The organism is Methylobacter sp. Wu8, assembly GCF_036440755.1.
Taxonomy (GTDB): domain Bacteria; phylum Pseudomonadota; class Gammaproteobacteria; order Methylococcales; family Methylomonadaceae; genus Methylobacter_A; species Methylobacter_A tundripaludum_A.
The window spans coordinates 1-57,671 of sequence record NZ_JAZGVT010000057.1 but is presented as its reverse complement, the minus strand read 5'-3'; the positions used below and the strand labels follow the sequence as shown (position 1 = coordinate 57,671).

The 57,671-nt window shown below is 51.7% G+C and carries 48 protein-coding genes (1 of these 48 running past the window's edge); 28 read left to right on the top strand and 20 right to left on the bottom strand.

What is annotated here, in order from left to right; translation table 11 throughout:
• From V3O24_RS08345 to V3O24_RS08335, 3 genes are all read left to right on the top strand, one after another.
• A protein-coding gene (locus tag V3O24_RS08345) for a DUF6880 family protein (protein ID WP_331306901.1) crosses the window boundary here: on the top strand, window positions 1-794 show its 3' portion. Its footprint begins 679 nt before the window's first position; only the last 794 of its 1,473 coding nucleotides appear in the window; the start codon falls outside the window, past its left edge; it ends in the stop codon at window positions 792-794.
• Window positions 795-880: 86 nt separating this feature from the next.
• On the top strand, window positions 881-1,714 hold the full coding sequence (gene thyA / locus V3O24_RS08340; protein ID WP_331306900.1) for a thymidylate synthase: 834 nt from the start codon (window positions 881-883) through the stop codon (window positions 1,712-1,714).
• 133 nt (window positions 1,715-1,847) lie between these two features.
• Window positions 1,848-2,462, top strand: a complete 615-nt coding sequence (locus tag V3O24_RS08335; protein WP_104423778.1) for an inorganic pyrophosphatase — start codon at window positions 1,848-1,850, stop codon at window positions 2,460-2,462.
• A gap of 51 nt (window positions 2,463-2,513) precedes the next feature.
• Here the strand turns inward: V3O24_RS08335 and V3O24_RS08330 are convergent, their stop codons facing one another.
• Window positions 2,514-3,530, bottom strand: coding sequence for an asparaginase domain-containing protein (locus V3O24_RS08330; RefSeq protein WP_331306899.1), 1,017 nt, complete (start codon window positions 3,528-3,530; stop codon window positions 2,514-2,516).
• A gap of 49 nt (window positions 3,531-3,579) precedes the next feature.
• On the opposite strand from V3O24_RS08330, the gene folA reads away from it, so the two are divergent.
• Entirely contained in the window at window positions 3,580-4,071 is a 492-nt protein-coding gene (gene folA, locus V3O24_RS08325; protein WP_331306898.1) for a type 3 dihydrofolate reductase, read from the top strand.
• 215 nt (window positions 4,072-4,286) lie between these two features.
• Here the strand turns inward: folA and V3O24_RS08320 are convergent, their stop codons facing one another.
• The gene (locus V3O24_RS08320; protein ID WP_331306896.1) at window positions 4,287-5,132 is read right to left on the bottom strand and encodes a symmetrical bis(5'-nucleosyl)-tetraphosphatase; all 846 of its coding nucleotides are present in this window, start codon (window positions 5,130-5,132) and stop codon (window positions 4,287-4,289) included.
• Entirely contained in the window at window positions 5,133-5,510 is a 378-nt protein-coding gene (gene apaG, locus V3O24_RS08315; protein ID WP_104423774.1) for a Co2+/Mg2+ efflux protein ApaG, read from the bottom strand.
• 71 nt (window positions 5,511-5,581) lie between these two features.
• On the opposite strand from apaG, the gene V3O24_RS08310 reads away from it, so the two are divergent.
• The 4 genes from V3O24_RS08310 to trpC all read left to right on the top strand — a co-directional run bounded on the left by V3O24_RS08310 (window position 5,582) and on the right by trpC (window position 9,496).
• Complete coding sequence (locus V3O24_RS08310; RefSeq protein ID WP_104423773.1) at window positions 5,582-6,091, top strand: ankyrin repeat domain-containing protein; 510 nt, start codon at window positions 5,582-5,584, stop codon at window positions 6,089-6,091.
• A gap of 24 nt (window positions 6,092-6,115) precedes the next feature.
• Window positions 6,116-7,471 (top strand): UDP-N-acetylmuramate:L-alanyl-gamma-D-glutamyl-meso-diaminopimelate ligase, encoded by a 1,356-nt coding sequence (mpl, locus tag V3O24_RS08305; RefSeq protein WP_331306895.1) that lies wholly within the window; start codon window positions 6,116-6,118, stop codon window positions 7,469-7,471.
• Window positions 7,472-7,666: 195 nt separating this feature from the next.
• Complete coding sequence (gene trpD, locus V3O24_RS08300) at window positions 7,667-8,683, top strand: anthranilate phosphoribosyltransferase (RefSeq protein WP_104423771.1); 1,017 nt, start codon at window positions 7,667-7,669, stop codon at window positions 8,681-8,683.
• Window positions 8,684-8,695: 12 nt separating this feature from the next.
• Window positions 8,696-9,496 (top strand): indole-3-glycerol phosphate synthase TrpC, encoded by an 801-nt coding sequence (trpC, locus tag V3O24_RS08295; protein ID WP_104423770.1) that lies wholly within the window; start codon window positions 8,696-8,698, stop codon window positions 9,494-9,496.
• Window positions 9,497-9,687: 191 nt separating this feature from the next.
• On the opposite strand, the gene V3O24_RS08290 is transcribed toward trpC, so the two are convergent.
• The gene (locus V3O24_RS08290; protein WP_104423769.1) at window positions 9,688-12,171 is read right to left on the bottom strand and encodes a S8 family peptidase; all 2,484 of its coding nucleotides are present in this window, start codon (window positions 12,169-12,171) and stop codon (window positions 9,688-9,690) included.
• On the bottom strand, window positions 12,172-13,164 hold the full coding sequence (locus V3O24_RS08285; protein WP_104423768.1) for an ATP-binding protein: 993 nt from the start codon (window positions 13,162-13,164) through the stop codon (window positions 12,172-12,174). It lies immediately after the preceding gene.
• Between the two features lie 565 nt (window positions 13,165-13,729).
• Here V3O24_RS08285 and murI point away from each other — a divergent pair.
• Window positions 13,730-14,524, top strand: a complete 795-nt coding sequence (gene murI / locus V3O24_RS08280) for a glutamate racemase (RefSeq protein ID WP_331306894.1) — start codon at window positions 13,730-13,732, stop codon at window positions 14,522-14,524.
• Between the two features lie 90 nt (window positions 14,525-14,614).
• On the opposite strand, the gene V3O24_RS08275 is transcribed toward murI, so the two are convergent.
• From V3O24_RS08275 to V3O24_RS08260, 4 genes are all read right to left on the bottom strand, one after another.
• Complete coding sequence (locus V3O24_RS08275) at window positions 14,615-17,116, bottom strand: glycogen/starch/alpha-glucan phosphorylase (protein ID WP_331306893.1); 2,502 nt, start codon at window positions 17,114-17,116, stop codon at window positions 14,615-14,617.
• 27 nt (window positions 17,117-17,143) lie between these two features.
• Complete coding sequence (locus V3O24_RS08270; RefSeq protein ID WP_104423764.1) at window positions 17,144-17,902, bottom strand: AAA family ATPase; 759 nt, start codon at window positions 17,900-17,902, stop codon at window positions 17,144-17,146.
• A 96-nt stretch (window positions 17,903-17,998) separates the two neighbouring features.
• Complete coding sequence (locus tag V3O24_RS08265) at window positions 17,999-19,858, bottom strand: diguanylate cyclase (RefSeq protein WP_331306892.1); 1,860 nt, start codon at window positions 19,856-19,858, stop codon at window positions 17,999-18,001.
• Window positions 19,855-23,430, bottom strand: a complete 3,576-nt coding sequence (locus tag V3O24_RS08260) for a response regulator (protein ID WP_331306891.1) — start codon at window positions 23,428-23,430, stop codon at window positions 19,855-19,857. The genes V3O24_RS08265 and V3O24_RS08260 overlap by 4 nt, the downstream gene beginning before the upstream one ends.
• Between V3O24_RS08260 and V3O24_RS08255 the strand changes: the two genes are divergently transcribed.
• From V3O24_RS08255 to V3O24_RS08230, 6 genes are all read left to right on the top strand, one after another.
• Entirely contained in the window at window positions 23,429-23,743 is a 315-nt protein-coding gene (locus tag V3O24_RS08255) for a hypothetical protein (protein ID WP_104423761.1), read from the top strand. The genes V3O24_RS08260 and V3O24_RS08255 overlap by 2 nt on opposite strands.
• A complete protein-coding gene (gene hemL / locus V3O24_RS08250) occupies window positions 23,736-25,022 on the top strand; it encodes a glutamate-1-semialdehyde 2,1-aminomutase (protein WP_331306890.1) in 1,287 nt (428 codons plus the stop codon). The genes V3O24_RS08255 and hemL overlap by 8 nt, the downstream gene beginning before the upstream one ends.
• A 93-nt stretch (window positions 25,023-25,115) precedes the next feature.
• Window positions 25,116-25,532: a BLUF domain-containing protein gene (locus V3O24_RS08245; protein WP_331306889.1), complete on the top strand. Its 417-nt coding sequence runs from the start codon at window positions 25,116-25,118 to the stop codon at window positions 25,530-25,532.
• A gap of 25 nt (window positions 25,533-25,557) precedes the next feature.
• Complete coding sequence (rmuC, locus tag V3O24_RS08240; protein ID WP_104423759.1) at window positions 25,558-26,880, top strand: DNA recombination protein RmuC; 1,323 nt, start codon at window positions 25,558-25,560, stop codon at window positions 26,878-26,880.
• 428 nt (window positions 26,881-27,308) lie between these two features.
• On the top strand, window positions 27,309-27,809 hold the full coding sequence (gene purE / locus V3O24_RS08235) for a 5-(carboxyamino)imidazole ribonucleotide mutase (protein WP_104423758.1): 501 nt from the start codon (window positions 27,309-27,311) through the stop codon (window positions 27,807-27,809).
• Window positions 27,806-28,900 carry a 5-(carboxyamino)imidazole ribonucleotide synthase gene (locus V3O24_RS08230; RefSeq protein ID WP_331306888.1) on the top strand — a complete coding sequence of 365 codons (1,095 nt, stop codon included), beginning with the start codon at window positions 27,806-27,808 and terminating at the stop codon, window positions 28,898-28,900. The genes purE and V3O24_RS08230 overlap by 4 nt, the downstream gene beginning before the upstream one ends.
• A gap of 113 nt (window positions 28,901-29,013) precedes the next feature.
• Here the strand turns inward: V3O24_RS08230 and V3O24_RS08225 are convergent, their stop codons facing one another.
• Together V3O24_RS08225 and V3O24_RS08220 are read right to left on the bottom strand one after the other, a co-directional pair.
• Window positions 29,014-29,316: a HigA family addiction module antitoxin gene (locus V3O24_RS08225; RefSeq protein ID WP_331306887.1), complete on the bottom strand. Its 303-nt coding sequence runs from the start codon at window positions 29,314-29,316 to the stop codon at window positions 29,014-29,016.
• A gap of 10 nt (window positions 29,317-29,326) precedes the next feature.
• Window positions 29,327-29,605 (bottom strand): type II toxin-antitoxin system RelE/ParE family toxin, encoded by a 279-nt coding sequence (locus tag V3O24_RS08220; RefSeq protein ID WP_331306886.1) that lies wholly within the window; start codon window positions 29,603-29,605, stop codon window positions 29,327-29,329.
• 270 nt (window positions 29,606-29,875) lie between these two features.
• On the opposite strand from V3O24_RS08220, the gene V3O24_RS08215 reads away from it, so the two are divergent.
• The 6 genes from V3O24_RS08215 to V3O24_RS08190 all read left to right on the top strand — a co-directional run bounded on the left by V3O24_RS08215 (window position 29,876) and on the right by V3O24_RS08190 (window position 35,528).
• Complete coding sequence (locus V3O24_RS08215; protein WP_331306885.1) at window positions 29,876-32,173, top strand: AAA family ATPase; 2,298 nt, start codon at window positions 29,876-29,878, stop codon at window positions 32,171-32,173.
• Window positions 32,173-34,065, top strand: coding sequence for a UvrD-helicase domain-containing protein (locus tag V3O24_RS08210; protein WP_331306884.1), 1,893 nt, complete (start codon window positions 32,173-32,175; stop codon window positions 34,063-34,065). Before V3O24_RS08215 ends, V3O24_RS08210 begins: the two co-directional genes overlap by 1 nt.
• 70 nt (window positions 34,066-34,135) lie before the next feature.
• Window positions 34,136-34,285, top strand: coding sequence for a hypothetical protein (locus V3O24_RS08205; protein WP_331306883.1), 150 nt, complete (start codon window positions 34,136-34,138; stop codon window positions 34,283-34,285).
• A complete protein-coding gene (locus V3O24_RS08200) occupies window positions 34,286-34,900 on the top strand; it encodes a hypothetical protein (RefSeq protein ID WP_331306881.1) in 615 nt (204 codons plus the stop codon).
• An 87-nt stretch (window positions 34,901-34,987) separates the two neighbouring features.
• On the top strand, window positions 34,988-35,260 hold the full coding sequence (locus V3O24_RS08195; RefSeq protein WP_331306880.1) for a BrnT family toxin: 273 nt from the start codon (window positions 34,988-34,990) through the stop codon (window positions 35,258-35,260).
• The gene (locus V3O24_RS08190) at window positions 35,250-35,528 is read left to right on the top strand and encodes a hypothetical protein (protein WP_331306879.1); all 279 of its coding nucleotides are present in this window, start codon (window positions 35,250-35,252) and stop codon (window positions 35,526-35,528) included. The genes V3O24_RS08195 and V3O24_RS08190 overlap by 11 nt, the downstream gene beginning before the upstream one ends.
• Window positions 35,529-35,606: 78 nt before the next feature.
• Here V3O24_RS08190 and V3O24_RS08185 read toward each other — a convergent pair whose 3' ends face one another.
• The 8 genes from V3O24_RS08185 to V3O24_RS08150 all read right to left on the bottom strand — a co-directional run bounded on the left by V3O24_RS08185 (window position 35,607) and on the right by V3O24_RS08150 (window position 47,455).
• Window positions 35,607-36,119, bottom strand: a complete 513-nt coding sequence (locus tag V3O24_RS08185; RefSeq protein ID WP_331306878.1) for a GNAT family N-acetyltransferase — start codon at window positions 36,117-36,119, stop codon at window positions 35,607-35,609.
• Window positions 36,112-36,402 carry a DUF1778 domain-containing protein gene (locus tag V3O24_RS08180; protein WP_331306877.1) on the bottom strand — a complete coding sequence of 97 codons (291 nt, stop codon included), beginning with the start codon at window positions 36,400-36,402 and terminating at the stop codon, window positions 36,112-36,114. Before V3O24_RS08180 ends, V3O24_RS08185 begins: the two co-directional genes overlap by 8 nt.
• 85 nt (window positions 36,403-36,487) lie before the next feature.
• Window positions 36,488-38,020 (bottom strand): NADH-quinone oxidoreductase subunit M, encoded by a 1,533-nt coding sequence (locus tag V3O24_RS08175; RefSeq protein WP_331306876.1) that lies wholly within the window; start codon window positions 38,018-38,020, stop codon window positions 36,488-36,490.
• Entirely contained in the window at window positions 38,013-39,569 is a 1,557-nt protein-coding gene (locus V3O24_RS08170; RefSeq protein ID WP_331306875.1) for an NADH-quinone oxidoreductase subunit M, read from the bottom strand. The genes V3O24_RS08175 and V3O24_RS08170 overlap by 8 nt, the downstream gene beginning before the upstream one ends.
• A 7-nt stretch (window positions 39,570-39,576) precedes the next feature.
• Window positions 39,577-41,133, bottom strand: coding sequence for a proton-conducting transporter membrane subunit (locus tag V3O24_RS08165; protein WP_331306874.1), 1,557 nt, complete (start codon window positions 41,131-41,133; stop codon window positions 39,577-39,579).
• Window positions 41,133-44,435, bottom strand: a complete 3,303-nt coding sequence (locus V3O24_RS08160; protein ID WP_331306873.1) for a DUF2309 domain-containing protein — start codon at window positions 44,433-44,435, stop codon at window positions 41,133-41,135. Before V3O24_RS08160 ends, V3O24_RS08165 begins: the two co-directional genes overlap by 1 nt.
• An 80-nt stretch (window positions 44,436-44,515) precedes the next feature.
• On the bottom strand, window positions 44,516-46,009 hold the full coding sequence (locus V3O24_RS08155; protein WP_331306872.1) for an NADH-quinone oxidoreductase subunit M: 1,494 nt from the start codon (window positions 46,007-46,009) through the stop codon (window positions 44,516-44,518).
• A 570-nt stretch (window positions 46,010-46,579) separates the two neighbouring features.
• Window positions 46,580-47,455, bottom strand: coding sequence for a LysR substrate-binding domain-containing protein (locus V3O24_RS08150; protein ID WP_331306870.1), 876 nt, complete (start codon window positions 47,453-47,455; stop codon window positions 46,580-46,582).
• 365 nt (window positions 47,456-47,820) lie between these two features.
• Between V3O24_RS08150 and katG the strand changes: the two genes are divergently transcribed.
• Window positions 47,821-50,043, top strand: a complete 2,223-nt coding sequence (katG, locus tag V3O24_RS08145; protein ID WP_331306869.1) for a catalase/peroxidase HPI — start codon at window positions 47,821-47,823, stop codon at window positions 50,041-50,043.
• A gap of 305 nt (window positions 50,044-50,348) precedes the next feature.
• Here katG and V3O24_RS08140 read toward each other — a convergent pair whose 3' ends face one another.
• The gene (locus V3O24_RS08140) at window positions 50,349-51,215 is read right to left on the bottom strand and encodes a YicC/YloC family endoribonuclease (protein ID WP_331306868.1); all 867 of its coding nucleotides are present in this window, start codon (window positions 51,213-51,215) and stop codon (window positions 50,349-50,351) included.
• 44 nt (window positions 51,216-51,259) lie between these two features.
• On the opposite strand from V3O24_RS08140, the gene V3O24_RS08135 reads away from it, so the two are divergent.
• The 6 genes from V3O24_RS08135 (at window position 51,260) to pgl (ending at window position 57,434) form a co-directional block, all read left to right on the top strand.
• Entirely contained in the window at window positions 51,260-52,159 is a 900-nt protein-coding gene (locus tag V3O24_RS08135; RefSeq protein WP_104422263.1) for a serine/threonine-protein kinase, read from the top strand.
• A 202-nt stretch (window positions 52,160-52,361) separates the two neighbouring features.
• Window positions 52,362-53,084 (top strand): ribonuclease PH, encoded by a 723-nt coding sequence (gene rph / locus V3O24_RS08130; RefSeq protein ID WP_331306866.1) that lies wholly within the window; start codon window positions 52,362-52,364, stop codon window positions 53,082-53,084.
• A complete protein-coding gene (rdgB, locus tag V3O24_RS08125) occupies window positions 53,081-53,692 on the top strand; it encodes an RdgB/HAM1 family non-canonical purine NTP pyrophosphatase (protein WP_331306865.1) in 612 nt (203 codons plus the stop codon). The genes rph and rdgB overlap by 4 nt, the downstream gene beginning before the upstream one ends.
• Before the next feature lie 42 nt (window positions 53,693-53,734).
• A complete protein-coding gene (locus V3O24_RS08120; RefSeq protein ID WP_331306864.1) occupies window positions 53,735-54,793 on the top strand; it encodes an aminoglycoside phosphotransferase family protein in 1,059 nt (352 codons plus the stop codon).
• A 466-nt stretch (window positions 54,794-55,259) separates the two neighbouring features.
• Window positions 55,260-56,747, top strand: coding sequence for a glucose-6-phosphate dehydrogenase (zwf, locus tag V3O24_RS08115; RefSeq protein ID WP_104422260.1), 1,488 nt, complete (start codon window positions 55,260-55,262; stop codon window positions 56,745-56,747).
• Complete coding sequence (gene pgl, locus V3O24_RS08110; RefSeq protein WP_331306863.1) at window positions 56,748-57,434, top strand: 6-phosphogluconolactonase; 687 nt, start codon at window positions 56,748-56,750, stop codon at window positions 57,432-57,434.
• Window positions 57,435-57,671 lie beyond the last annotated feature (237 nt).

Below are 57,671 nucleotides of genomic sequence, written 5' to 3'. Positions count from 1 at the left end.
ATATCACCAGTATCATGGAATCGCTGGCCAAGGCGAGCGGCGATGTGGAGGAGCTGGTGGCGATCAAGTCGCGCGATCTATCGATGTCTTACCACTATCTGACAATTGCCGAAATATGGGTCAAGGCAGGGCAGGACGATAAGGCGCTGGACTGGGCGGAACGCGGTCTGCAAGCTTTTCCCAAAGCGACCGACAACCGGTTGCGGGATTTTTTGGTGGCGGTCTATCTGCAACGCAAGCGCAACGATGAAGCCTTGCAATTGACTTGGGTGCAGTTCGAGGAACGGGCATCTCTGGAGCAATACAAAAAACTGTCTGCTGTTGCCAAGCAACTTGGCGTTTGGCCCGAACAGCGCGAGCGCGCCTTGGCATGGGTTGCCGAAGTCATTGCCGCTGAAGCTGCGGTTACAAACCGCTGGAGGCCGAAACCTTCAATACCCAACTATTCATTGCGGGTTGAAATCGCTTTATGGGAGGATGACCTTGATGCCGCCTGGGCGGCGGCACATGCAGGCATCTGCCATCAGGGCTTGCTGATAGCGTTGGCCGATAAATTGGAACCGACGCGCGCGGACGATGCGCTGGCACTTTATAAGCAAGTGATTCCAGACATCGTTAATCAAACCAACAATACAGCTTATGCCGATGCCGTTAAGCTCATCCGCAAGATTGGTGGGATAATGATTGCCCAGAACCGGAATCGTGAGTTTGGTGATTATTTGGTCGAGTTGCGCGTCCGCTTCAAACCTAAGCGGAATTTCATCAAACTTCTGGATGGAGTGGGTGGTCGCTAGTTTTATAGGGGGAGTTTCGCCCCTATAAACGCCTCGTCAAATTTTAGAATCCTATCTAAAAAGCCAATAGTTATGAAAAAAACCGCATGAAGCAATATTTAGAATTACTCGATAAAATCAACACCGAAGGCAGCCAGAAAGGCGACAGAACCGGTAGCGGCACGCTGTCCATTTTCGGCCATCAGATGCGGTTTCCGCTGGCGGAAGGCTTTCCGCTGGTTACCACCAAAAAAATACATCTAAAATCAATCATCTATGAGTTGCTTTGGTTTTTAAAAGGCGACACTAACTTGGGCTTTCTGCATCAGCGCAACGTCAATATCTGGAACGAATGGGCGGATCAAAACGGCGATCTCGGCCCCGTGTACGGCCATCAATGGCGCTCATGGCCGACGCCCGACGGTCGGCATATCGACCAGATTCAGCAAGTCATCGATCAGCTCAAGACAACGCCCAACAGTCGCCGGATTATCGTCTCCGCCTGGAATGTCGCGGATTTGCCGGATGAAAGCATCAGCCCGCAGCAGAATGTCGCGCAGGGTAAAATGGCTTTGGCGCCCTGCCATGCGTTTTTCCAGTTCTATGTGGCCGACGGCAAGCTGTCTTGCCAGCTCTATCAGCGCAGCTGCGACACGTTTTTAGGTTTGCCGTTCAATATTGCCAGTTACGCCTTATTGACGCATATGATCGCCCAGCAGTGCGATTTGGTAGTCGGCGATTTTATCTGGACCGGCGGCGACGTACATCTGTACCTGAATCACCGGCAGCAGGCTAATTTGCAGCTAAGCCGCAAGCCCTATCCGTTGCCGACATTAAAAATAAAGCGCAGGCCGGAATCGATATTCGATTATCAATATGAGGATTTTGAAGTCATCGATTACCAGGCGCATGAGCATATCAAGGCGCCGATTTCGGTTTAGCCGTTTTTCTAATGGAACACGGATGACGCGGATTAGACGGATTTAAACGGATTTTATTTTTTGAACTTGTTAATCCGTGTTCTATTTTTGTAATTTCCGAATGATTACTTTTTAAGCAAACTATCCACCACACATGAATATACAATACAAAGCGCACCCTTGGCACGGCATCAGTCCGGGCGACAATACGCCGACTGTCGTCACGGCCTTTATTGAAATTGTCCCGTCGGATACCGTTAAATACGAAATCGACAAAGAAACCGGCTATCTTAAAATCGACCGGCCGCAAAAGTATTCCAACACGATTCCTACGCTTTACGGTTTTATCCCGCAAACTTATTGCGGAGAAAGGGTTGCCGAGTTTGCCGAATTAAAGTCCGGTCAAGAGGTTGCCAAGGGCGACGGCGATCCGCTGGATATTTGCGTTTTGAGCGAACGTAGCGTGACGCATGGCGATATTCTGTTGCAGGCGATACCTATCGGCGGTTTCCGCTTGCTGGATGGAGGAGAGGCCGACGACAAGATTATTGCCGTCATGAGGGGCGACGAGTTTTACCGGCAATGGAATGACGTATCGGACTGCCCGGAATCTTATATCAACCGTTTGAAACATTACTTTCTGACCTATAAACAGCTGCCGAGCGAAAAAAGCTCCTGCGAAATAACCAATGTTTACGGGCGGGATGAAGCGCATGAAGTGATCAGGCGAGCCATGGACGATTATCAAAGCCGTTTTATTGCTGAATAAGGCTCAAAGCAGAAGCAATCGTTGCTCCCTGCTATGCATTGCCGGCAGCGGCTAGAGGTGTTCACCGGTAATGTCCTCGCTGATAAAATCCATTATTTTCCGCTTATCGTCAAAATTGCCGTAAGCCAGCAACAGTTTGACATAAGCGGCTTCGACCGACATATTCCAGATTATTTCAGCGCCTTGTTCGATTAAGGTTTGGGTGCTTTGATAGGCGTCGGGCGATTTAATCGCCGGAGCCAAGTAAACGGCGACGCCTTGTTTTTCGCAACGTTTGATGAATTCGACTAATGAATGGTTTTCGCCCCATTGCAGCGAGGCGCATGCGGTGCCGGAGTGATACAGGTCATGCAAAACCGCATCGACATGGTCCAGGTTGAAGCGGTCGTAATCGAGCCCTGGATAGGGTTTTATCATTAGGATGCGTTCGGAAAAATCAGCCTTTACCGGGATATTTTTGGCTGTAGATTGTTGTGTAGGCGGGTTCAATAGTGAAAACCGGCGGTTTTCAAATTGCATGTAACTCTTGCCCTGAACACTAAAAAAATCGCCGCCCAATTGTAAGGAACAGGCCAGATGTGCGCCTCGATGCAGGTGGGTGGTTTGCTGCTGGTTTCGATAAGGTACAAAAACTCCGGTGCCGATTTTTTGCAGGATAAATTCGACCGCGCAGATGAAATTTTCCAGCCCGTTGGCTTTAGGATGATCCAGCGGATAATCGCTGGAAACCAGCAGCATCGGAATCTTGATCGCATTAAAATAAAAGCTCAATGCGCAAGCGGTATACGCCAGGGTATCGGTACCGTGAGTAATGATGACGCCGTCGTATTGCTCGGGCCGGGCGGCTTCTATCGCTTCGATGATGGTTTTCCAGGCGCGGGGCGCAAGGTTCTCGCTTAAAATTTGTATAGGCTGGATGGTGTCGAAACGGATTTGCCGGTGGTTTTCGTAATGCTGTTTAAACAGCCGTATCAGTTTGAACGATGTGGTATCGGAAGTATTGATAGTGCCGCCGGTTGCAACAGAGCCGATAGTGCCGCCGGTAAATACAACCAGTATATTTTTCATAGTATGATGCTGGGGTAGAAATTAATGACTAAAAGAATACTGCATTAAAATGAAAATATCACTTATCGTCGCGATGGCGAGTAATCGGGCCATCGGCCTCAATAACCAGATGCCTTGGCATTTATCCGCTGACCTTAAAAAATTCAAAAAAATAACCATGGGCGCGCCCATTTTGATGGGCAGAAAAACTTACGAGTCGATAGGCAGGCCGTTGCCGGGGCGCACCAATATCATCATTAGCAGGAATCCGTCGCACAGCCAACCGGGCTGCCTGGTTTTTAACGATATTGACAAGGCGCTGGAAAGTTGCGGCGATGCGGAAGAAGTTTTTGTTATCGGCGGCTCGGATTTTTACAAGTCGATGCTGCCGGTTGCCGATACGCTGTACCTGACGCAAATACACCGGGAGTTTCCCGGCGATACTTTTTTTCCCGAGATCGATGCGGATCAGTGGATCGAGGTGGAGCGGGAAGATATTCAGGATGATCCCGACGTGGCGTTCAGCTACAGTTTTTTGAAGCTGGAAAAACGAAAACTTTGATTAAAAATCATGTAAAAGACCACCACGAACGGCTGCACGGACAGATATTTGCTCCTGCAATATCTGCATTCACCACATCCCTGTGGATTATGCAGGAGGTAGAGCACCAAAAGTAGGCGCTTTAGGCTACGCAGGAGCAGTTGCCGAGACACGAAGGGTACGAAGTTTTATTTCTTCGTGCCCTTCGTGTCTTCGTGGTGAAAAAAGATTTAGCTTTAACCCGCCGCCGCCAGATTATTTTTGCGGGGTTTTTTAGCCTCAGGGCAATCAATACTGAAACGCTGTACCTGTTCTCCCAATTTTAATGCGGTCAGCTGGCCGCCCCAAAGACAGCCGGTATCGATTGCATAACAGTTCGATCCTTCGTAATAGCCCAAAGAGGACCAGTGGCCGAAGATAATGCGCATGTCGGTATTTTTACGCTTGGGTGCTTCAAACCACGGAACAAGGCCCTTGGGTTGGGAGCCTACAGGCCCGCTGTGAATAAAATCCAGCCGGCCGTTAACATCGCAATAACGCATTCGGGTAAAGCAGTTGACGATGAAGCGTAACCTCGCGACGCCTTTCAGGCTGGATGACCAGAGGTTGGGCTTGTTGCCGTACATTTGCTTTAAGAACGCCTGATAATCGGGACCTTGCAAGACCTGTTCAACCAACGAGGCCATTTTTTGGGTCTTTTTAAAGTCCCATTGCGGCGGAAGACCGGCGTGAACCATACAGAAATCATCGTTAAAATGAAACAGCGGCCGATGCCTCAGCCAGTCGATTAATTCATCCCTGTCCGGCGCCTCAAGTATTGGCAGCAGCGAGTCTTTTTTATTGGCTATTTTGGGGGCGCAGGATGCGGCTAATAAATGCAGGTCGTGGTTGCCCAGCACGGTGATCGCGGCATCGCCGAGCGATTTGACAAAACGCAGGGTTTCTAAGGATTTGGGGCCGCGGTTGACCAGATCGCCGGCAAACCACAGTTGATCGGACTGTTCATTGAAAGAGATGGCATCGAGGAGTCTTAATAATTCGTCAAAACAGCCTTGAATATCGCCGATAGCATAAATAGACATCTAGTGCAGGGTTCTTGGGATTGACAGGGTAAATCTGGGAACATCTGCGCGGAAATGGTCGCCGTCGTCGGAATGCATCGTATAGTCGCCCTGCATCGTACCGACCGGGGTCGCTATCATTGCGCCGCTGGTGTAACGAAAAGACTCTCCGGGCTTAAGATAAGGATGCTCGCCAATGACGCCATCGCCCCTGACTTCCTGGACCTTGCCGTTGGAATCGGTAATCAGCCAATGGCGCTGGAGCAGCTTTGCCGGCACTTCGCCGACGTTGGTGATGGTGATGGTGTAGGCGAAGACATAGCGATCCTCATCGGGAGAAGATTGCGCTTCTATGAAATGAGGTGTGGCTTCAACTAATATTTTGTTTTTTTCGTTCATTATTGGATCATATAGGTTATATGTTGATTATTTCATCGTAACTTTTCATTAAACGCAAGCAACTATTCGGTATGAAATACAAAGACTGCTTTTTAATCCTGTTATTGGCTGTATCTCAAGCGACCCTTGCGGAAGGCGGCCAAGATTTATTTGCGGCGGCGATGATGGGCAAGATTGAAAGAACCGAGGCTTTGCTGGCGCAAGGGATAGACGTTAACAGCAAAACTGCGGGCGGCCGCACTGCGCTGATGGCCGCAAGTTTTAACGGCAATGTAAAGATTGTTAAAACCCTGTTGGCGTATGGGGCCGATGTCAGTATTGCCGATAATTTGGGAACGACAGCGTTAATGGATGCATCGGTTTTCGGCAATGAAGACATCGTTAATTTACTGATTGCGGCCGGGGCCGATGTCAATGCGGTGGATAAACAAAATGTGACGGTCTTGACCAGGGCCAAGAAAACCGCCCATGAAAAAATCATTAAAATTCTGGAAAAAGCCGGGGCGAAAGAGGAGGAGGATGTGCCAGAAGGGGCGACAGGCAAAGACGGCGCAGGCGGAAAACCGCCGGCTAAGAAATAGTTACAAACCGGTAAGGATAAAACATTGCATATTCACATCTTAGGTATTTGCGGGACATTTATGGGCGGGCTTGCCGTCATTGCGCGGCAGTTGGGGCATCAGGTCAGCGGTTCCGACCAGAATGTTTATCCGCCGATGAGCACACAGCTGGAGCAGCAAGGCATAACGTTGATGGAAGGCTATCGGGCCGAGAACCTGGACAGCAAACCCGATCTGGTGATTATCGGCAATGCCTTGTCGCGCGGCAATCCCGAAGTCGAGGCGGTGCTTAACCGGGGACTGAGATATGTATCCGGCCCGCAATGGCTGGCGGAGCATGTGTTACAGGACAAATGGGTGCTGGGCGTCGCCGGAACCCACGGCAAAACCACCACGACCGGCATGTTGAGCTGGATACTGGAACATCAGGGATTTAAGCCGGGCTTTTTGATCGGCGGCATCCCGCTGAATTTCGGCATTTCGGCGCGGCTCGGCGAGTCCGATTTTTTTGTGATCGAGGCCGACGAATACGATTCGGCGTTTTTCGACAAGCGCTCAAAGTTTGTCCATTACCGGCCCCGCACCGCGATTCTTAATAACCTTGAATACGACCATGCCGATATTTTCCCCGACCTGGATGCGATCAAAAAACAATTCCATCATCTGGTCAGGACAGTACCCGGCGAAGGCCTGATCATCAGCCCCGAATGCGACGCCAATATCAATGATGTTTTGACGATGGGCTGCTGGACGCCGGTTGCGAAGACTTCGATTAACGCCGATGCACAGTGGAACGCACAGCTGATCAACAGCGACGGCAGCCAATTCAACGTACTGATGGATAACCAAGCGCAAGGCTGCGTCGAGTGGCCGCTGACCGGCGAGCATAATGTCTACAATGCGCTGTCTGCGATAGCCGCCGCAAAGCATGTCGGCATCCTGCCCAAGGATGCGATAGCTGCGCTGGGACAATTTAAAAACGTCAAGCGCCGGATGGAAGTGATAGCAAATATTAAGGGAGTGACACTCTACGACGACTTCGCCCACCATCCGACCGCGATACAAACGACGTTGGACGGCCTGCGCAAACAAGTGGGTCAGGATCGTATCATCGCGATAGTCGAGCCGCGCTCGAACACCATGCGTCTGGGTGTGCATACCAAAACGCTGGCCGAATCGCTGGGCAACGCCGATCTGGCGATCATCTACCAGCCGGAAGGCATGGGCTGGGACTTGGGCGAACTGAAAAAGTACGCCGGTAATATCGAAATCTGCTCATCGCTGGATGACATCATCGCCAAGCTGAAATTCGAAGCGCGTTACGGCGGGCATTTCGTGTTGATGAGCAACGGCGGCTTCGGCGGCATTTATCAGCGCTTGCAGGATGCTTTGAAAAGCTGACTCTAATAATGGATTACAGATTGTTCATAACTTGTTTTTATTACCATGAAGAGCATGAAGATAATGAAGGGATACACATGAAGTCAATACTGCTATCTTCATTTCCTTCATGCTCTTCACGGTAAAAAATCAATGATATTTCTCCAAGCCGGGACGGGGTATTTCCCCCGTCCCTAACGTTTAATATAAATCCGAATGCAAATACAACAAGCCCTGCAAGCCCTGCTGAACAAACAAAACCTTAGCTACGACCAAATGCGCGACGTGATGCATCAGATCATGAGCGGCAAAGCCACCGACGCGCAAATCGGCGGCTTCCTGATCGCCCTGCGCTGCAAAGGCGAAACCATCGACGAAATCGCCGCCGCCGCCGAAGTATTGCGCGAACTGGCAAGCAAAGTAGCCGTAACAGGCGACCATGTCATAGACACTTGCGGCACCGGCGGCGACGGCGCGAACACCTTCAACATCTCCACCACCTGCGCCTTTGTCGTGGCCGCAGCGGGCGGACAGGTCGCCAAACACGGCAACCGTTCCATATCGAGCAGTTGCGGCAGCGCCGACCTGCTGGAAGCCGCCGGGGTCAACCTGGATTTAAGCGCCGAACAAGTCGCGCATTGCGTCAATGAAATCGGCGTCGGTTTCTTGTTTGCGCCCAAACATCACGGCGCAATGAAATATACCAGTAATGTCCGCAAAGAAATGGGCGTAAGAACCCTGTTCAACCTGTTGGGCCCGTTATCCAATCCCGCCGGAGCGCCGAATCAGTTGATCGGCGTATTTGCCAAGGAATGGGTGGAACCGCTGGCGCACGTTCTGAAAAAACTCGGCAGCAAGCATGTGCTGGTCGTCAATGCCGACGACGGCCTCGATGAAATCAGCATTGCAGCGCCGTCAACCATTGCCGAACTGAAAGACGGTAACGTCACAACCTATACGATTACGCCGGAACAATTCGGTTTTAAGCGAGCCAGTCTGGCCGAATTGGCCATTGATGGTGCAGCCTCCAGCCTGGTGATGGTAAAATCGGTGCTGGACAATAAAGCCGGAGCGGCCAGGGACATCGTGGCGCTCAATTCCGGGGCGGCGATTTACGCGGCCAATATCACCGATTCCTTAAGCGCAGGCATAGAAAAAGCTGGACAGCTTATCGCCGGCGGCGCGGCAAAAGCCAAATTCGACGCGTTGATCGCTTATTCAAAAACCTTATAAAAACTAAAAGCCATGACCGATACGCCAGACATTTTAAAGAAAATTCTCGATAAAAAAGCCGAAGAGATAGCCCGACGCAGAACAGGCATGACCATCGCCAATCTGGAAGAAATTGCCGGTGGGGTTGAAGGCCCGCGCGGATTTTACAACGCGCTGCAAAGCAAGGTCTTGGCCAAAAAACCGGCGATTATCGCGGAAATCAAAAAAGCCTCGCCCAGCAAAGGCGTAATCAGGGAAGATTTTAACCCGATCGCGATCGGCCAGGATTACGCGATGAACGGCGCGGCCTGTCTGTCGGTATTAACCGATAAGGAGTTTTTCCAAGGCTCGGAAGTCTACCTGCAAATGGTCAGGGAACGCTGCCCGCTGCCGGTATTAAGAAAAGACTTCATGATCGACCCCTATCAAATCTATGAAGCCCGCGCCTTGGGTGCAGACTGCATATTGCTGATCGCCGCCGCGTTGGAAGACGGCCAAATGCATGAGCTGTCGGATACCGCAACCAAACTGGGCATGGACGTATTGGTGGAAGTGCATAATGCGGAAGAACTGCAACGGGCATTAACGCTGGACACCAAACTGATCGGCATCAACAACCGCAATCTGCGCACGTTTGAAACCTCGTTGCAGACCACTCTGGATTTAAAAGCCGATGTTCCGGCGGATCGATTGATCATCACCGAAAGCGGCATTCATACCCATGAAGACGTACAGTTGATGCTGGATAACGGCATCTACACCTTCCTGGTCGGCGAAGCGTTTATGCGGGCGGAAAGTCCGGGGCAGAAGATGCGGGAGTTGTTTGGGTTGTAGAAAGATTCCCGTTTTTTTCATATTGCGGATACTTAGATGGGGTCCTCTTTTGGTTTAAGACGTTTGTTTTGCATAATCAAAGTGTGACTCCATGTGTAATGCGGAGTTACTCTGATTTTTGTATTTTGTTTTAGCTTTAGCTTGGTTATGGTGAAATTTCAACGAAACTGTGCGCCTCATTCATGTGACTATCACACAGCCAAAGATATAACTGATTGATTTTTAATTTCAACTGGCGTGTAAATATCTGTTTCAACTCCCGGTGTCTTAATACTGACAATCAATGTATAGCGAGCTTGTTTGCCCCATCGATCCAGATTTGCTCGCTCTTTCCACCAGCCCAACACAGGATAAACGGCAATATAACCACGTTCTGCAAGTTCCGCCGCGGAACCATGCCATGTATCTGAATGAATGGAACCCAAGCTACGCAATTTTTCGCCCAATTTCCATTCGCCACTTTCGGGCTGTGCTTGACTGTTATATTCTTCATCACGCGCAAGTTGATTGATGCGTTGTTTAAATTGTTCCAGGCTTTCAAGTGATCGACGCACATCAAAACGTAAGCCGTGGGATGCATAACGGTATTTGTTTACCCATCCTCTTGATCCGGGATTCGGTTCGATAAAATAAGATAAGGTTACTTTCATTTCGACGCGGGTATTTGCTGGTAAGTCACGTAATACTTCAGTGGGCCAGGGTAGGCTATGTAAATTAATATCGCGGGTTTTAACTGTGCTTTTATCTTTAAAATATGGCTGTAACGCATCCTGAGCAATTAGTGTCAATTCGTTTCGACTGCTCCAAAATAACGTTTCTTCATCGGGAACGCCATACCCACAATAGCGCAGTAATTGGCGGTATTGGTCTTTGGTATTGAATGGGGCAAATCTTGTTTTCATCGCATCTGTCCATTTTGCAGAATGGACCATTAATGCCCGTATGGTTTCCGGCCAGTACTCGGGATAGTGGGTTTGTACTTTCGCAGCCAAATGAGCAGCCAATGCCGCTGCTGCGCTGGTATCTCCGAATGAAACCAGTTGTTTATCAAGTAAAAACTTATGTCCTGTAGTCAATAATTGTAGAGCATCATCAATATAGTCGGCATTGCCGTATATCGGATCGATAGCCATATTACCTGCTTCCATAACAATATCGGGTTTTATGGGCCAGGTTTTTTGCCAATCCATGGAAGTGCAACTGGATGGGGATAGATCTCCTAGTGGAGCTATCGGCAACCAACCTGGATATTCTACCGAATCAAGCCAGACTTTTTCGGTATACCCTCCAACTGTTAATGCATTCCATGATTGCCCCGGATCATGCACCTCGTCGGCCAGATTATTGTTCGGATACATGTGTCTAAAAGCTTGAGCCGTGTTGCCGGCAGACAGAATAATCAATCGCTGTTGTTCATCGTCATAACCCGATGCAAGCGCATCAACAGCAGCCGACCAAGAGGAAGGTCGCCCCCTATCCCTATCATCAGTGGCAGATACCGCCATGCAATAGATACGTTGCCGATTGGGTTCGATTTCAACTCGTGTGATACTTTCACGAGTAATCGCACCATATAAGCGTTTATCTTCATGAAAGCCGGGATATGGTGTAATTTTTACCGATTCAATACGATGGGTGAGCTGTATGGGTAAAGCGGAAGCCAACACTTCGGTTAAGTCGCCATAAGCGGATAATCCCGCCATTGCAGTACCGTGACCATTGCGATCATCGGTTCCCCACACCGGGGTATAAGTATGCATATCTGGTGAGTCAGCAACTGGTATTAACAGTGGGTGTTGTTCATTAACCCCAGTATCAAGGATACAGATATAAGGGGATGCATTGGATGGGGGCGTCAATTGCTTCAATGTTTGGCTTATCCAATTATGTTGATCTTGCCTATCCATGCCGGTAAAAAAATCGGCGGTGTCTTTAGCTTTTCTAAGTTCAGCAATAGAGCCTAATAAGTGAATAGAGCGGCTCATCTGTTCCTTAGTGCCATAAACAAGAACAACAGTTCTATCGAGAAATCGTATTGATTCTTTGCCGACCCTCATTTCTAGTTGAGGGGCATGTTCACGAAGAAATGATTCGTAGTCGATGTTATCGCTATGACGTAACCAAACTTCCCACCAGATCGATTCATCGATATTAGGCAATGATTCGGGAGCATCAGTCCAGAGGGCATCCAAGGCAGCCAGTTTAATACCAGCAATACTTTCTACCAGCTCTTTGTGTTTGGGGTTATTTTTGGGTGTGTTTTCTTCCTGATATTGTGAAATCTTCTTCAGAAAATGCGAGAGCTTTCCTTCTGGAACAAAAACGGTGGCAATTGTTTTGTGATCTGCTCCTTTAACTGTACAAAGCTCAATACCGCTGGGCTGAAATTCCAGGCTGCTAAACTTTAATTCGAAGTCTGGTTCGCTTTCAAAGGCTAGGTAAATTCCATTATTGACATCCAGACCGAACGCTTTTTGTTCTTGAATAATGGTAGTTTGTTGAGTTTTTACTTGTTCGATTTGATTAAGCAGTTGTTGGGCGTGAAATTGCCGATCTCTTTGAGGGAGTTGCATTCCAGGTAGGACAATAGCTTTTTGAGGCCTCGTATAAGTGTCTGTACTGGCCAACTTTTTTATTAAAAGATGAGGAAGGCGTTCCTTGCTGTTATCTGCCATTTACGAGTTTACTTGTTGTTTCTGACGGATTAAACACCGCTCTTTTATTGAGTGAATGAGGTCTGAATGACTGACAAATTCTTTATTATGGATAATCGCGTCTTTTATGGCATCTTCGCAAGCCCTAGTAATATCGCCATAACTTAATTTATCCGCTGCTTCAGTCACTTTTGTCCATAAAATTCTGGATGTTTTAAATGCAGCCAGTTTTGACTTGAAGGCTGCGACGATTTCTTTTTTTTCCGGTAAATCATATTCGATCAGATCATCGAAGCGTCGAAACAACGCGTGATCAAGCATCTCTGAATGATTGGTTGCTGCAATTAACAGACTATCGGAAGTATCTTGTTCGATCATCTGCAAGAAACTATTGAGAACCCGTCGTATTTCACCAACATCGTTAGTATTGCCTCTTTGAGCTCCAATGCTGTCGAACTCATCGAATAAATAAACACCACGCGTTTGCTGGATGGCGTCAAAAATCAAACGCAGTTTGCCTGCTGTCTCTCCCATGTATTTTGTCATTAGACTTTCGAGTCTGACAATAAACAGCGGTAAGCCAAGTTCGCCAGCTAAAACAGAAGCCGTCAAGGTTTTTCCGGTTCCTGGCGGACCGATTAACAAAAGTTTTTTACGTGGGGCTAAACCATGAGAACGCAATTTTTGAACGTGTTTATGTTCTTTAATCAGCCTTTGTAGCCGGGTTTCGATATTGGCAGACAACACCATGTCAACCAAACGCAATTTGGGGTATGAAACATTCAGTAAATTACTAAGTTCGCCTTTCGGTTTGACTAAAGGTATTGGCGTTAAATCATTCGTCCGGCGAGTAGATTTTGCCTCATCGATTAAATCCCGAATTTCTTTGGCGAATTTCCCATGCCCTTGCTTTGCCTCTTGAGCGGCCATCTGCATTGCAATAGACAAAAACAGAGCGTCATCGCCATCAACATGCGATTTTAACAAAGCTTTTATTTGATTTGCGATAGCCATAAGCAATGAGTCAAATTAGGTTTCCTAGTGTGGTCATTATAATTCGATATGACCTATAGATCTAAAGAATCCATATTAACAATAATACTTGTGCCATGCTAATAATAGCCACGTTCAATGCTAAATCATCCCCGTATCCTCATGAGAAACAGATGGCAATGGAGTACCATGGTGCCGTCGAAATCTTCATACGGCTCAGGGTGGTTTGCGGCTCGCCGTATTTCACCAGAAGACTATCACGCCACAGAGTTTCCGTTTTGCCGAGTGGGTCGGCAGAGGTAATGATCCAACTGTGTTGGTGCCGGTTTGCGGGCCGAATGATGTTTTCGGGTGAAACGCTGGCAAGCGATAGTTTCTTTCAATGCGAAGTGATTCTGAAAGAGCGCCGCATTCTAACGAAAATAATGATTCCAGAAGACGTTTAAATCTTGTTCATGACAGATAAACGACCTAAGTAGCACCGTCAGCAAGGACAAGAAAATCTATGCTGATGACTGTATAATGGCGCGATATGAAAAGCTCAAAACGAAAAATACACCTTCTTACTGCCCGGTAGTTGCGAAACATGAATGCCGCAAATCCTATTGGCGTTTTCGATTCAGGCGTAGGCGGATTGTCGGTCCTGCATGAGATTCGCCGGTCGTTGCCGGGTGAAGACCTGCTGTATGTGGCGGATTCGGGCCATGCGCCTTATGGGGATAAATCGCAGCAATTCATCGAAAGCAGGTCGATTGCGATCAGCGAATTCTTGGTGAGCAGGAACGCCAAGGCTCTTGTCGTTGCCTGCAATACGGCGACCGGCGCGGCGGTGACGACGTTGCGCTCACGATTCATGATGCCGATTATCGCGATGGAGCCCGCGGTTAAACCGGCGTCGGAGCAAACAAAATCAGGAGTTATCGGCGTTTTGGCTACCAGCCGGACATTGGCCGGCGATAATTTTGTTCGGCTGTTTGCGCGCTATGGCGAGGATGTCGAGATATTGGGACAGGCCTGTCCCGGACTGGTCGAGCAGGTGGAAGCGGGGGATCTGTCGGGAGATAAAACCCGGCTGTTGCTTCAGCGATATGTGCTGCCGCTGCTGGAGCAAAAAGCCGATACGATAGTGCTGGGCTGTACGCATTATCCTTTTTTGGCGCCGTTGATACGGGAGATAGCGGGGCCGGGCGTAGCCGTCATCGATTCCGCCGTCGCCGTTGCGCGGCAACTGAGCCGCCGGCTTGAAGTGGGCGGTTTATTGGCGGATGCGGCCGATGCCGGTACGGAGTGCTTCTGGACCAGCGGTGCGCTGGATAAGGCGAAGCCGCTGTTTTCGCAATTATGGAACGCGGATGTTGAGGTTCGCCCTTTGCCGGATTAAGAACCGCGAAGACACGAAGTTTTTACCTTAGCTGCGTTTTGAATTGCAGGGCGGATGCGCTTTCCGCCCTGCGGCCAAAATTCTTTAAGGCTATTGCACCGGCACAGGCTCCAGCTTCCAGATGTCCCGGTTATAGTCGCTGATGGTTCTGTCGGTGGAGAATTTGCCGCTGTTTGCGCAATTCAATATGCTCATCCGGGTCCAGTGGTCCTTGTCCTGATAGGCCGCTTCCACCCGTTTTTGCGCATCGATGTAGCTCCTGAAATCCGCAATCGTCATCCACGGATCGAACTTGCTTTTAATCGATGCGATAAGCCCGTCGAAAATTCCGGGTTCAAACTGGTTGAAATGCCCGCTTTCCAGCAGATTCATGACCCGCTGCAAATCCTCATCCTGATCGATGATCGCATAAGGGTCGTAATGTTCCCGTCTTGCTTCGATCTGCTCTTCGGTCAGGCCGAACAGGAAAAAGTTTTCGTCGCCGACTTCCTCTCTTATTTCAATATTGGCGCCGTCCAGCGTGCCGATCGTCAATGCGCCGTTCATCATCAGCTTCATATTGCCGGTGCCGGACGCCTCTTTGCCCGCGGTGGAAATCTGCTCGGAAAGATCGGCTGCAGGACAGATTATTTCCATCCCTGAGACCCGGTAATCGGGCAGGAAGAACAGCGTCAGCTTGTCGCCGACATCGGGATCCGAGTTAATCACATGGGCGACATTATTAATCAGCTTAATGGTCCGTTTCGCCATCGCATAACCCGGCGCAGCCTTGCCGCCGATCAACACGCAACGCGCAACCCAGTTGTGGGTGTCGCCGCGCTTGATGCGGTCGTAAAGATGAATTACATGCAGCACATTTAAAATCTGCCGCTTGTATTCGTGGATACGCTTAACCTGTATGTCGAACAGCGCATCGGGGTTCAAATGGATGTCCAGGTATTGTTTTTTGTGCTCCATCAGGCGCTGCTTGGCGTGTTGTTTGATCACGCGCCAGCGACTTCTGAACTCGGCATCTTCGGCAAAAGGCTCCAGCTTTTTTAACTCATCCAGATGAGTTATCCAGCCGTCGCCGATGGTTTCGGTTATCAGCGCGGCCAGTTCGGGATTGCACGAGGCCAGCCAGCGGCGCGGGGTGACGCCGTTGGTCTTGTTGTTAAATTTGTGCGGCCATAGTTCGTAAAAGTCGCGGAACAGGCCCTGTTGCAATAACTGGGAATGCAATTGGGCGACGCCGTTGACCGAAAAGCTGCCGACTATCGCAAGATAGGCCATGCGCACCTGCTGCTCGTCGCCTTCCTCGATAAGCGACATTCTGGCCAATCTGGCCTTGTCGCCGGGCCAATGCGCGGCAACTTCGGCTAAGAAATGGGCGTTTATTTCAAAGATAATCTCCATCAATCTCGGCAACAATCTTTTCATCAGCCTGACCGGCCATTTTTCCAGCGCTTCAGGCAGCAGGGTGTGATTGGTATAAGCCATGGTTTGCCGGGTAATGCCCCAGGCTGTCGCCCATGACAGGCCGTGAACATCCATCAGCAGGCGCATCAGTTCGGCAACGGCGATACTCGGATGGGTGTCGTTTAACTGAAAACAGCGTTTTCTGGTGAAATTTGCGAACTCGTGTCCATGCAGCCTGATCCAATGGGAAAGGACGTCCTGCAAGCTGGCGGAAGCCAGGAAATACTGCTGGCGCAGCCTCAATTCCTTGCCGTTTTCATTGGCGTCATTCGGATACAGCACCATGGTGATGTGCTCCGCGGTGACTTTTGCGGCGACCGATTCGGCATAATCGCCCGCGTTAAAGTCATCCAGATTAAACTCCTCGGTCGCCACGGCTTTCCATAAGCGCAAGGTGTTGACGGTGTTGTTTTTATATCCGGGTACCGGTGTGTCAAAGGGAACGGCCAGCACATCATTAGTGCTGATCCAACATACCCGCTGTTTGCCTTTTTCATCGGTCTGTATTTCGGTATGACCGCCAAACTTAATGCGCCACGAATATTCCAACCGCTCAATTTCCCAGATATTGCCGTGCCGCAGCCAGTGATCGGGCTTTTCGACCTGCTCGCCATTGACGATGGTTTGGGTAAACATGCCGTATTCATAACGCAAGCCGTAACCAATGACCGGCAGTTGCAGTGTCGCGCAACTGTCGATAAAACAGGCGGCCAAGCGCCCCAGCCCGCCATTGCCTAGCCCTGCATCAAGCTCCCGGTCAACCAGTTCCTCGATTTCAATACCCAAATCGTGCATGGCCTGGGTGGCTGCATCCGTCACGCCAAGATTAAGCATTGCGTTACTCAGAGTTCTGCCCATCAAAAACTCCATGGACAGGTAAAATACCTGTCTGCTATCCATTTTGTTATAGGTTTGATAGGTGGTTTTCCAACGCTCCATCAGCCGGTCGCGAATCGACAGCGACAACGCCTCGCAGGCATAGAACGGCGACGAACGGAAATTCTCGTCGCGCCCCAGCAAATGAACGTAATACTGTTTGAAGTCATCAATCAAATCCTCTTTGGTTACGCCCAATATAGGGACATCGGTAATTGAAGATTTAGGCTTGCTGGTAACAAATCGTTTATTAGGCATGATTTACTCCAAGAGATTGATGTAAGTTTAAGCGCTGTGCGTTTGGTTAATGCGGGCCAGAATTTCCAGCCACAAGGCATCGTAAGCAACCGTGGACAGGCTTTTTTTGATATAGCCTCCGAGCGGCATACGCTCCAGGCCCATGCGTTCAATGTCGCTGGCGTAAGGAATGGCGGCGGTTAAAATCCCTGCATGACTCGCAACTAGGCTGTCCATGATGTCCCGGTGCATTTTTTTACGCCGGTCGACCATCGAAAAAAACGGGATCAGCACCAGCTGATTCAGTTCATTATCTTCGATGAACTGTTCCAGCTGCTCAAGCGTTCTTAGCGACAATGTCGTGGGGATTATCGGCGACAACAAAATATCGGCGGCCTCAAAAACGGCTTCCGATAATAAGGAGATGTTCGGTGGGCAATCCAGAAAAATAAAATCGTATTCCTCGGCCAAAGGCTTCAGCAGTTTTTTAAGTTGCCGGGTCGGCTTTTTCTTGGCGTCAAGAACCAAATCCAGGTTTCTGAACGAAAAGTCGGCCGGCAATAAATCCAGGTTTTCAAAGTCGGTGCCTTTAATCAGCCCGTCCAGGTCGCGTTTTCCGGCGATTAAGTCTTTGCCGCCGCCTTTGATCTTGGGCTTGATGCGGAAATAATAACTGCTGGCGCCCTGTGGATCGAGATCCCAAACCAGGGTGCGGAAACCGTTGCGGGCGGCCGTGTGCGCCAGGTTAACCGCGCTTGAGGTTTTGCCGACGCCGCCCTTGATGCTGTAGACAGCCAATACATTCATAATCGTGTCTCGTACTGATAACGGGAAAGTTGAAACACGATAACATAACCGCTGCTGTTGGCAAGGTGGGCCGCCTAAACTGTTGCAGGCGGCTGACTAGGGCGACAAGGCAAGCCGTATGCCGTTGCGGTCGGCTTGTTTGACCCGGTACAACGCGTCATCGGCCGATTTCATCAGCTCTTTCCAGCCCGGCTTGGCCCCGGTAGAGCCCGCCACGCCAATACTGACGGTAACCGGGTGGCGCAATACGAGCCCGTGGGGTTGATTTTTTTCGATGGAACTGCGGATGCGTTCGGCCAGCAGCATGGCGGTGGCGCCGTCGGTGTTGGGGGCGATAATCAGAAACTCTTCGCCGCCCAGGCGACAGACAATGTCGTTGGTGCGGGCGGCTTTACGCATCAGTCCCGCCGCATGAGCCAACACCTTATCGCCGACATCATGGCCCAAGGTGTCATTGACCGATTTGAAATGATCCAGATCCAGCATCAAAACGCTTAAGGCTTGATTGGCGCGCCGTGCGGCCGCCGATTCCTGTTCCAGGCGGTTCAGCGCATAGCGCCGATTGGGCAAACCGGTCAGAATATCGGTATTCGCCATAGACTTAAGACGGCGGTTGGCGACCGCCAGTTCCGCGGAATAGCGCTGGATGTCCCGGCTCTCTTTTTCCAGTTCATGTTGCAGCGTGATGATACGCTGGCCGGCCCGGAGCCGCGCCAGCAGCACGCGAAGGCTGACCGGCTTGGTCACATAATCGTCGATACCGGCGTCGAAAGCTTCAACCAGGGCATCCTCTTCTTCGGTCGAGGTCAGCATAATCAGGTAAATGTTTTTGCCAAAAGCCGATGCGCGTAAGGCCTTGCACAGCGTTAATCCATCCATCGGCTTCATGCGCCAATCGGTAATCACCAATTGAGGGTTGTGCTCGACGATATGTTTCAGCGCGGAATCGCCGTCGCGGCATACCGCAACCAGATGCCCCGCCGCCGCAAGCTGTTTGGAGAGACGCGTCCGCATTATCGGGTCGTCATCGACCAGCAGCAAGTTCAAGCCGGATAAAACCGGCTCCAGAGCGGCGGCGGGTTTCAGCAACGGTTGGGATATATCGGTTTTTACCTCGATTAACTTGCCCCATTCGTGCCAAAGCTCGATTGTTTCATCGATAAACGTCAGCAAAGCCGGTTCATCCAGGCCGTGAAGACTGGCTTCCGTTATTAAGTCCGGCAACAACTCGGCCCGATGGGCTTCATCGGCAATGCAGTAGTCCCCGATCAGCCGGGCGAGAATCAGTTGTCTGGCCAGCTGTTCGGTTCGGCTAAGCCCGGCTACATTCCTGTCGAAACTCAGTTTTAAGGCATCCAGAAATATCGCCGGAAAACCCCAGTCGGCCAGCAGTATTAAACTCAAGTCGTTATGATCGATGGCGAAACGTTCGCGTTCCAGGGCGAGAAGGGGCTTGCCTTCCGCCGCGCCAAGACATTCACCGTAGACCTCCGGCCAAGCGGTCGCCAGAGCGAGACTGCCGATGTCGCTAAGCAGTCCCAGGGTAAACGATTCCTCCGGCACGACGGTGGGTTCCAGCGCCGTGATTGCTGCAAGCGACACCGACACCGCCAGCGAACGCGACCAGTAGGCTTCGTAATCAAAACCCCGGCAATGTCCCTGGCTGTTGTTGCCGATCAGGGAAAGGCTTAGCGCGAAATTGCGCACCGCCTGCATACCCATCATCATGACGGCCAATTGAATGTCGGCTATCGGACGTCTGGCCCCGAAGGCCGCCGAATTGGCAAAACGCAAGATGCGTCCGCTTAACGCAGGGTCGACTTTAACCAGCTGGCTCACTTGTTGCACGGTGGTATCGCTTTGTTGCACCAGCTGCATGATGGCCAACGCCGTTCCCGAAGGCGAAGGCAGGCGGTCTGTGGTTTTTAGCTCATTAAGATTGAATTTGGTATTCATTGGTTTTGTCGTTTTCTTTGCAGCAAACTCTCGATTAAACGCACCGTGGCCAGGGTCAAGTCGTCGATCATTGCCTGAAAATCGGTATCGGCGCCGCTACGGGCGGCATGTTCCAGATTCGCCGCAAGGCTGATGGTTTGGTCGGCGCAAAAATGTCCGGCCATGCCTTTAATGGCGTGGGCTGCATCGGCCAATGCCGGAAGATCGGCTTTATCCAGGGCGGTGCTCAATTCCGCGACAGAGACAGGCGCCTCTTCGAGAAACAGGTCTATCATCTCGATCAATAAGTTAATGTCGCCGTCCAGCCGTTCGAGCGCCGATGTTTCATTCCAGCAGGCCGCTGAAATTCCGCTGTTTTCGGCTTGCTCTTTCGCCAAAGGGAGGCCCTGTTCAGCGCCATTATCTTCAGGCGTTGATGCGCTTGTAAGATGGGATGGCGTAACCAGCCAGCGGGCCAATACGATTGCCAAGTCGGCCCGGCTGACAGGCTTGCTGAGATAATCGTCCATGCCTGCGGTCAAGCATTTTTCGCGTTCGCCTGTCGAGGCGTGAGCGGTTAGCGCGGCGATCGGCGTATGCGGCTTGCCGCCCCCTCGGCTACGCTCGGGGCAAGCTCCGGTTATTTCCCGTTCGCGTAAAGTACGCGTCGCTTCGTAACCGTCCATGACCGGCATTTGGCAGTCCATCAGCACCAGATCGTAGGTTTGACGTTCCAGCCGTTCCAGCGCCGCTTGCCCGTTATTGGCCAGGTCGGGCCTAATTTGAAACTTGGCCAGCTGGGAAAGTATTACTTTTTGGTTGACCTTGTTGTCTTCCACGACCAGCACCCGGTTGCCGCTGTAATCCGGCAAAACCTCTGCGGCTTTGGCGACGCCGGCGGTTTTCCGGCCGGGAAGCTGTAATGCGTCGATAATAGCATCAAAAAGCTGCGTTTGTCGTACCGGTTTTAACAGGCTTTGCGCGAATCCCGATGCGATCCTTTCGGCTTGCGAGCCGATGCTGCCCGAGGATAAAAGAATACGCGGGGTGTCGGCAATGGCGGGGTTTGCGATGATCGCGCGCGCCAGGGCGAAGCCGTCCATGTCCGGCATTTGCATGTCCGACAGCAGCAAGTCATAAGGTTCGTTTCGCAGAGCGGCGGCTTCGAGCTCGGCCAGTGCCGCGGGCGCGCTGTCGGCTTCGCTTAAAGTAAACCCCCAGTTGCTTAAGTAATGATTCATAATCATCCGGTTAGTTGCGTTATCGTCGACTATCAAGGCGCGCTTGTCGGCAAAGTTAGCCTGCGGGACCGGGACATCGCTCGCCATCGGCTCCAACGGCAGGGTAAACCAGAAGATTGAACCCTGCCCGGCAGTACTTTCAACGCCGATATGGCCGTTCATAAGCACAACCAGATCTTTGCTGATGGATAAGCCCAGCCCCGTGCCGCCGTATCGCCGGGAGGTGGAACTGTCGGCTTGCGAGAAAGCCTGGAACAGTCTCGTTTGCGCTTCGGCGCTAATGCCGATGCCGGTATCCGTAATCTCAAATCGCAATGCCGTCGGTTTGCCGGGATAGAGTACGGAGCCGTTATTTTCCGGCATGGCGACTTTTACCGAGACTTCGCCCCGCTCGGTAAACTTAACGGCGTTGCCGATCAGGTTGGTCAACACTTGACGGATGCGCGTGGGGTCGCCGTGCCAGCGTAGCGGGAGGTTCATCGGCAGGAAGCAGTTTAACTCCAGGCCCTTGCCGTGGGCGCGGCTGGACAGCAATGTGCAGACCTCTTCGACCAATTCAGGCAGGTTGAACTCGATCTGCTCCAACTCGATTTTGCCCGCCTCAAGCTTGGAAAAATCCAGAATATCGTTGATGATCGTCAATAGAGATTCCGCCGAGTTGGCCGCGATGTCTATCAGGTCCCATTGCTCGCGAGACAGTTGGGTATCCTGCAAAAGATCGAGCATGCCCAAAACGCCGTTCATCGGCGTGCGGATTTCATGGCTCATATTGGCCAGGAACTCGGTCTTGGCCTGTGCGACCTGCAAGGCTGCATCGCGCGCCGCTTCCAGCGAGGTATTGGCTTGATGCTGGAGCAGCGCGAGCGCGATCATTTCGCCGACTTCCGTGAGCATGGCGATACGGGATTCGCTATGCACCGGGTAAGGATCGGTAACGGTAAATAATACGCCGAGAATATCCTCGCCGGAAGCAATAGGCACGATGTAGTGGCCGTGCGGCTGTAGGCCGCCGCAACTGCAATGAGCGGTAACGGACAGTTTCCTGGAGACCGCGACTTGTCCGCACAGGCCGTCGCCGAACGCTATGCGCCGCTCGATGCCGAGACATTGGTCTGCGTCTTGTTCATTGAGCTCTACGAACTTCTCCAGATAGTTTTCATCCTGCGCCCGGAGAAAGATGCAGCCCTTGCGTTGCCGATCCAATGCCTTAAGGCCGAACAGAATGGCAAGAATCTGAATAAAGCGTTGTTCCAGCGTCAGCGGCTGATGCAGTGCTTCCGATATAGACAGCCGGGCGGCGGTATCGTCAGTTTCGATTTGCAAGGCCGCTTCCTGCTCGACTTGTTTGCTGACATCGTGCTGAATCTGAACATAACCGGACAATGCGCCGTCTGCACTCAGGATCGGCGTAATATTGGTCTTGGCCCAGTATTCCAGCGTATCCTGGTCGGAAGCGTTGCCTCGGCGTCGGCCCCGCAACCGGCCGGACCAGGGTTCGCTGCAATGAAGCCTGTCTTGCATTTCGGCAATGGCTCCCTGCATTGCCCTGCCTCCTGCATCCGTGCAGGAGGCGGTAGGGCTGTCCAGCACATAGGGTTTTTGCCCGATCAGCGCATCCTCCGTCCAGCCGGTAAACAGGCATAGCGCCGGATTGGCGTATTGGATGAATCCTTCCGCATCGGTGATCAGTATCATCTCGCTGCTGGCGTCCAGCGCGCGTTTGAGCGCGGTCAGCTTCAGTTCGTTCGCTTTCCGGGCGGTCGTGTCCCGGCGTATCGAAATGTATTGCTTGGGTTTGCCGGCCTTGTCCAGCGAAGGCACGATAGTGCTGTCCACCCAGTACAGTCCCCCGTCTTTGCGGCGGTTGCAGAACTCTCCCTTCCATACCTGGCCGCCTGCGATAGTGCGCCACATGTTGCGGATATAATCCTGGTCGTGATAGCCGGAGTTGACGATACGATGATCCTGACCGATCAGTTCATGTCGGGCATAGCCGGAGACTTTGCAGAACATGTCATTGGCATAGACGATGCGGCCCTGGACATCGGCAATACTGAGCAGGACGTGATTCTCCAGCGCCTCCAACAGCTCCTTATTGGAGGCCGTCCGCTCCTCGGCAATCTGCAAGGTCAGCGGGCGCACCGTCAGAAACCATAACAATGCCGAGCTGAGCGCAGTCAGCAGGGCTATGTTCAAAACCGCATCCTGTAACGGCGACAATACAATGCCCTGTTGATGAATGGCTCCCAATAACAAGATGACCAATGTTTCGGAAACAGAGACGGCTGCAATGATGCACCCTAACGAACAGAGAGAGTTATTTTTCGGGTCTGGCGACAATGGGCTTGTCATGAGCTTTTTTGATGCTGTCTGTTTTTTCATTATGTTGCAAGGAATGAGCCTGATTTGTCAGGGGCTCACCGGTTTTATCGGGCGGCGTATTCCGCGTCTGTTATTAAATAAAGCGCCAAGCCGTAACCCGAATTGGAGCGTATCTTTAAACCCGTTAATTTTCAATAGAATTGTTGAATATGGAACGATAAGCTTTCAATCAACGCTAAGTTATCCTATCCTTTACGCCATTAAATTTAACCTTGTCCGCAACCGTTCCCTACAGGCTTACGGTATACACACCATCTTGGCGATAAAAAACAACCATGACTGAAGCAAGCTCCTTATTTTCCGATGCAAAACTTGTAATTCCAGGCGGCGTCAATTCGCCGGTCCGTTCTTTTAGCGGCGTGGGCGGCACACCGGTTTTTATCGACCATGCCAAAGGCGCTTATATTTACGACAGTGTCGGCAACCGCTATATCGATTATGTCGGTTCCTGGGGGCCGATGATTTTAGGGCATGCCCACCCGGACGTTATCGAGGCGGTCAAACAGGCGGCGGAAAAAGGCCTGAGCTTCGGCGCGCCGACCGAAATCGAAACGCTGATGGCCCAACGGGTTTGCGAGTTGGTGCCGTCGGTCGATATGGTCAGGATGGTCAGTTCCGGCACCGAGGCGACCATGAGCGCAATCCGCTTGGCCCGAGGCTACACCGGCCGCGACAAAATCGTTAAATTTGAAGGTTGTTATCACGGCCATTCCGATGCGTTATTGGTCAAAGCCGGTTCCGGCGCATTGACATTCGGCGTGCCCAGCTCTCCGGGCGTACCGGCTGCCGTTGCCGAAAACACCATTACCCTGACTTACAACGACAGCGAGGCTGTCAAAGCACTGTTTGCCGAGCTGGGCGAGCAAATTGCCTGCATTATCGTCGAGCCGGTCGCAGGCAACATGAACTGCATCCCGCCTGAACCCGGTTTCCTGGAATGCTTGCGCGAGGTATGCGACCGATATAATAGCGTATTGATTTTCGATGAAGTGATGACCGGGTTCAGGGTGGGCTTAAGCGGTGCTCAGGGACTCTATAATATACAGCCCGACTTAACCACGCTGGGCAAAATCATCGGCGGCGGCATGCCGGTCGGGGCTTTCGGGGGCTTGCGAAAAATCATGGAACATCTTGCGCCGCTCGGCCCTGTTTACCAGGCAGGCACGTTGTCCGGCAATCCGGTCGCAATGGCCGCCGGCTTGAAAACACTGGAATTGATTGACCAGCCGGGCTTTTACGAGGCGTTGACCGCAAAAACCGAAAAACTGACTTCAGGCCTGAAAGCCCGCGCCGCTCAGGCCGGTATCGCGATGACCACGAACAGCGTCGGCGGCATGTTCGGGCTGTTTTTCAGCACTGAAACGCAAGTGAGCCGCTTCGCCCAAGTCATGCAATGCGACCAAGACCTGTTTAAACGCTTTTTCCATGCGATGCTGGATGAGGGCGTTTATTTGGCGCCTTCCGCGTTTGAGGCCGGGTTCGTTTCGGCCGCGCACAGCGACGAAGACCTGGAAAAAACCCTGGATATTGCTGAAGCCGTCTTCAGGCGCTTGCAAGCTTAAGCGGAGATGACGTTCGCCGGCAGCAACGTTTAGATAATTATGACAGGACTTTCTGTTGCTCGAGCGCGCCTTCAGCAAAACGGTACATTACCCATGATTCGACTCCTCTATTTTAGCCAGTCCAGGGACGTAATATCCGACGAGCAAGTGCAGAACATCATGGAGTCGTCGCGGCGGCATAATCCGGCCCTGGGCATCACCGGCGTTCTTGTTCACGGCGGCGGCATGTTCATGCAGGTTCTGGAAGGACCTGAACAAACGACGCTCCGCACGTATGTGAAGATTTTGGACGATCAAAGACACAGTAATTGCCAAATTGTTTACATCACGCCTACAGACAAGCGAATCTTCGAGGGTTGGTCTATGGGGGTCATTGCCCGTCGAGATGTGTTGGAATTTGAGCAAATCATGGAACTGCGGGAGCAGCGGCGTAAAGAAGTAATTGAGCCGAAGGTTTTCACAAATGCTATGCGCGGATTTCTTAAGATATTAAATGACGGGCATCGCTGATCAAATGACTTGCTTGAGCTAGCCCATGAATTTTATCAATAATATTCCTCCGCTGGTATTGACGTTAATAGGCCTGTTGCTCGGCGCATTGACCATGCGCTTGTTGAGCGGCAAGGATAAAACCCTGATCCGGCAACTCTCGACCGATCTCGCTGTCGCCGAAGAAAAACTAAAGCAGTTCCAAACCCGCGAAGCCGAATTCAAGCAATTGCAGCAGCTGTTCATCGAAACCAAAACCGAGAATGCCCAGTTGCAGGCCCGCATGGACGAGCAGGCGAAAAATACCGAGGAAAAATTAAAATTGTTGCTGGATGCGGAACTGCGCCTGAACACCCAGTTTGAAAACCTGGCAGGCAAAATTTTCGACGACCGCAGCAAGCAGTTCACCGAACACCATAGAACCAGCCTCGATCATATCGTCACCCCGCTACGGGAACAGCTGGGCGAGTTCAAGCAGCGCATCGAAACGGTTTACGACAACGAGAACAAGGACCGCATTTCCCTGCGCGAGGAAATCGTCTCGTTGCGGCGCGATACCGCGCAAATGAACCAGGAAGCGCTGAACCTGACCCGCGCGTTGAAAGGCGACAAGAAAGCCCAGGGCAACTGGGGCGAAATGATCCTGGAAAAAGTGCTGGAAAAATCCGGGCTGCGCAAAGGCGTCGAGTACGAAACCCAGGGCGCATTCCGGGACGAGGATAATCGGTTGTTCAAGCCCGATGTAATCGTCCGTTTGCCCGAGGGCAAGGATGTGGTGATCGATTCCAAGGTGTCGTTGCTGGCTTATGAGCGCTATTGCTCAACCGAGGATGACCAGGAGCGGGTGCTGGCCTTAAAGCAACATACCGACGCGGTGCGGGAGCACATCAAGGGCTTGAGCAACAAGGATTATTCCGGCCTGAAAGGCCTCAGGTCGCTGGATTTCGTGTTGCTGTTCATGCCGATCGAATCGGCCTTCATCGCCGCATTCCAGGCCGACGAGCGCCTGTTTACCGACGCCTTCGAGCATAAAATCATCGTGGTCACCCCGACGACATTATTAGCCACTTTGCGCACTATTGAAAACATCTGGCGCTATGAACGCCAAAACGAAAATGCCCGTGCTATCGCCGATAAGGCCGGGCTGGTTTACGACAAGATCCGGGGCTTCGTCGACGACCTGGATAAACTGGGCAAGCAATTAAGCACCGTCAACAGCACTTATGACGGCGTGATGAACAAATTGACTCAGGGCAACGGCAACCTGATCCGTCAGGCCAGCAGCTTTGTCGAGCTGGGCGTTAAAGTCAAAAAGACTTTTCCTAAAAGCATCACCGAACAGGCGGGGCTCGATAGTGATGAAAGTTAGAAATTCAAGGTAAAAACTTATACATAAGTGCTTATTAGCCGCGTCGTTCCGGCAGGGATTGCCGGGATCCAGAAGTCATGGATGGCAATGCCGAAGCAAACAATAACTCTTGCAAAATAGGAGCGTGTTAGATAAACCAAGCGTTCACATCCCTGTGGCCTGGATTCCGGCAATCCATGCCGGAATGACGACTCTTAAAATACTTGTGTATAAAGATGAACATACCGGAGTTTATGCGATACTACGCGGCTTTGATTTTTCTGATGTATGTAGGCAATGTCATTCAGTTAAGCCGTTTGTGGCGAGGTTAAGCCGTTCGTGGTGAGCCGAAGGGCTTAGGGCGAACGGAAAAATCCTTAACTTAATGGCGTTTCCCTTCGTGATAACTATTAGACATTTATGATTACCTGCTTAATAAGGAGTAACACATGACCGCACTGGTTGGCATCATCATGGGCTCGACGTCCGACTGGGAAACCATGCGCTTTGCAGCGGAAACGCTGGAACGGCTCGGCATTCCGCACGAGGTCGAAGTGGTCTCGGCGCACCGCACCCCGGATAAACTGTTCGATTATGCCGAAACGGCCGAGGGCAAAGGCCTGGAAGTGATTATCGCCGGAGCGGGCGGAGCCGCGCATCTGCCGGGCATGACGGCCGCGAAGACAGCCGTGCCGGTGCTGGGCGTGCCGGTGCAGTCGAAGGCGCTGAACGGCATGGATTCCCTGTTGTCCATCGTGCAAATGCCCGCCGGCATTCCGGTCGGCACACTGGCGATAGGCAAAGCGGGCGCGATCAACGCGGCCTTGCTGGCTGCCGCGATCATCAGCAACAAACATGCTCAATATAAGCCCGCATTAAACAATTTCAGAAGCGAGCAAACCGAATCGGTGCTTGCGCATTCCGATCCAAGACCGGGGGATGCGTTATGAGAGTGGGCATATTGGGCGCAGGCCAGCTGGCCAGAATGATAGCGCTGGCGGGTACGCCATTAGGATTGGAATTTATTTTTCTCGATCCCTCCGCCGATGCCTGCGCCAACAAGCTGGGCGAGCCCTTGATCGGCGATTACAACGATCCGAAATTATTGGCGCAGCTGGCGGAACGCGCCGATGTGGTCACTTACGAATTCGAGAATGTTCCGGCTGAAGTCGCGGAGTTTCTGGCCTCCCACACCCAAGTGCATCCGGCCCCGAAAGCCCTGGCCATTGCCCAGGACCGCTTGCTTGAAAAAACCTTTTTCCACGACATCGACATCCCCACTCCGGCTTATGCGGCGGTGGACAGCCTTGAAAGCCTGGAACAGGCGATGACCACCCTCTGCTATCCCGCCATTTTGAAAAGCCGCACCCAGGGCTACGACGGCAAAGGCCAGTCGCTGCTCAAATCGGCCGACGATTTAAAATCGGCCTGGGAGCTGTTGCAAGGCGTACCGGCTGTTGTTGAAGCCTTCGTGCCGTTTAACCGCGAAGTGTCGATCATCGCCGTGCGCAGTGTTTCAGGGGAGATTGTCTTCTATCCGTTATCGGAAAACCTGCATCGCGGCGGCATACTGCGCGTTTCCGAATGCCGTGCCGACGATCCGATGCAACAACAGGCGGAAAGCTATGTCTCCCGCTTGTTGGAGGAGCTGGATTATGTCGGTGTACTGGCCTTGGAACTGTTTGAAATGGACGGCCATCTGGTTGCCAACGAGTTTGCGCCACGGGTGCATAACTCCGGCCACTGGACGATCGAAGGCGCGGAAACCAGCCAGTTTGAAAATCACCTGCGGGCGATCCTGGATCTGCCGTTAGGCTCAACAGCGCCGGTAGGCAACGCGGCCATGGTCAACTTTATCGGCGGACTGCCTAAGACTGAAGAACTGTTGGCAATTCCCCATGCGCATTTGCATCTTTACGATAAAGCGCCGCGCAAAGGGCGGAAAGTGGCGCATGCCACGGTGCGCGCGGAAAGCCAACAGCAATTGTCAGAGCTAGTTAAGAAATTGACCTCGTTGGCCGATCAGGTCGATGATTCGTAAATGCACTTATCGCACATCAAAATTTGGCACCTTCGTCCCCTCTCCTGCTGGAGAGGGTTAGGGTGAGGAGATTTAAAAAACCGAATTTTGATGTGCGAACACTTCAGAAAAGCTTAAGCCGCCTCCCGCGGCAAAACCTCCCGCTCAATTGCGGCCAAAGCTTGTTGCTCAGCCACACGCAAATCGTAAGCGGTTTGCAAACTCAACCAGGATTGAGCATCGCCGCCGAAATAACGCGCCAAGCGCAGTGCAGTATCAGGCGTAATGGAACGGCGTTCTTTGATAATTTCGTGCAGGCGAGTAGCAGGAACGTGCAGGGCATTCGCCAATGCGTTTACGCTCAGACCTAGCGGAAGCAGGTAGTCTTCTCGCAAGATTTCGCCAGGGTGAATGGGCCGCATACCGTTCTTTATCATGTTTTTCTCCTCAATGGTAATCGACAATCTCAACATCAAAAGCATCGCCGTCCGCCCAGCAGAAACAGACGCGCCATTGGTCGTTGATGCGAATGCTGTATTGTCCCGCACGGTCGCCTTTCAATGCTTCAAACCGATTGCCGGGCGGACTTTGCAAAAACGCCAAAGTCGCTGCGCTATGCAATTGCACCAGTTTACGTTCCGCCACATTTTGAAATGCACGGAATCGTTTGGGCGATTGGCCAGCAAATAAGGTTTGGGTGTCTTTGCAACGAAACGATTTAATCATGAGCCGATAATATTACGCTTAACGTAATGCGTCAAATGTTGTTTTTGGCATGGTTGCTGTTGGTACCTTAAGCTAACCGTCGGGCGCAGGCTAAAGGACTGCCCCTAAAACAACCGTGGTCTGTCTCCCTATTATCTAAAACCGCTCGCTCCACAAAAATAGGTCGCGCTTAATATTAGTTATCCAGGTTGTTTTGTTACTATCATGTAAAATGGGTGGCTAAAAACACTTATAAACTCTTCGGGCTGTCGATAAAAAAGTGGAGACACAATGCATATTAAATTTGTAGAAATACAAAATTTTCGTAAGCTTAAGTCGATTCGAATCGACTTCACCGAAAATAAAACGCTGTTCGTGGGCGCCAACAACAGCGGCAAGACCTCCGCTATGGTTGCTCTTGGGCATTTTCTGGTCAATCAAAGCTATTTCACAACCAATGACTTTACTCTGTCAAACTGGGCAGCTATCGATAACATTGGGGCTGACTGGGAAGGGCATACCGAATCGCAAAGTCCCAGCCTGACTGAATGGGAGCAAGTACTGCCATCCATGGATGTTTGGCTACAAGTGGCGAACAACGAAATACATTTCGTCCAAAACCTACTACCAACCTTGGATTGGGAAGGCGGGCTCCTTGGCGTTCGCCTGCGATTAGAGCCGAAAAAAATCGACGACTTGTACAAAGACTATCTTTTGTCCATCAAAGCGGCCAAAGCTACAAAAGCCGAGGCTGTTAAGCAGAAAACAGAAGGTGGTGGGGAATATACCGTAGCATTATGGCCTAGAACGATGCATGATTTCCTGGAGCGTCAACTGCGAAGCCATTTTGAAGTACGCGCCTATTCATTGAATCCAAAAGAGTGCAACCCTCCTGAAAATAGTGTGGCACAACCTCAGCGCATGCCTCATGGAAGTGAGCCAATAGAGGGTGATCCATTTAAGGGGCTTATTCGCATTGACAAAATCAATGCACAGCGTGGTTTTGAGGATGCGAACTCCAAACAAGGGCGAGCTGACAGCGATGGAAAGGACAGCCACACACACTCTCAAAAACGAAAATTATCAGAACAACTTTGTTCCTATTACGACACACATCTCGATTCATCAAAATTTCCAGGGCCTGAAGATTTAGATGCTTTACAAGCTATTGAGGCCGCACAAAATGTGTTCAATGAAAAACTAAAAGACGGCTTTTCAAATGCTTTCAATGAGCTTGAAAACTTGAATTATCCGGGGTTCATGGAGCCGAAATTAAGCATTTCGACCAAAATTAGACCGACGGATGGCTTGAGCCACAATGCAGCGGTTCAATATGAAGTGATGGATTCTGGCTCTTTGCGTTTGCCAGAGCAATACAACGGCCTTGGTTATCAAAATTTGATCTTCATGGTTTTCGAATTGATGAGCGTTCGTGATAAGTGGATGCAAGTTGGCAAAGCGGCGAAAAAAACTAGCGAAAGTTTTTTTCCGCCGCGATTGCATTTGGTTCTCGTGGAAGAGCCAGAGGCACATCTGCATGTGCAAGTCCAACAGGTTTTCATTAACAAGGCCTACGGCATCTTGCGTAAGCATGATGATTTGGGTGAGAACAACAGTTTAACAACGCAGTTAGTTGTTAGTACCCATTCCAGCCATATTGCGCATGAGTGCGAGTTTTCATGTCTACGTTATTTTCGTCGATTGCCAGCAGTCGATTCGGCCACGGTTCCTACATCGACGGTCGTCAATCTGTCTGAGGTTTTTGGGGGAAAGGATGAAACCGAAAAATTTGTCACTCGCTATTTAAAGGCAACACATTGTGACTTGTTCTTTGCCGATGCGGCTATTTTGGTTGAAGGCCCGGCTGAACGTATGCTGGTGCCACACTTTATCCGCAATTGTTTTCCCGTTTTGAACCAGTGCTATATCACCTTGTTGGAGATTGGTGGTAGCCATGCGCATTGTTTGCGCCCACTGATCGAGCATCTTGGCTTGATTTCACTGGTTATTACTGATCTTGATTCAGCAGAGCCAACAGGGAGTCACTCATCTGTTCAGCCTATAAAAGGTGAAAAACAAATTACGGGGAACTCCACATTAAAAACTTGGTTGCCCGAAAAAGAATTGATTGATGAATTGCTAGATTCCTCGACTGAAAAAGTTAAAAAATATGATCAGTTCTTTTCAGTTCGTGTTGCTTACCAGATCCCAGTTCCCGTTAAACTGTTGCAAGACAGTGGTCCCCCCGTAGAGTCTCTCTCGAATACGTTTGAAGACGCTTTGGTTTTTGAAAATATAACGATTTTTAGAGAGTTAAAGGGTAATGGTCTGATAAAAAAATTTAGGGATGCTATAACCGAACACAAGACACCAGAAGCTTTGGGTGAGGAGATGTTTAAAATTCTTAAGAAAGGCAAAAAAGCTGAATTTGCCCTCGAACTACTCTACTCAGAAGAGCCTGAGAAACTTAAAACACCAACTTACATTCGCGAGGGATTATCCTGGTTGCAGGAACAGTTGCAACGAAAACAGCAAGAAGCTTTAGATGCTAGTGAGCTACCACCCATTACCGCAGAAGGAAAGGTGTGATGGAAAGCTTACAGCTTGTCGATGACAACAATGTCGATAATCACGTAGATGATAAAATTAATGCTTACCTTAGTTTGGATAAGCCAATCAGCTTTTTTTTGTTCGCGGGTGCTGGGTCAGGAAAAACAGGCTCTCTGGTGAAAGCGTTAAAGCGGTTGCGTAAGGACAGTGGGGAACGACTGCGTTTGCAGGGACAACGGGTTGGTGTCATTACTTATACCAATGCTGCTTGTGATGAGATCAATCATCGTCTTGACTTTGATCCCTTAGTCGAGGTTTCAACCATTCACAGTTTTGTCTGGTCGTTGATTGGCGGCTTTAACATTGACATTAAACAGTGGTTGAGGATAACGCTACCGAATGAAATCGCTGACTTGGAGGAGAAACAGCGTAAGGGAAGAGCTAGGCAAGCAAATTTGGATCGTGCAAAGAGTATCGAAATCAAACAGAAACGACTTATTGATTTGGATAACATTAAACAATTTACTTACAACCCAAACGGGGACAATCGTGGGCGGGATTCATTAAACCATTCCGAGGTTATCAAGATTGGTGCTGACTTTCTTACCAACAAACCGCTCATGCAAACGATACTGATCAACAAATTCCCAATTTTGCTCATTGATGAAAGTCAGGATACCAACAAACACCTTATGGAGGCTTTCTTAAAAGTTCAGCATCAACAAAGCGAGCGCTTTTGTCTAGGCTTATTCGGCGATACCATGCAGCGGATTTATGCGGATGGAAAAAGAGATTTGGGCAAAAACTTACCTCCTGAATGGGCTACGCCGGTAAAGAAGATGAACCATCGGTGTCCGCGGAGGATTGTCAAACTGATTAACAAAATTCGCTCGGCAGTCGATGCCCAAGAACAAAGTCCCAGGACAGATAAAGAAGAAGGTTTTGTTCGCCTGTTTATCTTACCTAGCGATACAGCAGACAAATTGGCAGCCGAGCGTGAAATCAAACAACGTATGACGGCTATTACTGGCGATCCACTTTGGAATAGCGTCGATGATGTTAAAACATTGATACTTGAGCATCATATGGCTGCGTTGCGTATGGGATTTTTGGAGATGTTTGAGCCGCTCTATCAAATCGACAGGCTAAAGACAGCATTACTGGATGGTTCTCTTCCTGGGTTACGTCTTTTTTCTCAACAGGTGCTGCCTCTTGTCAAGGCCAAACAAAACGGCGATGAATTTGCCGTCGCAGCTATTGTTCGCAATTCTTCACCCTTGCTGAGTAAAGCAACCCTCAAAGAATTGGGTGAAGATCAACTAAGTCAATTGAAAAAAGCCCGCGAAGCTGTCGAACAATTAATCGCGCTTTGGTCGAATAATGACGAACCGCATTTTTTGGATATTTTGCGCTGTGTTAGTCATACCGGGTTGTTTGAGATTCCCGAAAGCTTACGTCCCATTGCTTTTCGAAATGAAGTTGAGCAGAAGAACGCTGAACAGAGCAGTAATGAAAAAGATACCAACCCGATACTAGATGCCTGGGACAAGTTTTTACTAACGCCTTTTGCCCAAATCAAGCCATACGTTGATTATGTCAACGGACAGGCTCCTTTTGACACTCACCAAGGTGTCAAAGGTTTAGAATTTCCTCGGGTGTTAGTTGTTATGGATGATGTCGAAGCGCGGGGTTTTACGTTTAGCTATGACAAGCTGTTTGGGGTAAAGGATAAAACAAAAGCGGACATAGAAAATGAACGCAATGGCGATGATACCGGTATAAACCGTACCCGCCGACTTTTTTATGTGACCTGTAGCAGAGCTGTGAAGAGTCTGGCTATCGTGGCATATACCAGTGATCCTAATAAAGTTCGCGATAATGTTGTTCGTGAGGGGTGGTTTGAAAGCTGTGAAGTCGAAATCTTGACTTAGCCATGTTGGACGCTACGTGTACCCTTTCAAGCGGGGCATCAGGCGGCCACCGCAACACAAGCAGCTGACAATGCCGACAACAATTCTGGAGAATACCGCAATGCCTAAGAAACCCGCAAACATCAAAGAAGATCTCAAAAGACAGGGACATATCCGGGATTTGCAAAGCCGGGCCAAAGAGTTCGCGGGCGACGATCTGTCGTTCTTCGAGTCGGAATAGATGTCCACGGAGTTGCAGGAACAATTCTGGGAACGCGTGGTAGCCTTCGAGGAAGCGGAATGGACCACGTCTTTCGATCAGCTGGTGCAGGGCGGGATGGAGTTGCCTGCCCCGGAAGCATTGGATGATTCGCAACTGAGCGCCAAGCTGTGGGAAGTAATACGCGGCTTGGCGATGCTGCGGACGTTTCTATACTGCACCGACCATCTCAGCGACCGGGAGCTGTATGAGGAATTGTGGCATGAGGTGTTGCGGGAGGAAACTCCAGACATGCCGGTCAACGAGGACTCGGCTTGTCACATCGATTTGGTGGGCAGCGGCAGTGAGCAGGATAACGAGCTTTATCTACGCTACTATGCCGATGAAGAAGATCGGCGTCGTTGGGCCAAAGACTGGCCTAACGACGTCATGCCGAAACATGAACCGCTACCCTATGACCGCGACCGGCATTTACCGAGCCATAACAAGAAGAGCGGGTCCTGTAGGTCAGGCATGCTTTTTATGCCTGACATTTCCAAACTTCATGAGAGCCATGCTTTCCGAACTTGCCCACTCCGGCTCATCACGGATTACCAAAACGTCAAACAACGAAAAGCGATGTCTGGACTTGGTTGATCACAACACCCCCGTAATTCGATAAATCAAGCAAGTAACTCATTATTTGTATTTACAAAGCCAATACATTATATTGATCTTGTTTACATGGATATTCACTACGAAAAAAACGGCGTCAGCTTTGTTTGGAATGCCCGCAAAGCTGCGGCAAACCCAATCAAACATGGTGGGATTTCTTTCGACCCGTTTTTAAAACTGGTTGATGCAGGCCGCAACCATGAATCGCGGGATGCGGTTATCGGCTACGATGAAAAAGGCCGGTTGCTGTTTGTTGTGCATATTGAGGTTGAAGGTGAGTTTATCCGGCTTATTTCGGCCCGCAAGGCCACGCTAACGGAGCGCAATGATTATGATTTCTGACACAGTTAAAAACCGCTTAACTAAAGACCGTCCCATGACCTCGATCACTTTGCGTATTCCGGTCGATGTGGTGGAATCCATGAAGATTATTGCGCCCTGCAAAGGCTTTTCCGGCTATCAGCCATTATTAAAGTCGTACATTAGCGAGGGTTTGCGCCGAGACGAAGCGCAGTTTGCCTTGAGCAAGGAAGCCAAGTTAATTGCGGCACTAAAAAAGCTTGGCGTACCTGATAGCGTTATTGAAGAGGCGGCGCGTGAAGTTGCGTAATTCCAAGAGACCGTGAAACAAGCTAATTCAAGACCCCATATTCCCTTTCTTGGATCAGCCCATCCAAACTGACGGAGATTATTCTTGAAGCTTGGCAAACTTGATAAGGTCTAGGGCGTAGGTTGGCGTTTCGGTTGGAAGGCGGGTAAAACCGTAATGCAAATAGAAGACTTCCGCTTCTGGAGAAATGGCATGTGCAATCAAAAGACGGGCGGATACTTCTTTAGCAGCGCGAGCCGATCTTTGCACTGCATCTTGAAGCAAGGCTTTGCCTAATCCTTGGTCTTGCCATTTTTTATCAATAGCCAATCGCCCAAGAATTACCGCCGGAATCTGGCGGGGCATATTCCGACGCATGGAACCAACAGCTTCTTGGCTAAAAATCTGTCCCATGCAAATAGCGTAGTACCCAATAACCTTATGCGAACCGGACGGACAAATAACATAGGTTCTACTTGCCGATGCTTCCATATTGGCCAATGCGCGCTTACGCAACCAAGTATCCAGCGTTTCCTCGCCCGAATGAAAGTCCTCTGTCTCATGCTGTACGGTTAAATGAACAGGCGAGCAAACTTTCTTATTTTCACTCATCCGACCAAGGGGAATTGATTGTACGCAATCGGTTCATGCCGTCGATCTGCTCTTGCGTTGCCGGTGTGTCTAGCATATCCAATATTTTTTGGAACGTCTTGTTGTCTACATAAATAGAGGTTTGGTCAAGGATCACATTCTTGGCTTCCTTGAGCGCTGAGGCCATCATAAATTGCGAACGGTTTGAACCGAGCAATTCGGCGGCTTGGTCAATAAGCAATCTGTCATGTGCTTTCGCGCGCAAATGAATGTTTACTTCTGCGGGTGTGTGTTCTGTTCTCATAGACTTTGATGCCAATTAACTAATTTTATGTTAAAAGTATCTGCCAAATGTGTTGCAAATGTCAACACGCAGTGCCGTTCATCTTTTAATCCCGCCCCGCCTCGCTTGCCAACACCGGCTGATCCATTATCCGGCTTAACCAGGCCTCCGCCGCGACGCGATTGGTTTTCAGCACAGTATTCGGGAAAAAACCGAATCCCAATATCAACAACGCCGACACGCACAACAGCGTCAATTCGCGTGGCCGTAAATCCTGAACCTGTCTGACGCCGGCTTGAGTGATTGGGCCGAAGAAGGCGCGGCGCGTAAAGGACAACATATAAGCAGCACTGAGTACCGCGCCGATCAGGGCGGCGATGCTGATGCTGGGGTGCGCCAGCATGGTGCTGATTATCAGCAATAATTCGGCCGGAAAACCGGAGGTTCCGGGCAGCCCTATGCTGGCCAGCATAAATAGAAAATAAAAGCAGGTCAGGCGCGGCATCGATTTAGCCAGGCCGCCCAGATGAATAGCCTCGGTACTGCCCAGGCGATGCTGGATAAAACCGGCCACCAGCATCAGGGAACCGGCAATCATCGTGAAGTTCAGCAGTTGAAAAATCGCTCCCTGGATGCCCTGCATGTTCAACGACGCGACGCCGACGATGACCAAGCCGACATGGCTGACGCCGGCGTATGCCAGCAGGCGGCGCAAGTTGGTTTGTTGCAGTGCAATCAGCGCGCTGTAAACCAGCGTGACCGCGCCGAATATGCCCAGCACCCAGCTGTATTGAACGGCGGCGGAAGGCGCCAGCGGCATTGCAAAACGGATGATGCCGAAAGCGCCGAGTTTCAGGCCGGCCAGCAAGGCGGTCATTTGGGTCGGGCCTTCCATTGCGACGGTCGGCAGCCAGGTATGAAACGGCGCCAACGGCGCTTTAACCGCAAAACCGAGCAGTAATAGCAAGAACACCAAGGCCTGCAAGTTATCCGGCAATGGCGTTGCCAATAATACCGGCAGGCTGAACGCCAGATTTTGAGGAATATTGCCGCCGACTACGGTGGCGTGGTTGACCGCCAGTATGATAATCGCAAACAACAACGGCACGCCGCCAAACAGCATAAACAGGGTGTATTTCATCGCCGCGTTGCGCCGTTCCGAACCGATGCCCCATAAGCCGATCAGGAAGAAAATCGGCGGCAGGGTCAGTTCCCAGAACAAATAGAACAGCGCCATATCCAGCGCCAAAAACACGCCGATGGTGACGCCTTCCAATGCCAGCAACAAGGCAAAATGAAAACGGGTCAGGTGCTGCACCGAGTTCCATGAGGCGATGATCGCCATTAATGTCAGCAACGCGGACATCGGCAAGAACAACACTGAAATACCGTCCACGCCAATCAGGTATTCAATATTCAGGCTGGGTATCCAGGCATGGTGTTCGACCAGCTGGAAGTCATTGCCAAGGCCGGCGTTAAACAACGCCACCACCGCCAGCGTCGCGGTTAGTTCCAGCGCAGCAAACAACAGCGCAATGTTTTTGGCCAGCCGGATATTGCGGACGACTACGGCGGCAAGCGCACCGAACAAAGGCAGAAAAATAATCAGGCTTAAAACGGGAAAACCGGCATTACTCATGTTGGCCGTCCTTGGTATCGTCGGTGGATTGATCGCCGTGTACCGGATATTGCTTCTCGATAGCGGCGGCGTCCTGGTCTATAAAATTCAGCCACGGCGTCGTGTAAAAACCGGTCCCGATCAGCAGCAGGCAAATGACCGCGGTAATTAAGCGCTCTTTCCAGACCGGATGGTGCGAACAGCTGTAGGGCTGTTCGGCGCGTTTAGGATTCGCCATAAACATCCGCTGGAAAGCCCATAGCAGGAAAGCTGCGGACATCACGTTGCCGACCAAAATAGCGATGGCGAGCAGCCAGCCGTCTTCCTCAATAATCCCTTCGACAAGCAAATGCGCCGCATCAAATCCCGGCGTACCGGGCATGACCATCGTGCTCAACGCGGAAATCATGAACAGCACGGCCAGCGTTGCGTTGGTGTCGAACAGCCCACCCAAGCGCGGTAGAAACGCGGTGCGGGTGCGCTCGTAAATCAGGCCGACGCTGAACAGCATGCCCGCCATCGCCAGACCGTATGCGACCGACAGCAACAGACTGCCTTCCAGGCCGTTTGCGTTAAAACAGAATGCGCCAATGATCAGCATGCCCGTTTGGCTGATAACCGCAAAAGCCAGCAAGCGGCGGATATTAATCTGCATCAGCGCCAGCAACGCGCCGTAAAAAATGCTGATCAGCCCCAGCGTCACCACAAATCCGGCCCATTGTTCGGCAACGCCGGGCACCATCGGCAAAATGAAACGGATGGCCGCATAAATACCCAGTTTCAAACCCACCAGGAAAATGACCGCGCTGGCGACCGTACCTTGCTCGGCCAGCACCGGCAACCAGCCGTGAAACGGAAACAGCGGCATGCGGATCGCAAAGCCGAAAAACAGCAATATAAAAATCAAGACCTCATCGTGTAAATAAGCGTTGTTTTCCTTTATCGTCAGCCAATCGAAAGTCAAGGGATGCGAGGCATCGATTAAGCCGAAAGCCAGCAACATAAAACCGGTCAGCGACATCAGCAAACCGCTGCCCCAGTATTGCAGCAATTGCACGGCCACCCAGCGCCGGTTTTGCCCGGTTCCGGCATGAATCGTCAACAGCACCACAGGAACCAATTCCAGTACGCACCAAAACCAGAATTGCAGCACATTCAATGCGACAAAAGCGCCGATCAATACGCCTTCATAGCCTAACAGGCAGGCGATAAACAGCCGGTCGGCCGCATGCCGGGTAATCAGGGTATAAATTAACGCCAGCAAGGTCAAAACGGCGGTCAGCGGAATAAATAAAATATTCGTCCCGTCAACACCGACACGGTAACTGAGACCGGCAAAATGGGCCTGTTCAACCAGATGAATGCCGGGACTGGCGGAATCGAACACAGCCAGCAGATAGAAGCTGAGCGATACCGTCAACAGCGCCCCGGAAAATCCGAAACGCAGTGCAACTGTCGATGAGCGTGAAAACAAAACGGCGATCATGGCCGCCAGCGGAACCAGCGTCAGCGTCGTGAGCAGCGGGAAAGCCGCCGATTCCGGCCAATGGGTAACTGTTGTAATATTCATCAGAGCCTCAAAATGCAACCAGCAATGTTATACAGACAAACAACACCAGATAGCGGGGTCTGAGTACTGATTGTTCAAACGTATTGGCGATATGTCCAAGCCGGCGGCCGTAATCAATCGCGCCTCTGCCGGCGCCGCGCAGCACAAAATGTTCTTCGAACCAGTGTACGAAGGCCGCCGTCAATTCGGTCAGTTTTCCGGCCAGGCCGCTGCCGTTGGCGAATTTATCGGAATCGTTATCCAGTTGCGCGCCGATCATCCGTTCTTCCAGTTGCGCCAGCGACGATATTGACCGGATCGCAGGCCCGGCTCCGCCCATGACCCGGTCAACGATATGATCGTCGAAATAGCTCAGATCGTGCGCCAGACTGCGTATCGGTTTGACCAGCGCCCAGTCGGTAATCTGATCCAGCCAGAAACGCTGTAATGAGGCGACATAAAGCCAAGTGCGGACGTTGCGCGGAGGCGTTTCTTCGCATAGGCCATGCACATGGTGCATCAGCGAAGGCGCTGCCAGGAACTGATAGCCCCGAACCACCGCATGAGCGCAAAGATGCCAGCCGGCCAGTTGCCAAAATCCCAAACCGCATTCAAGGAACATCAAGCCCAATTGGCCGGATGCCGCAAAAATCAACGAGCTTTTAACATCGGTCTGGGTCAGTCCAACCACAAAACTATAAACAGCCGTGCTCAGGCCGACTACAGCGACCACCCCCATAGCCAGCGGCGCAAGTTCGAAAACCGGCCTCAGCAAAATGACCAGATAAACGCCGGCATGCACCATGACCGCACCGTAAAATACCGCACTCGACGGAGTGGGGCCTTCCATTGACCTCGCCAGCCAGGGAGAGAAAGGCAGCTGCGCCGATTTGGCAAAGGCGGCGACCGCAAAACACAGCGCAATCGCCGCGGCGTCACCCGGAGGCAGCTGAGCGATTGCATCATTGAGAGCGCTCCAGTCGACGCTGCCGGTCCAGGCGTAGCTTAAGCTCAAGCCCAGAATAAAACCGATGTCGCCGATACGGTTGGTAACAAAGACGCGCGTCGCATTGGCGGCGGCAACCGGGCGATCGTAAGCGTAGGCTATCAACAAGTAGGAGCATAAGCCCGCAACTTCCCAGCCGATGAAAGTGCCGACGGCATTGCCCGATAACACCAGCAGCAGTATGGCCGAAGCGAACAGACTCAGGATGAAAAAGAACCGGTGAAAACCCGCTTCCCGGTGCATGTAATTGATTGAAAAACAGGCGACGATGGCTAACAGCACTGAAAACAGAGCGGCTAAACGGACGTTTAAACCGCTGGTGATAAAGTTGACCTCGATTTTCAGCGTATCGCTGCTGAGCCATTGCCCGACAAGGAATGAGCCGGTATTTTTGCCCAGTAAATCGGCGCCCAGCAAGGTCAAGGCCAACAGAGTGGACATGATGATCGCCCAGCTTGCAATATCGGCTGTCGTGCTTTCGCCGTCTTCACCGCGGATTACGCCGAACAGATGACCTATGCCGATAACGGCAGCGGCGGCCAACGGCAATAAGGGAATTAAAATGACTAAGGCATCCATTACGCTGCTCCAAACCGTTCAGGCTGTCTGATCAATACAGGCGCTACCGGTAGCGTTTGACCCCGGTAGCACTCCGTTGAGTTATCGCGAATCGGCAGATCTTTCGCCTCGGCTTGCCACTGCACGAATCCCGTACCCGTTTGGAACAGATAAATCTTGCCGCTATCCGGGTCTTTGGCGCTCAGATGCATCCAGCCGCCGCCGACCAGTTCCCGTATGGATTCCTGGCGCTGATAAATTTGTTCCAGCACCGACGTTTTGGCTTCGACCAGGATTTGCAGGCGCATCGGTTCGTGAATTTCCACCATCTGCCTAGGCAGGCCGGTGCGTAAATCGCTGGACGCGCCTTCCATGACGCCGAACAGGCCGGTCACATTGTGCGGCACTTTGGTGCCGCAGCCGAAACGTTCGTTATTAACGGTGGAAAAATAATATTCCAGATTAATACCCGCACCAACCGGGGCCACTGCCAGCAAAATACCTTCCAGCACTTTACCGTCAGGGTCTTGAGTCGGATCGTAGGAAATCAGAAATACCCGGCGATCAAAGAAAGCGCCTTGCGTTAAAGAACGGCGACCGACGACCGCCGAAGCGTTAGTCGCATGGCCAAGTTCAGGCCGCGCTTGGGAAAAATCGGCCGCGCGCGCTTCTATATGCGTCAAGGCCTGGTCGGGTGTCGGGTTACGGGGGGCCGACGCCAGCCTGCGGCAACGTTCGTGCGCCGACATCTGCTGGGCGTGCCGTAATTCCTGCCGTAGCTTGCTTAACCCGGCCAGTCGTTCGGCTGGAAGCTGATCGAGGTCGTACCAGTTGATTTCTTCATTGCAGGTGTTGTGTTCGGCGCCGATAAACCAGGTATCGGACGGAATAGCGATGTCGCGTTCCGCCAACAGCTCGCGTATTTCAGGACGATTAGCCATCGCCGCAAACACCCTGGCATTCGGCCCGCCGTGCCGACCGCTGCAAGCGCCGCAATCGTAAGCCGCCAAGTGCGGGTTATTCTGGCTGATCGAGCCGTGCCCCATCAGCACGACCAGTTCCGAGAATCCGTAGGTCAGGCCGGTATTGCGCAAAAAGCTCGCAACCCGGTCGGCCTGTTCGCTATCGGTAAAACCCAGTTTGGGACGCTCCGGCGCAGCAACCGTTGTTTCATCGGTAGAAGTAAACAGCAGCTCTGTCTTAACCTCCGGCGATACCCGCTTAGCTATGCCGGAAACCAGGCTTTGCTGGGGTTTGGGCAGCAGCGATTTGGCCAATAATCCGGCTAAAGTAACCGGCGCAATCGCGTCGATAACCGGATGCGACGACAACAGGTTACGGCGCAAACTCTGATGCACCAGATTGGCAAACCATTGGTTCAACTTACGGCCACGGTTATGCTTGAGCAATACGGATTCGCTACCCGGTTGGGGGACTTCCTGAACTTCATGCGCGGGCGTCACCACCACCGGGCACAGCGGCGTTACCTTGCTGTCGTCGAGGCCCTTGTAATTCATTGCAACGCCGAAAAATCCGGCAGCGCCCAAGGTCTCAATAGCGGGATTGAGCTCTTCAAGATGGCGGCGAATGCTTTCTTCTCGGTCGTCCATGCAGAAGATGATTTGCGAGTCGGGACGATCTCCCCGCTCGGCCCAGCGGCCACGGTGATGATTGGCGCGCACCGCCTGGAAAAAATCCTCCCGATAATGATGCTCGTAAGCGATCAGCCAGACTTTGCCGCGCTCGGTCGGCGTGAACTCATCCAGCACGGTCAACATCGCTTGCAGATCTTCGGTAGCCAGCTGTTTCAGGTCGGCGGCGTTAAGCCCCAGATGCTGGCACAAGCGGAACAAGCGCCAGCCGCTGTTATGCGCGGAATGAGTGGGCTGTTTGTCCGCGATCGGGCTGCACTGCCAGGTACAAATCAAATCGGCAAGCTGTTGCCAGTCGCTGCGGTCATAACGTTCGGAACCGGCGTGCAAAGTCAGCGATTCCGCCCGGTGAGCCAGATATTCCGGCAAGTCGCCCTGGTACAGTCGGCTGCGCACCATGAATTCAGACAGGTTTTTACGGAAATAGCCGTGAATTGAGCTGAGCTTGGCCTCGATTTTCCAGGTGTCGCGGCAAACCTGGTTCAGCCACAGCCGATCCAGAGTCAGGCGGATAGCCAGATAATCGGCCAGCGTCGGCTTGGCGTCATTGGCGGCATGGTAATGGGGGTGATGCTGCCGCCAGTTGACCAGCCCCGACCAGCCGGGTATTTCAAGCGCCAGCCTGCGAAGATAGCCTTCCCATTGCGTTTGCGGTATTTCCAGGTGCTCGAGTTGCAGGATGATGGTATCGACTGGATCTTCGGGCAGTTCGGCGATAATTTGCTGCCAGTCCGGCAGCTCGTGCAAAAAGGGGTTGGCGTCATACTTTGCCGTTGCGCGCCAGGCGTCGTAAAGACCCAGCCGGCTGCGTTCGGGCAACTGCCATGCCGCCAGGCCTTCATCCAGGCCGGAAGCGCAAAAGCGTATCAGTTGCGGCCTGATCGAATCGAGGATGTCGGTGCCGGTCAATGCCAGAATGAAACTGCGCAAGCTGATATTGCCGCCTATTTCCTCTTCGAGCAGTTTATCCAATGCCGCTCTTGCCCGTTGCTGCATTTGCTGATGTGTTATCGCCAGGGATGGTGTGTATGCCGAAAATCTGTCGGGAGCAGGCTCGGCGGATTCGCTATTTCGGTTATTTTGCTCCAGCCAGTCTTCGGCCTGTTCCACCGACAAATCCAGCATGTTTTCCGGGTGTAAAGCCGCCTGCTCCAAGCCGAGCTTGGTTAAAATGCTTTCCCATAAGCGCCGGATCACCTTGCGGTCGGTCGCAAGCAAGCGCTGCCGAACCGGCTCCGGCACATCGGCCTGCACCGCGTCCAACGCGGCCAATTCCTCTATTTGCCAGTTCAACTGGCTGACGCTGACCGCCGACAAATCGAATAACAGCGCAATGCGGTAAATAGCCTGCCGGGTGATGGCTTTGTCTTTTAACGAGCAAACGATGTGTTCTGCCTGCAAGTGCGGGTACTGTGCAAATGCGGCGGACAAGTCGGAATCGTTTATGCGCCCCTGACGGTAGAAATCGCGGTTTTGCGCTTCGGGAAGATAGCCGCAAATACCGGTCAGGGCTTCGAATTCCGCCAGCGCCTGGTCAAACGGCAGATGCTGGAAACCATGCAAAGTGTTGTGATGCACGAAATCGAGTATCGGCGCCTGTCCAGGCAAGACGTGATCCAGATGGTTTAGCGCAGTGATTATTTGCTCACGTAAATGGTGTGGCTTTTGCATCGTGTTATTTGGGGTTTTATTTAAAATTTAGCATGCGGATTTATAAACGGATCGGTGCAATCTGTTGTATTTGCTCTCCATCACTGCAAAATCCGTTGACTGATGACCGCGTTCATCTGGCCGATGGTCGCGGCGGACAAATCAAGCAGCGGCGAAGGCATCAGGCCGAACAATACGGCGCTGCCGGCCAGTATTCCGGCGGCCAGTAACTCCGGCGCCCTCAGGTCCTCGATCTGTTGCATCTGCGGTTTTACCGGTCCGGTAAACAACAGGCTGATGGTGCGTATCGCGTAGGCGGCTCCGACTAAAATGCTGACGCTGAAAAATATCATTACGCCCAGCCCTAAGCCGACGCCGGTCGATGAACTAAATCCGCCGATCAGCGTATGCAGTTCGGCAATAAAGCCGATTGAACCCGGCAGGCCCATCGCCGCCAATAAAGTCAAGGTCATGAACAGCGCAAAGCGCGGCATCACCTGAATCAGCGAGCTGTAATCCTGAATATTGCGGGTATGGGTGCGCTCATACAGCAGGCCGACCAGCAGAAACAGCGCTCCGGCAATCAGGCCGTGAGCGGACATTTGCAGTACCGCGCCGGTAATGCCGATTTGGTTCAAGGTCGCAATGCCCAACAACACCATGCCCATGTGGCTGATCGAAGAATAGGCGACCATGGCTTTAAGGTCGCTTTGCCTCCAGGCTAAGAGACCGCCGTACAACATGCCGAACAAGCCCAGGAAAATAAGGAAGGGCTGCAACAGTTTTGCGGCCTCGGGCAGCATCACCACCGCCCGGATCAATCCGTAAGCGCCCATTTTCAGCAAAATACCGGACAGCAAAATACTGACCGGACTGGGCGCTTCGACATGCGCCAGCGGCAGCCAGCCGTGCAGAGGGAAAATCGGCATCTTGACGCCGAAACCGATCACGAAACCCAGCAGCACCAAAACCTGCTCAATCCTGGGCATGTCCTGCGCCGCCTGATGCATTGAGGACATCAAAGAGCCGCCGTGCTGAAGATCGTACTGGCTGACCGCCAACAGGCTGATCAGCATGAAAATCGAGCCGCCCATCGTGTACAGAACAAAGTTAAGGCTGGCCGTATGCCGCCGCTTGCCGCCCCAGCGGTCAATCAGGAAGAACAGCGGGATTAAAGTCACTTCCCAGAAGATATAGAACAAGGCCCAATCCTGCGCCAGAAACACGCCCAGCATGCCGAATTCGAGCAACAGTATGCAGATATGGTAACCCTTGACGCTGGTGGACACGGTGAATGAGGCCAGCAACGCTATCGACGTCAGCAAGGTCGCCAACACCAGCATCGGCATCGACAAGCCGTCTACGCCCAACGCATAAGCGCTGCCCAATTTAGGATTAAGCGGGAAATATTCATTAAACTGCAATTCCGCATCGTGCGCGTTATAAATGCTTAACAGCCAGCAGACCAGGAAAAAGGCGATAGCGGCAAACAGATGTGCGGTGTAACGGATTAATTGAGTGTTCCGGCCTGGAGTTAAAGCCAGCAGAAAGACCCCGGCGGCCGGAGTCCAGAGCAGTATGCTGAGAATCCCCATGGTTTTAGTGTTCCTTATGCTCTATATGTCTGGTAGTTTCAAGGGTTAGCAATTGTACGTTAAGGCCGGGGCAGTGCAAGCATTAACCTTGCGCTATCTATCGTCTTTTAACATTTTTTACCGATCATGACAGGCTGCAACACGCAGAGTCTAAAAGCCAGCCATGTTATTTGATGGCTTTTTAAGCGGGCATGTTTCGGCTAAGGCAGTTTAACATTGCAACCTTTCAATAGCCTTTCAAGGTCAATGCGGGGTGGGGCGCTGGGCTAATTTATCGGATTGTTTTGAGAGCGTGGAGTTCAGTCAATAACTGTGCGCGAGATGAATATTATCTGTTGGTTTGCTTGGCAGGAATCGGCCAATTTGCGACATTCAGGTAGCTGAAAAAAGATTGTTCACCAACGGCTGGTTTTGGTTGTGAAGCTGACTTCTATGTTCAGACTCCGTGATTCCAGCCATTGCGCACTGGGCGCAACAAACGTCGGTAATAAGCAAGATAGGGTGAGTTATCTGCCGCCAGCTTCCGCTTTAGTCGCGATAACGCAATTATCCGGATTTCAGAAATGAAGCTCAGGGTACCGGTTTATAAGCCAGCAGTTTGGCCAATGTCTCAAGAATCGCGCTACGGGGATGAGCCCGCCGCCAAACCAGTGCAATAATCCGGCTGGGTCGCTGACGGATGGCGATATAACGAATGTCGTTATCCTCGGGTTGAACGGCGACGGAAGGCATCAGCGTGACTCCGACGCCGTTCTTGACCATGAAACGTAGGGTTTCCAGACTGGAAGCCCGGAAGTCGTGCTCCACGAATCGGGAAGGGTCGCATAACTTCAAGGCCTGATCCCGCAAACAATGCCCCTCATCCAGTAGCAGCAAATCTTCCTTGGCTGCCATGTTGAGGTCCACTTCCTCCAAGCGGGCCAACGGATGATCAGCACATACGGCCAGGGTAAACGGGTCTTCAAACAGTGTTCGGCATTCCAGTAGTTCATGCTCTACCGGCAAGGCCAGCAACGCCGCATCCAGCTTTTTGTCGAGCAGCAACCGAATGAGCGAATCGGTCTTTTCTTCGACCAGTTGTAGTTTCAGCTCAGGAAAATGTTGCTTGATGCGGAACACATATTCCGGCAGCACATAACTCGCTAGAGAGGGAAAGGCCCCTAACGACAGCATGTTGCGATGCCGATCGCCGGCGTGGGCGGCGGTTTGCCGGATGCTTTGAATGTCGGCTAGTATTCTTCGCGCAATGGGCAAAATTTCTTGGCAGGCGTCCGTCAGCTCCACACTATTTTTCTCGCGCACGAACAAGTCCGCGCCCAGATAATCCTCAAGCTTTCTGATCTGCGTGCTCAAGGTTGGCTGACCGATAGAGCACTGGTCGGCCGCCTGACTGAAATTTCTTAAATCCGCTACCGCCACGAGGTAGCTCAAATCACGCAAGTTCATCGATTGTTATCCGTTTAAAAGTGAGTTGCTCGGCACAACTCAAAATGGTACCACATTGCGGTTGCGCCTTATTGATTTGAAAAATAGCGCTATTGATGAAATCAATTTCAAAAAGAATGCCTTATCCGGTTTAATGCGTTTGCCGAAATTATTATTTGTCAGGGTCTAAATCCCTGGATTTGAGACTTAATGAAGAAGATAGTTTTAAAACCAACATCGGCAGTGCCGTGTTGAACAGCTGATGCGCCTTCGTGACGATGAGCCGGGTGATTAAGTTGCTGGTTTTATTAGTCGACAGCATCTAAACTGAAGCGTCTACGGCATGTTTTTTCGCATTATCCCACAACAAGGAACATAGGTGTTTTATGAAAACGAAACAAACTTTCCTGGCTTCCGCACTGGCGGTAGCCATATCCGCAGTGTTGACCGCCAATCCGGTTCTGGCCGAGTCGCAACCGACGATGAACAGTTTTTGGTGGCCGGAACAACTGGACCTGAAACCCTTGCGCCAGAATTCGGTCGAGTCCAATCCGCTGGGCAAAGCGTTCAACTATGCCGAACAATTCAAAGCCCTCGACCTGAAAGCGGTGAAACAAGACATCGCCAATGTACTGCATACTTCCCAACCCTGGTGGCCGGCGGACTACGGCAATTACGGCCCGTTTTTCATCCGCATGGCCTGGCATAGTGCCGGCGTTTATCGGATCTTTGACGGGCGCGGAGGCGCTTCCGGCGGCCAGCAACGCTTCGAACCACTCAACAGTTGGCCGGATAACGTCAATCTGGACAAGGCCCGGCGCCTGTTGTGGCCGGTCAAGCAAAAGTACGGCGCCAAGCTTTCCTGGGCCGATTTGATGGTGCTGGCCGGTAACGTCGCGTTGGAAGAGATGGGGTTCAAGACGATAGGCTTTGCCGGCGGCCGGGCCGATGACTGGGAAGCCGAGATGGTCAATTGGGGAACGGAAAAGAAATTTCTTGCCGACGAGCGCCACGATGCCAAAGGTGAACTGGCGAAACCGTTGGCCGCCGTGCAAATGGGGCTGATCTATGTCAACCCGGAAGGGCCTGGCGGTAACCCTGATCCATTGGCGGCCGCCAAGCATATCCGCGAAGCCTTCGGCCGGATGGCGATGAACGACGAAGAAACGGTGGCCCTGATCGCCGGTGGGCATACCTTCGGCAAGGCGCACGGCGCGCATAAGCCGGACGAATGCGTCGGCAAGGAACCGGCCGCCGCCGGTATTGAAGAGCAAGGGCTGGGTTGGGCCAACAAATGCGGCAGCGGCCATGGCGTCGACACCGTTAGCAGCGGTCTGGAGGGCGCTTGGTCGACCAATCCGACCCGTTGGACGCATGATTACTTGACGTGGCTGTATACCTTTGATTGGGAAACCACCAAGAGCCCGGCCGGTGCGACGCAATGGATTCCCAAGGAAGGCAAAGGCGACAACTTTGTACCGGACGCCCACGATCCTAACAAACGCCACGCGCCGATCATGTTTACGACCGATATTGCTTTGAAAACGGACCCGGAGTATCAAAAAATCTCCAAGCGCTTCCTCGATAATCCCAAGGAATTCGAGGCGGCGTTTGCCAAGGCGTGGTTCAAGCTGACCCACCGCGATATGGGACCCAAGGCCCGCTACGTCGGTGCCGAAGTGCCTGCCGAAGACTTTATCTGGCAAGATCCTATCCCCAAAGTCGATCACAAGTTGATTGACACCAAGGATGTCGCCAAATTGAAGTCGACCATTCTGGACTCGGATTTAACGATTTCGGAACTGGTCAGGACGGCGTGGGCTTCCGCGGCGACCTTTCGCGGTACCGACATGCGCGGCGGCGCCAATGGCGCGCGCATTCGCTTGGCCCCTCAAAAGAATTGGGAAGTCAACGATCCCGCCGAACTGGCCAAGGTACTGACTCGCCTGGAAACGATCCAAAACGACTTTAACCGCACGCTGAAAGGCGGCAAGAAAGTGTCGCTCGCCGACGTGATCGTGCTCGGCGGCTCGGCGGCTGTGGAAGAAGCCGCGAAGAAAGCCGGTTTCAAAGTGCAGGTGTCGTTCAAACCAGGCCGTATGGATGCCGCGCAGGAACAAACCGATGCCAAGTCTATCGCGGTGTTGGAGCCCAAAGCGGACGGCTTCCGCAATTACTTTAGCAAGGATAATGCGCATTCGCCGGCGGAAATGCTGGTCGAACGCGCAAACTTCCTGACCTTGAGCGTACCCGAAATGACGGCGCTGGTTGGCGGCATGCGGGCGCTGGATGCCAACGCCGGACATACGCAGCATGGCGTATTCACCAACCGGCCAGGCGTACTGAGTAACGATTTCTTCGTAAACCTGCTCGATATGTCGACCAAATGGACCAAGTCGTCATCGGAGGGTATTTATGAGGGTCGGGACCGGGCAAATGACCAGGTCAAATGGACGGCTACGCCAGTCGATCTGATTTTCGGCTCCAACTCCGAGTTGCGTGCGGTTGCTGAACTCTATGCCTCGGACGACGCCAAAGAGAAGTTCGTACAGGACTTTGTCAATGCATGGGGCAAGGTGATGCACTTGGATCGTTTTGACAAACTCTGACCTTGGCGTAATAGGAACCCAACTTGACTACAATTAAGTCAAGTTGGGCGCTCTGCTAAACCAAATGACTGGAATACCAGCAGAATCGGACAATCGGTAACATTTAATCCCAATGTGTCTCCTTAGGGTTGTAATCCCAATCCCAATAAGTTCGCATATTATCCCTTCTCCAGCGGGAGAAGGTTAGGTTGAGGGGGTTCAAATAAAAACTTATTGGGATTGGTATTAAGTTGACTATCGTTGCCAGATTTAACTTAACTGAAAGCCGCTTTTAATTCATACACGAATTAAGACAAAGCAATCCATCACTCAATATTCTGCACCTGCTCGCGCATTTGCTCGATCAGCACTTTAAGCTCTATCGCTATTTTGGTCATTTCCTTGTCGGCGGATTTAGAACCCAAGGTATTGGCTTCGCGGTTCAACTCCTGCATTAAAAAATCCAGCCGTCTGCCGACCGGGTCTTTTTGCTGGAGTACCCGCAACACTTCGGTGATATGGGTTTCCAATCTGTCCAGCTCTTCGGCGATGTCCAGTTTTTGAGTCAACAGAACCAGTTCCTGCTCCAGGCGGTCGAAGTCGGGTTGCGCAACCAGTTCGGTAATCCGGTCTTTCAGTTTATTGCGAATCAACAGCAGCACTTCCGGCATGCGTTTGCCCGCTGACACGACAAAACTCAGCATCTTTGTGCAACGCTCTTCAATCAGGAATTTAAGTTGAGCGCCTTCTCTTGCCCGCGCTTCCAGCAGTTGCGCCAGCGTTTGATCGACCAGGGCGGCAATGCCCTTGCTGAGTTGCTCTTTATCAATATCCGGTTCCTGCTGGATGCCGGGGAATGCCAGTACATCCAGCGCTGAAAAAGACAAGGGAGCGGGCATTTGCTGTTCTATGGCGGAGGCTGCGGCAAGCAGCGTGGTGACGGCATCGGCATTGATGATGAAGTTTTGTCCGCTTTTAGCCTGTTTTTTGTAGCTCAACGAGCATTCAACTTTGCCCCGGTTGATCTTGGCGGCAATGGCTGAGCGCAGGTCGGCTTCGACAAAACGCAGGCGATCCGGCAGCTTTAAGCTGATGTCGCAGTAACGGTGATTGACTGAGCGCAATTCACAGCTTATGGTTAAGTCGCCTATTTCTGTTTCATTGCCGGCAAATGCGGTCATGCTTCTAATCATTTTTCACCTATAATCAACGGGCTTAAGTATAAACACACAACACGATGGCTGAATATTACGATCCGCAGACCTATCCCAAAGAGTGGAATTACCTGCAAACCGGCACCATTATAGATCAGTATGTCATTGAGCGGGAGTTGGCGCACGGCGGTTTCAGTTCCGTTTATCTGGCCCGGCAAATAGCGGATCAGGTTCAGGTTGCGATTAAGGAATATCTGCCGCGAAAATTCGCCCACCGCACCTGGAACAATGTGGTCGTCGCCAACAGCGAAGAGTCCGCGGCTTTATTCAAGCGCGGCCGGGTGCTGTTTTTCGAGGAAGCCAAAGTTTTGTCGGCGCTGAAACATCCCAATATTGTCGAAGTGATCGGTTTTTTTAAAGCCAACTCCACTGTTTATATGGTGATGACTTATGACTACGGGCTTACGCTAGACAAGCTGTTAAAAAACAAGTCGCTGTCCGTTTCCGAAGATTTTTTGCTGACCTTGTTCAACTCGTTGTTGGCGGGAGTCGGTCATATTCACAGCCGCCAGTTTATTCATCTCGACATTAAACCCGCCAATATTCTGGTGCGTCCGGGCAACGATGCGTTATTGCTGGATTTCGGCGCGATTCAGAGTTTTCCTAAATCGCACCTGGACAAACAAAGCAAGGTTTTAACCAAAGGCTACTCGCCGATAGAACAGCACGACCTGAGCGCCGAGCTGGGCCCGTGGACGGATATTTACGCGGTGGGCGCGAGTATGCGCACTTGTCTGGAGCTTAAAGTCCCGGTTTCCGCACAGGACAGGGTGCTGCAGGATACGCTGGTGCCTGCGGTGAAAGCGTTTAAACGGAAATTCCCTGAACACCTGTTGAAAGCTGTCGATTGGGCTATGGCGCTGCAACCGGAAAATCGTCCGCAATCGGTTGCCGAAATGCGGCAGGCGCTAACGGGCGGTTGATTATTGGTAACTGATGTTACTCAAACCACAAAAACTCACCACGAAGGCACGAAGGACACGGAGAAAAATATAAAACTTCGTGTCCTTCGTGCCTTCGTGGTGAAAATTTCTTAGTTATTGCGTAACTTCCGTTAGTAAATTGAACCGCCGGACAGCGCGCCGTTCAGGTATACTGTGCGGTTTTCATTTTACCGGAATATACATGAGACCTAGCGGACGCAACCCTGATCAACTCAGAGACATCAAATTCACCTGCGGTTTTACCAAACATGCAGAAGGCTCTGTTCTGGTTGAATTCGGCGATACCCGTGTGCTTTGCACCGCCAGTGTCGACAGGAGCGTCCCGCGCTTTCTTAAAGGCAAAGGCGAAGGCTGGATTACCGCCGAATACGGCATGCTGCCGCGCTCGACCCATACCCGGATGGGACGGGAAGCCAGCCACGGCAAACAAGGCGGACGCACGCTGGAAATTCAGCGTTTGATTGGCCGTTCGCTGCGGGCGGCGATTGACTTGAAAGCGCTGGGCGAACATACCATCACCATCGATTGCGACGTGTTGCAGGCGGATGGCGGAACCCGTACTGCGGCGATTACCGGCGGATTTGTCGCGCTGTCGCTGGCGGTGCAGAAAATGCTCAAACGCAAACAAATCAAGACCAATCCGCTGCATGGGCAGGTCGCTTCGGTATCCGTGGGCATCTTTAACGGCGTGCCGGTGCTGGACCTGGATTATGCTGAAGACAGCAATGCGGAAACCGATATGAATGTGGTCATGAACGATGCCGCGGCGTTTATCGAGGTGCAGGGCACCGCTGAGGGCCATGCGTTCAGGAAAGAGGAACTGGACGCGATGCTGGAACTGGCAGGTTCAGGCATCAAGGAATTGCTGGAAAAACAACGGATAGCGATAGAAGAGCATAAATGACCTTTTCGACCTTACAAAAAATCGTCCTGGCCAGCGGCAATCCCGGCAAGATCAGGGAAATTCAGGCAATACTGGCGGAGCATCCGATCGTTCCGCAGTCCGAATTTAATGTTGTCGACGTGGAAGAAACCGGCGCTACGTTCGTCGAAAACGCCATTTTAAAAGCCAGGAATGCGGCGTTGCATTGCCAATTACCTGCAATTGCCGACGATTCGGGCTTGGTCGTTGACGCCTTGAACGGCGCGCCCGGCGTCATTTCGGTAAGATATGCCGGTGTCGGCGCCAGCGACCGGGACAATGTGGATAAGTTGTTGCGGGAGCTTGACGGCGTCCCGGATGAACTGCGCACGGCGCGGTTTATCTGCGTGATGGTGTTTATGGAACATGCCTATGATCCTTGCCCGGTCATCGCCCAAGGCGTTTGGGAAGGCAGGATTCTGGATCACGCCGTCGGCGAAAACGGTTTCGGCTATGATCCGGTATTCTGGGTGCCGGAACAGCAGTGCGCATCGGCGCAATTGCCGGCGGCCGTTAAAAATGCGCTCAGTCACAGAGGACAGGCGCTAAAACGTTTAACGGCCTTGATCAAGGAAAGGGAAGCCGCCTGATGTGTTGAGGCGGCCGCCTCGCATAGCCTCGATAATATGTTGATGAACAGACTACTGCCTATCGCCACCCGGTTCGCCGATGCCGTTACAGAAATAACACCGCTCGGCAACGGGCTGATCAATGACACCTATTTGGTCGTAACGCAATCCTCCCGCTTTGTCCTGCAACGCATCAATACCCAGGTTTTTCCTGCGCCCGAACTGATTATGGCGAACCTGACCACGCTTCATCGGCATATCGTGCAAAAAGCCGGCGCCAAGCTGCAAATCCCGGAAGTTTTAAACACCGCCGATAACGAGCCGCTGTATCGGGATCAAAACGGCGATTGCTGGCGGGCGCTAAGCTTTATCGCCAATACCGAAAGTATCGAGGCTGTCGGCAGTCTCGGCGACGCGGAGCAGGCCGGTTTTGCGCTGGGGCATTTTCATCGCTTAACCAGCGACCTTGATCCTTTGCTGTTGCATGACACCCTGCCCGGCTTTCATATAACGCCGGGCTATGTAGTGCGTTACCATCAGGTCTTACAGCAGGCCGGGGCCGCAAGTTGTAAAGAAAGCCGTGATTGCGCTGAATTTATCGGCGAATTCCGGCATATCGCCGATGATCTGGAAAATGCAAAGCAGCAGGGTTTGCTGTCTTTGCGTGTGATTCACGGCGATCCCAAATTAAACAACGTGTTGTTCGATAAACGCACTAAAAAAATCGTCAGCTTGATCGACCTGGATACCGTCAAACCGGGCCTGGTGCATTACGATATTGGCGATTGCCTGCGCTCTTGCTGCTATGCCGCCGAGCCGGCCGGATTTGACCTGAATCTTTGCGCCGCCCTGTTGAAAAGCTATCTGAATGAGGCCGGTGCGTTTTTTACCGAATACGATTATCACTATTTATATCCCGCCATCCGCTTGATCCCTTTTGAATTAGGCATCCGGTTTTATACCGATTATCTGGAAGGCAACCGGTATTTTAAGGCGGCCGATCCCGAGCAGAACTTGCGCCGTGCGCTTGATCAATTCCACTTATGCGCAAGCGTCATGTCGCAGGAAGCGGCAATCAAAGCCCTGATCTTGCAGTTACAAAACAACGTTATTAGCAAGTAAAACCTCCTATTCATCGCCTGTTCCAGACTGAAAATACCTATGCAGGCTGTCGCCGGCAGGATCAAACGCGACTGCTTTTTAGGGCAAGCGGTTTAACTTCAGGCTAGCCGCCAATATAAGTTTATTTTTATTCCCTTCTGTGCTATTACATCAGGCCGCTTAGGAACAGACATAAATTAATTTACGCAATTACCATGAAGAGCATGAAGGACATGAAGACGTCAATCCTTATACCTTTCATGTTCTTCATGGTTTAAAAATAAAACTTGCTCGAGTTATTTTATGCACATTCCTTTCGACAGGCTCAGGGCGAACGGAAAAATCCTTAACTTAATGGCAGTGACGCGCTGTGTGATAACGAGAGCTAACTCAATACCTGCGCGCACACCCCTATCAGAAGTTTTATGTTCCATTCTTCATACCCTTGCGGTTAAATACCGGAACACTCATCCAGCAAACAAAATCAATGAAAGCCGAACCCTGTACCTACGTTATTTTTGGAGCCACCGGAAACCTGTCCCGGATTAAGTTGATGCCGTCTTTGTATCATCTTGACGCCGCGAACCGCCTGCCCGAAGGCACACGTATCCTGGCCATAGGCCGCAGGCCCTGGGATCAGCAAAAATGGCTGGCGGAAGTCAGGCAAATGATCGAGGCCAAAGTCTCGGACAATTTTGATGAAACCGTGTTCCAGCGTTTTAGCGCCCGGCTGCATTATCATCAAGGCGATATAAAACAGTCGCAGTGTTATAGCGAACTGGCCGACACGCTGGACCTGACAAACCGGTTCCCTAAAAACATCGCGTTCTATCTTTCGATAAGCCCTTCGGACTTCGGCACGGTCATGAAGCTGTTGAGCGATACCGGCCTGTTTGATGAACAATACGGCTGGCGGCGGGTGATTATCGAAAAACCGTTCGGTTACGATCTGGACAGCGCCAAGGCTCTGCAAAAACGTATCAGCCGCTATTTATCGGAAGAGCAGATTTACCGCATCGATCATTATCTGGGCAAAGGCATGGTGCAAAACGTGCTGGTGTTCCGTTTCGCCAATGTGATGCTGGAGCCGTTATGGAACCGCAACTATATCGACCATATCCAGATCACCCATTCCGAAGACATCGGCATCGGCAGCCGCGCCGATTACTATGACAACGCCGGCGCCATGCGCGACATGCTGCAAAGCCATCTGCTGCAACTGTTGACGCTGGTCGCGATGGAGCCGCCGGTTTCGATGGAAGCCGAATCCCTGCGCGACGAAAAAGTCAAAGTATTGAAATCCATCCGCCCCATTCCCAGAGAAGCGGTACACGGCCATGCCTTCCGCGCCCAATACGGCAAAGGCAGCGTCGGCGGCGAACGGGTCAACGGCTATTTGCAGGAAGACGGTATACCGCCTAACAGCATCACCGAAACCTATGCCGCAATGAAGCTGTATATCGACAACTGGCGCTGGCGCGGCGTGCCGTTTTACCTGCGCACCGGCAAACGCATGGCCAAGGCGCAATCGACCATCTCGATTTGTTTTCGCCATCCGCCGTTGCAGTTTTTCCGCGGCACCGAGGTGCAGTGCATGAACCCCAACTGGGTGCTGTTAGGGATACAGCCGGAAGAGTTCATCCGCATTGAAATGACCGTAAAAGAGCCGGGCCTGGAGATGCGCACCCGCTCCAGCAGCCTGGACGCGAGCTTCCGCCAGGAGAATGAAAAAGCCATCGATGCCTATGAAGACTTGTTGCTGGACGTATTAAAAGGCGACCGCTCGTTATTTCTGCGCTTTGATGAAGTAGAATATGCATGGCGCATTGTCGATCCTATCCTGCAAACCTGGGCGATAGAGCGTGACTATATCGTCACCTATCCTGCCGGTTCCTGGGGGCCGGAAGACAGCCGCCGCTTATTCGATAAAGAAAGCCAATCCTGGCGCAGCTCATTAACCCCGGAGTGTAACTAAATGCAAACAAACAGCCGCTGGCATCATCTGGAGACCGCAGATCAGGTAGCAGAGGCCGCCTGCCAACAAATTCTTAATGCCGCAACATCGGCTATAGCAGAACGCGGCAAATTCAAACTGGTTTTAGCCGGAGGCAGCACCCCGGAAAAAGTCTACCGCCTGCTTGCCGAAGCCAATGCCGATTGGGCCAACTGGCATATTTATTACGGCGATGAGCGCTGTCTGCCTGCCGATCACCAGGACAGAAACAGCCTGATGGCAAGCCGGGTGTTATTGGACAAAGTGGCTATCCCGGCCAATCAGATATACACCATGCCCGCCGAACTGGGGCCGGAAGTTGCGGCCGACCGCTATAAACTCGCCGTCAGCAAGGCCGGTATGTTCGATATGGTATTGCTGGGCATGGGAGAGGACGGCCATACCGCCAGCTTGTTTCCCGGCCACCAACACCCGCAGGATGAACTGGTGCATGCCGTTTACAATTCGCCGAAACCGCCGCCGGAGCGCGTTTCGATCAGCGCCAAGGCATTAAGTAACACGCGGGAACTGATCTTTTTGATTACCGGTTCGAATAAGCAGGAAGCCGTCAAGCTGTGGCGTTCAGGATCGGATTTGCCGGTTGCCAGCATAGTTCCTGAAAATCCAATTGATGTTTACATTGATAGCGATGCGTTTACTCCGCAGTAGGGGCAGTCCCTTGTGGCTGTAAACTACTTACCAATATATAAAGTAAAGTTACTTAATAAATCAGATACTTAATTGTACAAATGGGTAATATAGAGGTAAAAAGTGGAAATTTATTCAGTGGCGGATTCAACTCCGAAGTGCAATCCTAGTAATCATGCGGCATCCCTCTCTTGTTCAGGAAAAAAGACCTCATGAGGTGTTTTAAAATTGAGTGTTTTTCGAGGGCGATGGTTGAGC

What these genes read in the sequence shown, in the direction of transcription:
- thyA (WP_331306900.1), top strand. Translation starts at nt 881, where the DNA reads ATGAAGCAATATTTAGAATTACTCGATAAAATCAACACCGAAGGCAGC.
- V3O24_RS08335 (WP_104423778.1), top strand. Translation starts at nt 1,848, where the DNA reads ATGAATATACAATACAAAGCGCACCCTTGGCACGGCATCAGTCCGGGC.
- V3O24_RS08330 (WP_331306899.1), bottom strand. Translation starts at nt 3,530, where the DNA reads ATGAAAAATATACTGGTTGTATTTACCGGCGGCACTATCGGCTCTGTT.
- folA (WP_331306898.1), top strand. Translation starts at nt 3,580, where the DNA reads ATGAAAATATCACTTATCGTCGCGATGGCGAGTAATCGGGCCATCGGC.
- V3O24_RS08320 (WP_331306896.1), bottom strand. Translation starts at nt 5,132, where the DNA reads ATGTCTATTTATGCTATCGGCGATATTCAAGGCTGTTTTGACGAATTA.
- apaG (WP_104423774.1), bottom strand. Translation starts at nt 5,510, where the DNA reads ATGAACGAAAAAAACAAAATATTAGTTGAAGCCACACCTCATTTCATA.
- V3O24_RS08310 (WP_104423773.1), top strand. Translation starts at nt 5,582, where the DNA reads ATGAAATACAAAGACTGCTTTTTAATCCTGTTATTGGCTGTATCTCAA.
- trpD (WP_104423771.1), top strand. Translation starts at nt 7,667, where the DNA reads ATGCAAATACAACAAGCCCTGCAAGCCCTGCTGAACAAACAAAACCTT.
- trpC (WP_104423770.1), top strand. Translation starts at nt 8,696, where the DNA reads ATGACCGATACGCCAGACATTTTAAAGAAAATTCTCGATAAAAAAGCC.
- V3O24_RS08290 (WP_104423769.1), bottom strand. Translation starts at nt 12,171, where the DNA reads ATGGCAGATAACAGCAAGGAACGCCTTCCTCATCTTTTAATAAAAAAG.
- V3O24_RS08285 (WP_104423768.1), bottom strand. Translation starts at nt 13,164, where the DNA reads ATGGCTATCGCAAATCAAATAAAAGCTTTGTTAAAATCGCATGTTGAT.
- murI (WP_331306894.1), top strand. Translation starts at nt 13,730, where the DNA reads ATGAATGCCGCAAATCCTATTGGCGTTTTCGATTCAGGCGTAGGCGGA.
- V3O24_RS08275 (WP_331306893.1), bottom strand. Translation starts at nt 17,116, where the DNA reads ATGCCTAATAAACGATTTGTTACCAGCAAGCCTAAATCTTCAATTACC.
- V3O24_RS08270 (WP_104423764.1), bottom strand. Translation starts at nt 17,902, where the DNA reads ATGAATGTATTGGCTGTCTACAGCATCAAGGGCGGCGTCGGCAAAACC.
- V3O24_RS08265 (WP_331306892.1), bottom strand. Translation starts at nt 19,858, where the DNA reads ATGAATACCAAATTCAATCTTAATGAGCTAAAAACCACAGACCGCCTG.
- V3O24_RS08255 (WP_104423761.1), top strand. Translation starts at nt 23,429, where the DNA reads ATGAGCTTTTTTGATGCTGTCTGTTTTTTCATTATGTTGCAAGGAATG.
- V3O24_RS08260 (WP_331306891.1), bottom strand. Translation starts at nt 23,430, where the DNA reads ATGACAAGCCCATTGTCGCCAGACCCGAAAAATAACTCTCTCTGTTCG.
- hemL (WP_331306890.1), top strand. Translation starts at nt 23,736, where the DNA reads ATGACTGAAGCAAGCTCCTTATTTTCCGATGCAAAACTTGTAATTCCA.
- V3O24_RS08245 (WP_331306889.1), top strand. Translation starts at nt 25,116, where the DNA reads ATGATTCGACTCCTCTATTTTAGCCAGTCCAGGGACGTAATATCCGAC.
- rmuC (WP_104423759.1), top strand. Translation starts at nt 25,558, where the DNA reads ATGAATTTTATCAATAATATTCCTCCGCTGGTATTGACGTTAATAGGC.
- purE (WP_104423758.1), top strand. Translation starts at nt 27,309, where the DNA reads ATGACCGCACTGGTTGGCATCATCATGGGCTCGACGTCCGACTGGGAA.
- V3O24_RS08230 (WP_331306888.1), top strand. Translation starts at nt 27,806, where the DNA reads ATGAGAGTGGGCATATTGGGCGCAGGCCAGCTGGCCAGAATGATAGCG.
- V3O24_RS08225 (WP_331306887.1), bottom strand. Translation starts at nt 29,316, where the DNA reads ATGATAAAGAACGGTATGCGGCCCATTCACCCTGGCGAAATCTTGCGA.
- V3O24_RS08220 (WP_331306886.1), bottom strand. Translation starts at nt 29,605, where the DNA reads ATGATTAAATCGTTTCGTTGCAAAGACACCCAAACCTTATTTGCTGGC.
- V3O24_RS08215 (WP_331306885.1), top strand. Translation starts at nt 29,876, where the DNA reads ATGCATATTAAATTTGTAGAAATACAAAATTTTCGTAAGCTTAAGTCG.
- V3O24_RS08210 (WP_331306884.1), top strand. Translation starts at nt 32,173, where the DNA reads ATGGAAAGCTTACAGCTTGTCGATGACAACAATGTCGATAATCACGTA.
- V3O24_RS08205 (WP_331306883.1), top strand. Translation starts at nt 34,136, where the DNA reads ATGCCGACAACAATTCTGGAGAATACCGCAATGCCTAAGAAACCCGCA.
- V3O24_RS08200 (WP_331306881.1), top strand. Translation starts at nt 34,286, where the DNA reads ATGTCCACGGAGTTGCAGGAACAATTCTGGGAACGCGTGGTAGCCTTC.
- V3O24_RS08195 (WP_331306880.1), top strand. Translation starts at nt 34,988, where the DNA reads ATGGATATTCACTACGAAAAAAACGGCGTCAGCTTTGTTTGGAATGCC.
- V3O24_RS08190 (WP_331306879.1), top strand. Translation starts at nt 35,250, where the DNA reads ATGATTTCTGACACAGTTAAAAACCGCTTAACTAAAGACCGTCCCATG.
- V3O24_RS08185 (WP_331306878.1), bottom strand. Translation starts at nt 36,119, where the DNA reads ATGAGTGAAAATAAGAAAGTTTGCTCGCCTGTTCATTTAACCGTACAG.
- V3O24_RS08180 (WP_331306877.1), bottom strand. Translation starts at nt 36,402, where the DNA reads ATGAGAACAGAACACACACCCGCAGAAGTAAACATTCATTTGCGCGCG.
- V3O24_RS08175 (WP_331306876.1), bottom strand. Translation starts at nt 38,020, where the DNA reads ATGAGTAATGCCGGTTTTCCCGTTTTAAGCCTGATTATTTTTCTGCCT.
- V3O24_RS08170 (WP_331306875.1), bottom strand. Translation starts at nt 39,569, where the DNA reads ATGAATATTACAACAGTTACCCATTGGCCGGAATCGGCGGCTTTCCCG.
- V3O24_RS08165 (WP_331306874.1), bottom strand. Translation starts at nt 41,133, where the DNA reads ATGGATGCCTTAGTCATTTTAATTCCCTTATTGCCGTTGGCCGCCGCT.
- V3O24_RS08160 (WP_331306873.1), bottom strand. Translation starts at nt 44,435, where the DNA reads ATGCAAAAGCCACACCATTTACGTGAGCAAATAATCACTGCGCTAAAC.
- V3O24_RS08155 (WP_331306872.1), bottom strand. Translation starts at nt 46,009, where the DNA reads ATGGGGATTCTCAGCATACTGCTCTGGACTCCGGCCGCCGGGGTCTTT.
- V3O24_RS08150 (WP_331306870.1), bottom strand. Translation starts at nt 47,455, where the DNA reads ATGAACTTGCGTGATTTGAGCTACCTCGTGGCGGTAGCGGATTTAAGA.
- katG (WP_331306869.1), top strand. Translation starts at nt 47,821, where the DNA reads ATGAAAACGAAACAAACTTTCCTGGCTTCCGCACTGGCGGTAGCCATA.
- V3O24_RS08140 (WP_331306868.1), bottom strand. Translation starts at nt 51,215, where the DNA reads ATGATTAGAAGCATGACCGCATTTGCCGGCAATGAAACAGAAATAGGC.
- V3O24_RS08135 (WP_104422263.1), top strand. Translation starts at nt 51,260, where the DNA reads ATGGCTGAATATTACGATCCGCAGACCTATCCCAAAGAGTGGAATTAC.
- rph (WP_331306866.1), top strand. Translation starts at nt 52,362, where the DNA reads ATGAGACCTAGCGGACGCAACCCTGATCAACTCAGAGACATCAAATTC.
- rdgB (WP_331306865.1), top strand. Translation starts at nt 53,081, where the DNA reads ATGACCTTTTCGACCTTACAAAAAATCGTCCTGGCCAGCGGCAATCCC.
- V3O24_RS08120 (WP_331306864.1), top strand. Translation starts at nt 53,735, where the DNA reads ATGAACAGACTACTGCCTATCGCCACCCGGTTCGCCGATGCCGTTACA.
- zwf (WP_104422260.1), top strand. Translation starts at nt 55,260, where the DNA reads ATGAAAGCCGAACCCTGTACCTACGTTATTTTTGGAGCCACCGGAAAC.
- pgl (WP_331306863.1), top strand. Translation starts at nt 56,748, where the DNA reads ATGCAAACAAACAGCCGCTGGCATCATCTGGAGACCGCAGATCAGGTA.